This window comes from Scandinavium sp. NPDC088450 (genome assembly GCF_044900545.1).
Taxonomy (GTDB): Bacteria; Pseudomonadota; Gammaproteobacteria; order Enterobacterales; family Enterobacteriaceae; genus Scandinavium.
This window is the reverse complement of the sequence record NZ_JBJDNI010000003.1, coordinates 1-57671: the sequence shown is the minus strand read 5'-3', so window position 1 is coordinate 57671 and position 57671 is coordinate 1. Positions and strand designations below refer to the sequence as shown.

54 protein-coding genes, 4 pseudogenes and 1 riboswitch are annotated in these 57671 nt (G+C 53.1%); of the genes and pseudogenes, 30 read left to right on the top strand and 28 right to left on the bottom strand.

Annotated elements, in window-relative coordinates:
- The first annotated feature begins 49 nt into the window (after window positions 1–49).
- Genes minC through minE form a run of 3 tightly spaced genes read left to right on the top strand, consistent with a single transcriptional unit; the run spans window position 50 to window position 1857 of the window.
- Window positions 50–748, top strand: a complete 699-nt coding sequence (gene minC / locus ACI2I2_RS04285) for a septum site-determining protein MinC (RefSeq protein ID WP_404656769.1) — start codon at window positions 50–52, stop codon at window positions 746–748.
- Window positions 749–771: 23 nt separating this feature from the next.
- Window positions 772–1584 (top strand): septum site-determining protein MinD, encoded by an 813-nt coding sequence (minD, locus tag ACI2I2_RS04280; protein WP_330983561.1) that lies wholly within the window; start codon window positions 772–774, stop codon window positions 1582–1584.
- A gap of 3 nt (window positions 1585–1587) precedes the next feature.
- Complete coding sequence (gene minE, locus ACI2I2_RS04275) at window positions 1588–1857, top strand: cell division topological specificity factor MinE (RefSeq protein WP_064544824.1); 270 nt, start codon at window positions 1588–1590, stop codon at window positions 1855–1857.
- Between the two features lie 109 nt (window positions 1858–1966).
- Here the strand turns inward: minE and rnd are convergent, their stop codons facing one another.
- From rnd to ACI2I2_RS04250, 5 genes are all read right to left on the bottom strand, one after another.
- Window positions 1967–3094 (bottom strand): ribonuclease D, encoded by a 1128-nt coding sequence (gene rnd, locus ACI2I2_RS04270; RefSeq protein ID WP_404656768.1) that lies wholly within the window; start codon window positions 3092–3094, stop codon window positions 1967–1969.
- 73 nt (window positions 3095–3167) lie between these two features.
- Entirely contained in the window at window positions 3168–4853 is a 1686-nt protein-coding gene (gene fadD, locus ACI2I2_RS04265; RefSeq protein WP_404656921.1) for a long-chain-fatty-acid--CoA ligase FadD, read from the bottom strand.
- Window positions 4854–5068: 215 nt separating this feature from the next.
- Entirely contained in the window at window positions 5069–5662 is a 594-nt protein-coding gene (locus ACI2I2_RS04260; RefSeq protein WP_404656767.1) for a Slp family lipoprotein, read from the bottom strand.
- Between the two features lie 38 nt (window positions 5663–5700).
- Window positions 5701–6396 carry a tRNA (adenosine(37)-N6)-threonylcarbamoyltransferase complex dimerization subunit type 1 TsaB gene (tsaB, locus tag ACI2I2_RS04255; RefSeq protein WP_404656766.1) on the bottom strand — a complete coding sequence of 232 codons (696 nt, stop codon included), beginning with the start codon at window positions 6394–6396 and terminating at the stop codon, window positions 5701–5703.
- A gap of 68 nt (window positions 6397–6464) precedes the next feature.
- Complete coding sequence (locus tag ACI2I2_RS04250) at window positions 6465–8375, bottom strand: ATP-dependent DNA helicase (protein ID WP_404656765.1); 1911 nt, start codon at window positions 8373–8375, stop codon at window positions 6465–6467.
- Between the two features lie 398 nt (window positions 8376–8773).
- On the opposite strand from ACI2I2_RS04250, the pseudogene ACI2I2_RS04245 reads away from it, so the two are divergent.
- The 3 genes and pseudogenes from ACI2I2_RS04245 to ACI2I2_RS04235 all read left to right on the top strand — a co-directional run.
- Window positions 8774–9133, top strand: a pseudogene (locus ACI2I2_RS04245) (pentapeptide repeat-containing protein); the annotation flags it as partial.
- A 45-nt stretch (window positions 9134–9178) separates the two neighbouring features.
- Window positions 9179–10009, top strand: a complete 831-nt coding sequence (gene wcaA / locus ACI2I2_RS04240; protein ID WP_404656920.1) for a colanic acid biosynthesis glycosyltransferase WcaA — start codon at window positions 9179–9181, stop codon at window positions 10007–10009.
- A 97-nt stretch (window positions 10010–10106) separates the two neighbouring features.
- A complete protein-coding gene (locus ACI2I2_RS04235) occupies window positions 10107–10451 on the top strand; it encodes a RidA family protein (protein WP_404656764.1) in 345 nt (114 codons plus the stop codon).
- Between the two features lie 102 nt (window positions 10452–10553).
- On the opposite strand, the gene ACI2I2_RS04230 is transcribed toward ACI2I2_RS04235, so the two are convergent.
- On the bottom strand, window positions 10554–10745 hold the full coding sequence (locus ACI2I2_RS04230; protein ID WP_404656763.1) for a YoaH family protein: 192 nt from the start codon (window positions 10743–10745) through the stop codon (window positions 10554–10556).
- 85 nt (window positions 10746–10830) lie between these two features.
- On the opposite strand from ACI2I2_RS04230, the gene pabB reads away from it, so the two are divergent.
- The 4 genes from pabB to ACI2I2_RS04210 all read left to right on the top strand — a co-directional run bounded on the left by pabB (window position 10831) and on the right by ACI2I2_RS04210 (window position 16028).
- Window positions 10831–12186, top strand: coding sequence for an aminodeoxychorismate synthase component 1 (gene pabB, locus ACI2I2_RS04225; protein ID WP_404656762.1), 1356 nt, complete (start codon window positions 10831–10833; stop codon window positions 12184–12186).
- A gap of 3 nt (window positions 12187–12189) precedes the next feature.
- Window positions 12190–12768 carry a CoA pyrophosphatase gene (locus ACI2I2_RS04220; protein WP_330983569.1) on the top strand — a complete coding sequence of 193 codons (579 nt, stop codon included), beginning with the start codon at window positions 12190–12192 and terminating at the stop codon, window positions 12766–12768.
- A gap of 174 nt (window positions 12769–12942) precedes the next feature.
- Window positions 12943–14307 (top strand): L-serine ammonia-lyase, encoded by a 1365-nt coding sequence (gene sdaA, locus ACI2I2_RS04215; RefSeq protein ID WP_404656761.1) that lies wholly within the window; start codon window positions 12943–12945, stop codon window positions 14305–14307.
- A gap of 128 nt (window positions 14308–14435) precedes the next feature.
- A complete protein-coding gene (locus ACI2I2_RS04210) occupies window positions 14436–16028 on the top strand; it encodes an EAL domain-containing protein (RefSeq protein ID WP_404656760.1) in 1593 nt (530 codons plus the stop codon).
- 3 nt (window positions 16029–16031) lie between these two features.
- Here the strand turns inward: ACI2I2_RS04210 and yoaE are convergent, their stop codons facing one another.
- Entirely contained in the window at window positions 16032–17594 is a 1563-nt protein-coding gene (gene yoaE / locus ACI2I2_RS04205; protein WP_404656759.1) for a CNNM family cation transport protein YoaE, read from the bottom strand.
- A 454-nt stretch (window positions 17595–18048) separates the two neighbouring features.
- Between yoaE and manX the strand changes: the two genes are divergently transcribed.
- The 5 genes from manX to mntP all read left to right on the top strand — a co-directional run bounded on the left by manX (window position 18049) and on the right by mntP (window position 22229).
- On the top strand, window positions 18049–19017 hold the full coding sequence (gene manX / locus ACI2I2_RS04200) for a PTS mannose transporter subunit IIAB (RefSeq protein WP_330983573.1): 969 nt from the start codon (window positions 18049–18051) through the stop codon (window positions 19015–19017).
- Window positions 19018–19078: 61 nt separating this feature from the next.
- Complete coding sequence (locus ACI2I2_RS04195; protein WP_330983574.1) at window positions 19079–19876, top strand: PTS mannose/fructose/sorbose transporter subunit IIC; 798 nt, start codon at window positions 19079–19081, stop codon at window positions 19874–19876.
- A gap of 12 nt (window positions 19877–19888) precedes the next feature.
- Window positions 19889–20740 carry a PTS mannose transporter subunit IID gene (locus tag ACI2I2_RS04190; protein ID WP_330983575.1) on the top strand — a complete coding sequence of 284 codons (852 nt, stop codon included), beginning with the start codon at window positions 19889–19891 and terminating at the stop codon, window positions 20738–20740.
- Window positions 20741–20796: 56 nt separating this feature from the next.
- Window positions 20797–21255, top strand: a complete 459-nt coding sequence (locus ACI2I2_RS04185; protein ID WP_404656758.1) for a DUF986 family protein — start codon at window positions 20797–20799, stop codon at window positions 21253–21255.
- Between the two features lie 199 nt (window positions 21256–21454).
- A riboswitch (yybP-ykoY riboswitch) is annotated at window positions 21455–21657 on the top strand.
- 5 nt (window positions 21658–21662) lie between these two features.
- Window positions 21663–22229 carry a manganese efflux pump MntP gene (gene mntP, locus ACI2I2_RS04180; protein ID WP_404656757.1) on the top strand — a complete coding sequence of 189 codons (567 nt, stop codon included), beginning with the start codon at window positions 21663–21665 and terminating at the stop codon, window positions 22227–22229.
- Here mntP and rlmA read toward each other — a convergent pair.
- From rlmA to mgrB, 6 genes and pseudogenes are all read right to left on the bottom strand, one after another.
- Window positions 22226–23020, bottom strand: coding sequence for a 23S rRNA (guanine(745)-N(1))-methyltransferase (gene rlmA, locus ACI2I2_RS04175; RefSeq protein WP_404656756.1), 795 nt, complete (start codon window positions 23018–23020; stop codon window positions 22226–22228). The two genes, mntP and rlmA, sit on opposite strands and share 4 nt — an antisense overlap.
- Before the next feature lie 63 nt (window positions 23021–23083).
- Window positions 23084–24817: a peptidoglycan glycosyltransferase FtsI gene (ftsI, locus tag ACI2I2_RS04170; protein WP_404656755.1), complete on the bottom strand. Its 1734-nt coding sequence runs from the start codon at window positions 24815–24817 to the stop codon at window positions 23084–23086.
- Between the two features lie 206 nt (window positions 24818–25023).
- Entirely contained in the window at window positions 25024–25233 is a 210-nt protein-coding gene (gene cspE, locus ACI2I2_RS04165) for a transcription antiterminator/RNA stability regulator CspE (protein WP_001062678.1), read from the bottom strand.
- 12 nt (window positions 25234–25245) lie between these two features.
- Window positions 25246–25390, bottom strand: a pseudogene (locus tag ACI2I2_RS04160) (DUF2627 domain-containing protein).
- A 602-nt stretch (window positions 25391–25992) separates the two neighbouring features.
- On the bottom strand, window positions 25993–26286 hold the full coding sequence (locus ACI2I2_RS04155) for a YebO family protein (protein ID WP_404656754.1): 294 nt from the start codon (window positions 26284–26286) through the stop codon (window positions 25993–25995).
- Between the two features lie 72 nt (window positions 26287–26358).
- Window positions 26359–26505: a PhoP/PhoQ regulator MgrB gene (mgrB, locus tag ACI2I2_RS04150; protein WP_404656753.1), complete on the bottom strand. Its 147-nt coding sequence runs from the start codon at window positions 26503–26505 to the stop codon at window positions 26359–26361.
- Between the two features lie 157 nt (window positions 26506–26662).
- Here mgrB and ACI2I2_RS04145 point away from each other — a divergent pair, with 157 nt between their 5' ends.
- Window positions 26663–26902, top strand: coding sequence for a YobH family protein (locus tag ACI2I2_RS04145; RefSeq protein WP_330983582.1), 240 nt, complete (start codon window positions 26663–26665; stop codon window positions 26900–26902).
- Between the two features lie 59 nt (window positions 26903–26961).
- Here the strand turns inward: ACI2I2_RS04145 and kdgR are convergent, their stop codons facing one another.
- A complete protein-coding gene (gene kdgR, locus ACI2I2_RS04140; RefSeq protein ID WP_404656752.1) occupies window positions 26962–27753 on the bottom strand; it encodes a DNA-binding transcriptional regulator KdgR in 792 nt (263 codons plus the stop codon).
- Window positions 27754–27930: 177 nt separating this feature from the next.
- On the opposite strand from kdgR, the gene ACI2I2_RS04135 reads away from it, so the two are divergent.
- Window positions 27931–29304, top strand: coding sequence for an MFS transporter (locus ACI2I2_RS04135; RefSeq protein ID WP_404656751.1), 1374 nt, complete (start codon window positions 27931–27933; stop codon window positions 29302–29304).
- A 50-nt stretch (window positions 29305–29354) separates the two neighbouring features.
- On the opposite strand, the gene htpX is transcribed toward ACI2I2_RS04135, so the two are convergent.
- The 4 genes and pseudogenes from htpX to ACI2I2_RS04115 form a co-directional block, all read right to left on the bottom strand.
- Window positions 29355–30236 carry a protease HtpX gene (htpX, locus tag ACI2I2_RS04130; protein ID WP_097163801.1) on the bottom strand — a complete coding sequence of 294 codons (882 nt, stop codon included), beginning with the start codon at window positions 30234–30236 and terminating at the stop codon, window positions 29355–29357.
- A 191-nt stretch (window positions 30237–30427) separates the two neighbouring features.
- The gene (gene prc / locus ACI2I2_RS04125; protein ID WP_404656750.1) at window positions 30428–32476 is read right to left on the bottom strand and encodes a carboxy terminal-processing peptidase; all 2049 of its coding nucleotides are present in this window, start codon (window positions 32474–32476) and stop codon (window positions 30428–30430) included.
- Between the two features lie 19 nt (window positions 32477–32495).
- Window positions 32496–33188 (bottom strand): RNA chaperone ProQ, encoded by a 693-nt coding sequence (proQ, locus tag ACI2I2_RS04120; protein ID WP_404656749.1) that lies wholly within the window; start codon window positions 33186–33188, stop codon window positions 32496–32498.
- Between the two features lie 81 nt (window positions 33189–33269).
- A pseudogene (locus ACI2I2_RS04115) lies at window positions 33270–33783 on the bottom strand (GAF domain-containing protein).
- Between the two features lie 143 nt (window positions 33784–33926).
- On the opposite strand from ACI2I2_RS04115, the gene yebS reads away from it, so the two are divergent.
- The 5 genes from yebS to ACI2I2_RS04090 all read left to right on the top strand — a co-directional run bounded on the left by yebS (window position 33927) and on the right by ACI2I2_RS04090 (window position 39964).
- Window positions 33927–35210 (top strand): membrane integrity lipid transport subunit YebS, encoded by a 1284-nt coding sequence (gene yebS / locus ACI2I2_RS04110; protein WP_404656748.1) that lies wholly within the window; start codon window positions 33927–33929, stop codon window positions 35208–35210.
- Entirely contained in the window at window positions 35179–37815 is a 2637-nt protein-coding gene (locus tag ACI2I2_RS04105) for an MlaD family protein (RefSeq protein WP_404656747.1), read from the top strand. The genes yebS and ACI2I2_RS04105 overlap by 32 nt, the downstream gene beginning before the upstream one ends.
- A gap of 80 nt (window positions 37816–37895) precedes the next feature.
- Window positions 37896–39320 carry a 16S rRNA (cytosine(1407)-C(5))-methyltransferase RsmF gene (rsmF, locus tag ACI2I2_RS04100; protein ID WP_404656746.1) on the top strand — a complete coding sequence of 475 codons (1425 nt, stop codon included), beginning with the start codon at window positions 37896–37898 and terminating at the stop codon, window positions 39318–39320.
- Between the two features lie 112 nt (window positions 39321–39432).
- Window positions 39433–39672, top strand: a complete 240-nt coding sequence (locus ACI2I2_RS04095; protein ID WP_330983592.1) for a YebV family protein — start codon at window positions 39433–39435, stop codon at window positions 39670–39672.
- Window positions 39673–39772: 100 nt separating this feature from the next.
- Window positions 39773–39964 (top strand): YebW family protein, encoded by a 192-nt coding sequence (locus tag ACI2I2_RS04090; RefSeq protein ID WP_404656745.1) that lies wholly within the window; start codon window positions 39773–39775, stop codon window positions 39962–39964.
- On the opposite strand, the gene pphA is transcribed toward ACI2I2_RS04090, so the two are convergent.
- The gene (pphA, locus tag ACI2I2_RS04085; protein WP_404656744.1) at window positions 39965–40609 is read right to left on the bottom strand and encodes a protein-serine/threonine phosphatase; all 645 of its coding nucleotides are present in this window, start codon (window positions 40607–40609) and stop codon (window positions 39965–39967) included.
- Between the two features lie 161 nt (window positions 40610–40770).
- Between pphA and ACI2I2_RS04080 the strand changes: the two genes are divergently transcribed.
- Both ACI2I2_RS04080 and ACI2I2_RS04075 read left to right on the top strand, forming a co-directional pair.
- Window positions 40771–41727, top strand: coding sequence for a VirK/YbjX family protein (locus ACI2I2_RS04080; protein ID WP_404656743.1), 957 nt, complete (start codon window positions 40771–40773; stop codon window positions 41725–41727).
- Between the two features lie 122 nt (window positions 41728–41849).
- On the top strand, window positions 41850–41993 hold the full coding sequence (locus ACI2I2_RS04075; RefSeq protein WP_404656742.1) for an Ecr family regulatory small membrane protein: 144 nt from the start codon (window positions 41850–41852) through the stop codon (window positions 41991–41993).
- Window positions 41994–42677: 684 nt separating this feature from the next.
- Here ACI2I2_RS04075 and ACI2I2_RS04070 read toward each other — a convergent pair.
- The 3 genes from ACI2I2_RS04070 to yobA are packed head-to-tail and all read right to left on the bottom strand — an operon-like array spanning window position 42678 to window position 44279.
- On the bottom strand, window positions 42678–43016 hold the full coding sequence (locus ACI2I2_RS04070; protein WP_404656741.1) for a YebY family protein: 339 nt from the start codon (window positions 43014–43016) through the stop codon (window positions 42678–42680).
- Between the two features lie 16 nt (window positions 43017–43032).
- A complete protein-coding gene (gene copD, locus ACI2I2_RS04065) occupies window positions 43033–43902 on the bottom strand; it encodes a copper homeostasis membrane protein CopD (RefSeq protein ID WP_404656740.1) in 870 nt (289 codons plus the stop codon).
- 2 nt (window positions 43903–43904) lie between these two features.
- Entirely contained in the window at window positions 43905–44279 is a 375-nt protein-coding gene (yobA, locus tag ACI2I2_RS04060) for a CopC domain-containing protein YobA (RefSeq protein WP_404656739.1), read from the bottom strand.
- 138 nt (window positions 44280–44417) lie between these two features.
- Between yobA and ACI2I2_RS04055 the strand changes: the two genes are divergently transcribed.
- The 3 genes from ACI2I2_RS04055 (at window position 44418) to exoX (ending at window position 46123) form a co-directional block, all read left to right on the top strand.
- Window positions 44418–44648: a DNA polymerase III subunit theta gene (locus ACI2I2_RS04055; protein WP_330983661.1), complete on the top strand. Its 231-nt coding sequence runs from the start codon at window positions 44418–44420 to the stop codon at window positions 44646–44648.
- 95 nt (window positions 44649–44743) lie between these two features.
- The gene (locus ACI2I2_RS04050; RefSeq protein ID WP_404656738.1) at window positions 44744–45436 is read left to right on the top strand and encodes a nitrilase-related carbon-nitrogen hydrolase; all 693 of its coding nucleotides are present in this window, start codon (window positions 44744–44746) and stop codon (window positions 45434–45436) included.
- A 27-nt stretch (window positions 45437–45463) separates the two neighbouring features.
- On the top strand, window positions 45464–46123 hold the full coding sequence (gene exoX / locus ACI2I2_RS04045; RefSeq protein ID WP_330983662.1) for an exodeoxyribonuclease X: 660 nt from the start codon (window positions 45464–45466) through the stop codon (window positions 46121–46123).
- Here the strand turns inward: exoX and ptrB are convergent, their stop codons facing one another.
- Both ptrB and ACI2I2_RS04035 read right to left on the bottom strand, forming a co-directional pair.
- The gene (gene ptrB, locus ACI2I2_RS04040) at window positions 46124–48184 is read right to left on the bottom strand and encodes an oligopeptidase B (protein WP_404656737.1); all 2061 of its coding nucleotides are present in this window, start codon (window positions 48182–48184) and stop codon (window positions 46124–46126) included.
- Window positions 48185–48266: 82 nt separating this feature from the next.
- Window positions 48267–48920, bottom strand: coding sequence for a tellurite resistance TerB family protein (locus ACI2I2_RS04035; RefSeq protein ID WP_404656736.1), 654 nt, complete (start codon window positions 48918–48920; stop codon window positions 48267–48269).
- Window positions 48921–49098: 178 nt separating this feature from the next.
- Here ACI2I2_RS04035 and purT point away from each other — a divergent pair, with 178 nt between their 5' ends.
- On the top strand, window positions 49099–50277 hold the full coding sequence (purT, locus tag ACI2I2_RS04030) for a formate-dependent phosphoribosylglycinamide formyltransferase (protein WP_404656735.1): 1179 nt from the start codon (window positions 49099–49101) through the stop codon (window positions 50275–50277).
- A gap of 174 nt (window positions 50278–50451) precedes the next feature.
- Here purT and ACI2I2_RS04025 read toward each other — a convergent pair whose 3' ends face one another.
- The 3 genes from ACI2I2_RS04025 to zwf form a co-directional block, all read right to left on the bottom strand.
- Complete coding sequence (locus ACI2I2_RS04025; protein ID WP_330983666.1) at window positions 50452–51090, bottom strand: bifunctional 4-hydroxy-2-oxoglutarate aldolase/2-dehydro-3-deoxy-phosphogluconate aldolase; 639 nt, start codon at window positions 51088–51090, stop codon at window positions 50452–50454.
- A gap of 39 nt (window positions 51091–51129) precedes the next feature.
- Window positions 51130–52941, bottom strand: a complete 1812-nt coding sequence (edd, locus tag ACI2I2_RS04020; RefSeq protein WP_404656734.1) for a phosphogluconate dehydratase — start codon at window positions 52939–52941, stop codon at window positions 51130–51132.
- Between the two features lie 235 nt (window positions 52942–53176).
- Complete coding sequence (gene zwf / locus ACI2I2_RS04015) at window positions 53177–54652, bottom strand: glucose-6-phosphate dehydrogenase (RefSeq protein WP_312625967.1); 1476 nt, start codon at window positions 54650–54652, stop codon at window positions 53177–53179.
- Between the two features lie 356 nt (window positions 54653–55008).
- On the opposite strand from zwf, the gene ACI2I2_RS04010 reads away from it, so the two are divergent.
- Together ACI2I2_RS04010 and pyk are read left to right on the top strand one after the other, a co-directional pair.
- Window positions 55009–55878: a MurR/RpiR family transcriptional regulator gene (locus ACI2I2_RS04010; RefSeq protein ID WP_404656919.1), complete on the top strand. Its 870-nt coding sequence runs from the start codon at window positions 55009–55011 to the stop codon at window positions 55876–55878.
- A 124-nt stretch (window positions 55879–56002) separates the two neighbouring features.
- The gene (gene pyk, locus ACI2I2_RS04005; RefSeq protein WP_404656733.1) at window positions 56003–57445 is read left to right on the top strand and encodes a pyruvate kinase; all 1443 of its coding nucleotides are present in this window, start codon (window positions 56003–56005) and stop codon (window positions 57443–57445) included.
- A gap of 52 nt (window positions 57446–57497) precedes the next feature.
- Here pyk and ACI2I2_RS04000 read toward each other — a convergent pair.
- Window positions 57498–57671, bottom strand: a pseudogene (locus tag ACI2I2_RS04000) (IS110 family transposase); the annotation flags it as partial.

Genomic DNA, 57671 nt, shown 5'->3' with positions numbered 1-57671 from the left:
TATCGCCGCAGTGGTGCGGGCGATAAATTGAAAATTGAGTAAGGCCAGGATGTCAAATACGCCCATCGAACTTAAAGGCAGTAGCTTCACGTTATCCGTGGTTCATTTGCACGAGGCAAAACCCGAGGTTATTCGTCAGGCGTTAGAAGACAAAATCGCTCAGGCTCCCGCTTTCCTGCGCCACGCCCCTGTTGTGGTGAATATCAGCAGCCTGGTTGATGTCACGAAATGGCAGCCGCTTCAGCAGGCCATTACCGCAACAGGTTTGCGCATCATGGGCGTTAGCGGGTGTAAAAATCCGCAATTAAAAGCAGAAATCGACAGCGCGGGTATTCCCTTACTGACTGAAGGGAAAGAAAAAATCACCCGTGCCGCACCGGTTGAAGCCCCAGCACCAGCACCAATTGTTACCCCTGTCACAAAAACGAGATTGATTGATACACCGGTTCGTTCCGGTCAGCGCATTTATGCACCAAACTGTGATCTGATTGTGACAAGCCACGTCAGCGCAGGCGCAGAACTGATCGCCGACGGCAATATTCACATCTATGGCATGATGCGGGGACGCGCACTGGCCGGTGCCAGTGGCGACAAAGAAGCACAAATATTTTGTACCCACCTTGCGGCAGAACTGATGTCCATCGCAGGGGTTTACTGGCTGAGTGACAATATCCCGGCCGATTATTATGGCAAAGCGGTCCGTCTGCGTCTGGACGCCGCCGCTCTGACAATTGAACCGTTAAACTAATCCCTTTTTAACAAGGAATTTCTATGGCACGCATTATTGTTGTGACTTCGGGTAAAGGGGGCGTTGGCAAGACCACCTCCAGCGCGGCCATCGCTACTGGTTTGGCCCAGAAGGGAAAGAAAACTGTCGTTATCGATTTTGATATCGGTCTGCGTAACCTTGATTTGATCATGGGTTGCGAACGTCGCGTCGTGTATGACTTCGTTAACGTCATTCAGGGTGATGCGACACTGAATCAGGCGCTGATTAAAGATAAGCGTACCGAAAACCTCTACATTCTCCCGGCTTCGCAGACTCGCGATAAAGACGCGCTGACCTATGAAGGCGTTGAAAAAGTGCTGGAAGAGCTGAAGAAGATGGAGTTTGACTTCATCGTCTGTGATTCCCCGGCCGGTATCGAAACCGGTGCGCTGATGGCGCTCTATTTCGCCGATGAAGCGGTGATCACCACCAACCCGGAAGTCTCTTCCGTACGTGACTCCGACCGTATCCTCGGCATTCTGGCGTCCAAATCCCGTCGTGCCGAAAAAGGCGAAGACCCGATTAAAGAACATCTCCTGCTGACCCGTTACAACCCGGGCCGCGTAAGCAAAGGCGACATGTTGAGCATGGAAGATGTGCTGGAAATTCTGCGCATTAAACTGGTTGGCGTGATCCCGGAAGATCAGTCAGTCCTTCGTGCCTCTAACCAGGGTGAGCCGGTTATTCTGGATACCGAAGCGGACGCAGGCAAAGCCTACGCCGATACGGTAGATCGTCTGCTGGGAGAAGAACGTCCTTTCCGCTTCATCGAAGAAGAGAAGAAAGGTTTCCTCAAACGCCTGTTCGGAGGATAAGTTATGGCATTACTCGACTTTTTTCTCTCACGAAAAAAGAACACCGCCAACATCGCGAAAGAACGTTTACAGATTATCGTCGCGGAACGCCGTCGCAGTGACGCCGAGCCGCATTACCTGCCGCAGCTCAGGAAAGACATTCTTGAGGTGATTTGCAAATACGTGCAGATTGACCCGGAAATGGTCACCGTGCAGTTAGAGCAGAAAGATGGCGATATCTCGATTCTCGAACTCAACGTTACGCTTCCCGAAGCGGAAGAGTCGAAATCCTGATGTGAAAAAACCCCGGACATCCGGGGTTTTTTATTGCGATTCCCCGGTGGCGCTACGCTTACCGGGGCTACAAAGTAGGCCGGGCAAACGCAGTGCCGCCCGGCATTTTTTACCCCGGATACTCAGTCAACAGCGCATTCAGGCGATCGGCCATCAATTCGCCTCGCCAGCCTGACACCAGTTCTGGCAGCGAACTCTGCGGTTTCAGCTTCCAGTGCCAGTTCAGCAACTGATTAATCTGTCGACGCGAGGCCATCAGCTCGACGCTAACGCCCTTCTCGGTACTGACTTCCTGCATCAGGGCTTTAATGGCTTTAAACACTTTGCGGTAGCTCGGCATGTCCATCAGATTCAGCAGTGGTTCAGGCAGCGCTTCTTCCGGAAGTGCTTGTGCTTTTTCGACCAGGCTTATCAACGTTTTGCCATGGAAACGAATTTCGCTGCCTGACAGGCCCAGGCTGTCGAGTTCACCGAGAGAACCCGGCATGTAGCGCGCCACTCTCCATAAGTGTTCTTCACGAACCACGAAATTCACCGCCAGATTACGCTCACGTGCTTTGCGCAAACGCCAGTCCGCCAACAACTTGAGACAGGCGAGCTGACGCGTGCGCAGCTGGGAAGCGTTGGTGATATCACGCCACGCATCAGACGGGTCGACGACTTCCTGGCGGCGCTGCATCATCAGACGGCATTCATCGAGCGCCGCTGGCAACCAGCCGCTGGTGTGAGTTTCATCCATCAGCTTTTTGGCAATCGGCAGTAGATACCAGACGTCTGCCGCCGCGTAATCGCACTGACGCTCTGTCAGTGGGCGCGCCAGCCAGTCGGTACGGGATTCACTCTTATCCAGTGCAATGCCGGTGTACTCTTCCACCATTGCGGCAAAGCCCCACGACATTGGACGACCGCAGAAGGCAGCCAGAACTTGTGTGTCGATCAGCGGATCGGGCAATTCCCCAAACGCATTCAGGAAAACTTCAAGGTCTTCGCTGCCCGCGTGCAAATATTTGGTGACATTTTTGTCCTGCATTAACGCTTTAAAAGGACGCCAGTCGTTGATGGTCAGCGGGTCAATCAACACCACCTGATTGCCATCAAACATCTGAATCAGGCCCAACTGCGGATAATACGTACGGGTGCGAACAAATTCGGTGTCCAGCGCAATAGCTGGGACGTCGCGCGCCGCTTCACAAGCAGCCTGCAGTGCAGCGTCCTCGGTGATCATCTGATAATTCAATTTGTCTTCTCTAGGGTTTGCGCCCATAAAAAACGCCGGCTTAACCGGCGTCTGATGGCGACTGACGTATAGCTCAGGCTTTATTGTCCACTTTAGCGCGGGCTTCGTCACGAAGTTCTCGTCGCAAAATCTTTCCAACATTCGATTTCGGCAGCTCATCGCGGAACTCAACCAGCTTCGGCACTTTGTAGCCGGTCAGTTGGCGGCGACAAAACGTAATCAGCGCTTCTTCGGTCAGCGAGGCGTCTTTCTTAACCACAAAGATCTTCACCGCTTCGCCGCTGCTGCCAGAAGGCACGCCAACGGCCGCCACTTCCTGCACGCCTGAGTGCTGCATCACAACGTCTTCAATTTCGTTCGGATACACGTTAAAGCCCGATACCAGGATCATGTCCTTCTTACGGTCGACGATGCGCATAAAGCCCTCTTCGTCCATCACCGCGATATCACCGGTATGCAGCCAGCCGTTCTTGATGATTTCATCGGTGGCGTCCGGACGTTGCCAGTAACCCAACATCACCTGGGGGCCTTTGACACACAGCTCACCCGGTTCACCCGGCGCGACTTCGTTATTGTCGTCGTCCACCAGCTTCACTTCCGTGGACGGCACCGGCAGGCCAATACTGCCGCTGTGATAGTCTATATCGTGCGGGTTCACACTGACCAGCGGTGCGCACTCTGTCAGGCCATAACCTTCCAGCAAATAGCGCCCGGTCAGTTTTACCCAACGTTCAGCCACGACTTGCTGAACGGGCATGCCGCCACCCGCAGAAAGGCGCATGGTGGAGAAATCGAGCTGCTGGAACTCTTTGTTGTTCAACAGCGCATTGAACAAAGTGTTCACCCCCGTAATGGCAGTGAACGGATATTTCGCCAGTTCTTTCACTAATCCCGGAATATCACGTGGGTTGGTGATCAGCAGGTTTTGTCCGCCCAGTTCAATAAACAGCAGGCAGTTCATGGTCAGCGCAAAGATGTGATAGAGCGGCAGCGCGGTCACCACCAGTTCTTTACCTGGATGGAACAACGGCCCGTAAGTGGCGTGAACCTGCGCGAGATTTGCCAGCATATTACGGTGCGTCAGCATCGCGCCTTTGGCAACGCCGGTTGTCCCGCCGGTGTATTGCAGGAATGCCAGATCTTCAGAGACCACCTCCGGTTTGACGTACTGCATCCGGTAGCCCTGTTGCAGAGCACGACGGAATGAGATGGCATCCGGCAGATGGTATTTCGGCACCAGACGCTTGATATATTTCACCACAAAGTTGACCAGTGTGCCTTTGGCTGTGGAGAGCTGGTCGCCCATACGCGTCAGGATCACGTGGCGAACCTGCGTTTTCTCGACCACTTTTTCCAGCGTGTGGGCAAAGTTGGAGACAATCACAATCGCGCTGGCTCCGCTGTCGTTGAGCTGATGCTCAAGCTCACGCGGTGTGTAAAGTGGGTTCACGTTTACCACAATCATGCCGGCTCGCAGAATGCCAAACAGCGCCACCGGATATTGCAGCAGGTTCGGCATCATCAGCGCCACACGGTCGCCTTTTTGCAGGCCAAGCCCTTCTTGCAGATAGGCGGCAAACGCACGGCTGCGCTCTTCGAGCTTACGGAATGTCATCACCTCGCCCATGTTGGTAAACGCGGGCTGGTCAGCAAAACGGGTTGTCGCCTGTTCGAACAAATCTACCAGGGATTGATAACGGTCAGGATCGATCTCCGCCGGGACATCAGCGGGGTAACGGTTAAGCCAAACCTTTTTCAATGCATCACCTCTGAAATGAGAATTCGTCGTCATCACAACCCCTGTTAATAAACAAACCATTAACAACATATTAACTAATCGTACCAGTTTATTAATTAATCGGATTTAAGGTTGCGAAGCGCGTCACTATTTATTTTTCTTATGTCCGGGAGTCCATCCCACCAAAAAGAAACAGCGGACCAGCCGCTGTCACTTAAGCTAACAAAATCAATCTATTATTCGGTTACGATAGTCTGTACCTGTGCCGGGCCTGGGTTGTACCAGCCCCAGCCACCGTAGCCAGGATAACCACAACGATGGCGGTAGCAGCCACCACCCCAGTACGGGTCAATCGGCTGAGGCGGCATCACGACTTGCTGCGTAATACGCCAGCGTTTAAAGCCTGTGGCCTGCATGACCAGGTAGGTATATTCCGCCGAGCCAATTTTCCCTTTTTGCGTGCCGGTAATCGGCCCCACGACGGTGACCAACTGATTGCGGAAATCGACAGGGTCGAGGAAGCCATTTACATCGGCGTAAACACGCCCAGGGGATGGTGTGCCAAGTGCTGGTCGAGCCCCTTCATCCAACGGGACGGTCGCAATTTCAAGCCGGGTTTTGCCCTGCTGGTTCAGCACGTTAACGACTTTCCCGCCAAAGCGCGCTTCCTGACCGACATACAGCTGCGGGGCCGCCATTACACGGGTCAGATCCTGCTGCGGTGTCGGGCTGGTGCCTTTGATTTCATCGGGAACGGAAACACAGCCACTTAATGCTGCCATCACCAGCCCAGCCAGTAATCCACGCACAACCTGTTTTTGACTCGCCATGGTGCCACTCCTTTATTCTCAGCGATATATACTGAGATTCATTCCCGGCCAGGAAGTTTCTTCCACGCCACTTCATTGCGTAAATAAACCGGTTCGGCATGTTCTACGGCAACAGTGTGGCCCAGAGAAAGCTGGTGTACAGCCAGAGGCAACATGTCTTCTGCCGCGGGTAATAAAACGTCGCCATCGACCAGCGATACCGCACTGTCAGCGGCCATATCCGGCCACGCTGCCCAGCCCGTTCCCACAGTAGCCCACTCACCGCTAAGTTGCTTCAAACGGGCATTAACGGCTTCTGGTTTGAGCACCGCTTCAGTCGCTTCGCCCTGCCAGACACCCTGCTCATCACGCTGATATTCAGCCCAATACACTTCGCCCATGCGCGCGTCAATCGCGGCCAGCACACGGGTTGCGCCTGTTTTGCGAAACGCGCCCTGCGCCATGGTGGCAAGCGTTGAGACGCCGATCATCGGCAGATTCGCCCCAAGCGCCAGGCCTTGTGCAATCCCAATCCCGATGCGCACCCCGGTAAAACTGCCCGGGCCACGGCCAAACGCCAGCGCATCAAGCTCGGTGAGCATGATGCCGGTTTCAGTCAGAGTATCCTGCACCAAAGGCAGAATGCGTTGGGTGTGTTCGCGTGGACAAAGCTCGAAATGAGCACGGATGGCACCGTCATTCCACAGGGCCGCGGAACAGGCCTCCGTGGCGGTATCAATAGCCAGAATTCGCATAGGACGTTGCGCTCTCGCAGGTAGCGTTCAATAAAAAAGGCGCGCATCTTAACACAGTTCGTCACAAATTACGTTAGTGACAACCCGGCAAGAAAGCGCACGGCACGGCTGATATCACGGGTTCGAGGTGTCGGCGGTAAGCTCGACAGGAACACAGCCCCGTAAGGACGCATCACCAGGCGGTTATCGCAAATCACCAACACGCCACGGTCGTCCACATCACGAATTAAACGCCCGACTCCTTGCTTCAGAGTGATAACCGCATCCGGTAACTGGACTTCATCGAAAGGATCGCCGCCACGTAAACGGCAATCTTCCATGCGCGCTTTCAGCAACGGATCTTCCGGAGAGGTGAACGGCAGCTTATCGATTATCACTAACGAAAGCGTATCGCCGCGCACATCCACCCCTTCCCAGAAGCTGCTGGTCGCTACCAGTAGCGCGTTGCCCGCACTCACAAATTGTTGAAGCAACTGGCCTTTGCTGGTTTCGCCCTGCAATAAAACCGGCAAATCCAGCATCGCACGGAAATGCTCTGCCAGCTCGCGCATCATGGCGTGCGAGGTGCAAAGCATAAAGCAGCGGCCATTGTTCGCTTCAATCATTGGGCGCAGCATGGTGGCCAATTGCTTAGCGCCACCGGGCTGGTTCGGTGACGGCAAGTTTCGCGGTACGCACAGCAAGGCTTGCGTCGCGTAGTCGAAGGGGCTGGGCAGCAATAACGATTGCGCGTCGTCAATGCCCAGGCGAGCGGTGAAGTGATGCAAATCGTCATTTACCGACAGCGTCGCAGAGGTGAAAATCCAGCTCCCCTCTTTTTGTGCCATCACTTCTTTAAATTTGTCGGCTACCGTCAGCGGCGTTAACGCCAGCGTGAAATGCCGGGAAGTACATTCGTACCAGTAGCTGAAACCAGGCTGGTTGATCTCTTTTAAACGTTTGAGTCGTGCGCGATAAAGCGTGGCGCGTTCAAATGCCGCATCCAGCAAGGCGGAGCGACCAAGCGAGAGTTTCGCCACGTCATAACAGAGTTCGAGCGCATCATCGAGCAGCAGCAAAGCACGCTGAATGCCGCTGTCAGCCAGCAGCTCACGTAAATTGCCCCGATAGCCGGGTTCACCAAGCTGCAGACGAAAATCCTGCGTCGCTTGCGCCAGACGATCCGAACATTTCTGGAGCTGCTGGGTGTCTTTCAGTTCCGTGCGATAGGCAATGGTGATGTCTTTTGCCATATCCAGAAGCTGGCGGCTGGAAAGCGACTGGCCGAAATACTGGCTGGCAATATCAGGAAGTTGATGGGCTTCATCGAAAATCATCACTTCCGCCTCGGGGATCAACTCCGCAAAGCCGCTCTCTTTCACCACCATATCCGCCAGGAACAGGTGATGGTTCACCACCACCACGTCAGCATCCATCGCTTTTTTACGCGCTTTCACCACAAAACAGTCTTTGTAAAGCGGGCAGTCACTGCCAAGGCAGTTGTCATTAGTACTGGTGACCAGCGGCCAGGCCTGTGAATCTTCAGCGACGCTAACGCAGGTGCTGATGTCGCCATCCACCGTCTGATTTGACCAACTGCGCAGAAGAATGACGTCACTCAGCGTCTGAACCGGTAAATCGCCACCGGCCAACGCCTGTTGCTCAAGGCGCTCCAGACACAGATAGTTCGAGCGCCCTTTTAACAACGCGACTCGGCCTTTAAAGTCCAGAGCCTTTGCCACTGTAGGCAAATCGCGGCTGTAAAGCTGATCCTGCAACGCTTTAGAGCCCGTAGAAATAATGACTTTTTTATTGGCGCGCAGCGCAGGGGCAAGGTAAGCGTAGGTTTTGCCTGTGCCGGTGCCCGCTTCAACCACCAGCGGGCGCGTTTCATTGATGGCGTGCGTCACCGCCTCAGCCATCTGCCGCTGCGGTTCGCGGGGTTTGAATCCGGGGATCGCTTTCGCGAGCTGCCCGTCTGTTGCAAAATCGTCCGTCACACTGCCCCCTGTAAATCTGGACAGTGATTATGTCAGTGCAGGGGGAGATGTGCCAGCCAAAGTGCGTTGAGGCGCACAGGTTAATCAGGTGCACCTCATACTTTATAAAACGATTAACCTGATTCTCTGAATCAAACAAAAATAAAAAAAAGTGAGCCCCTCACAGAATTAACTTTCCGAGCAATTCCATTTACCGAAAACAAACAATCACGCTAATGAAATTCCTAAAAATACTTTTTCTATAATGCCGGCGTTAATTTTTCCGTTCAACACAGTATCATCCAGGCACCGGTTAGATTCCTGTCAGGTTGTTTCATTTATATCACGTCAGGGCGACATGCCATTGAGTCAAGCAGGGCATACTTTCAATACTTCGTCTTCCCTCCCATCGTTAGAAGATGAGTTTCATTTATAGGGTGAATACGCACATGCCAGGTTGCACAAAGAAAAGATTATTAAAACAACTGCAAATGCAGCATGAAAAATTTAAAAAAGGTACATTCGACTATCTGAATTTACAGGGCGCAGACCTTCGCTTCTCTGACCTCAGTTCACTCTGCTTTGAGTTTGTGGATCTGTCAGGTGCTGATCTGTCGCACAGCAATTTGTCTGGTTGTACGTTTTCATCCACTTCCCTGAGCGCCGTTAATCTCAGTTTTTGCGATATCTCTGGATGTGAGTTTCACAATACAGATATCACCGGACTCTGTCTGACAGGAAGCAACATTGAAGCGGCAACATTCAAGGATACCTTTAGCCTTGAGGATGCCGATGGACCTGCCAGCCCTGAGCGTACGGTCTCGATCTATATGCCCACATGGAACCGTGAAGCGCTCGCGATTCGTGCAATTCAGTCAGTGTTAAAGCAAGACTACCCTCATTGGGAGTTGATCGTTATCGACGATAATTCGCCAGACAACAGTACATTGCTGGCTTTTATAGAGGACCTTGCTGATTCAAGGGTTCGTTATATTTTCAATGATTTCTCATCAGGTGCCTGTGGTGTCCGAAACCAGGCCATTGAGCAAGCCCAAGGCAAGTACATCGCAGGGATTGATGATGACGATGAGTGGCTGCCAAACCGATTGACCGCTTTTATGCAGCATCAGCATTTGTTGGCGAATTTTTCATTTCTCTATGCAGATGATTATGTTTGTGAAAATAAAAATTACACCAGCATTGAAGAATTACGTCTCTATCCGAAACCTGCCTTTACGCCAAAACTCTTCTGTAAGCGCAATATTGTTGGCAACCAAATTTTCACGCTCACACAAAGGCTGCGCCATATTCTTTTTGATGTGAATTTATCAGCAGCACAAGACTACGACGCGTTTTACCGACTGAGTCTTGAATATGGCCCACCCTACAAAGTGAAGGCCTGTACGCAAATTCTGTATGTTAACCATGGCGAAGTCAGGATCACTCAATCAAGGAAAAAATTTTCGGGCTACCTGGATTTTTACAGAAAGCATAAAGCTCACTTTGATAAATCCAGCCGCAAGTACCAGCTATTCACATTCTACGCCATTCGGCATAAAAAAATGTCGACCCGGACGTTGTTAAGGCTCCTGACGCTACGCAATCTGAAGCGCTTCGTCACCGATAAACTGACCGTACGCAAGCAGAAATATTAAGCTCGGTACAATAAGGCAAGCCCTTCAAATGGGTGACGCAGCCGCCACATTGTGGCACTCTTGCCGCGTTTAAATGGAAGCTTAAGAGGACACTGAAATGACGATTGTTCGTATTGATGCAGAAGCCCGCTGGTCTGATGTTGTGATCCATAACCAGACAATTTACTACACCGGCGTACCGGAAAACCTGGATGCGGATGCCTTTGAACAAACCGCCAATACCCTGGCGCAGATTGATAAAATCCTGGAAAAACAGGGTAGCGATAAATCTCGCATTCTCGACGCGACCATTTTTCTTGCCGATAAAGCAGATTTTGCTGCAATGAATAAAGCGTGGGATGCGTGGGTGGTGGCCGGTCATGCGCCGGTGCGTTGCACCGTGCAGGCCGGGTTGATGAAACCGCAGTACAAAGTTGAGATTAAGATTGTTGCTGCTGCCTGATTAGCCCCTTCGCCGGGTGGCACTACGTTTACCCGGCCTACTTAACCCGCAAAGGGTGAAGAGTAGGCCTGTGCCAGCAAAGCGCCGCCAGGCAAGAAAGCATTACTCGTCTTCGTCTTCGTCCTCATCCTCGAAGCGAGCCACTATCTGTTCGCCGGTATGACTGGCGCGTATTTCTTTCGCCACCAGTTGGATTGCTTCCCCGCTACTCATTCCCTGTGTCATCAATTCCTGAATGCGCTCGACGGCTTGTTGTTGTTGCTCATGACTCAGTGAAGGTAAACCTGCAAACATGGTGAACTCCTGCTACATTGTTGGCGTTTATTATTTCATGCCGCCTGCCACATAGCCAGCAGGTGGCGCAGATGGATTGAGGTCGATGTTGTCCCCTGCAGTCATTACGCTTCCCTGGCGCGCGGATGCCGCTGAACACTATTTTTCCCCGCTTTCTTCCCTGCCCTGGGCAATGCTGCTGCACTCCGGGCACGCAGACCATGCTCACAACCGTTTTGATATCCTGGTCGCCGATCCCGTCGCGACGTTGCAAACTTGCGGGAAGATCACACGCATTGAAGAAGATGGTCATATTTGTGAATCTGCCGATGATCCGTTGTTGTTACTGAAACAGGCCCTCAGAAAGCATCAGATTAACCCGCAAACAAATGCAGATTTTCCCTTCCAGGGCGGCGCACTGGGTTTGTTCGGTTATGATCTTGGCCGTCGTTTCGAATCCCTGCCGGAACATGCAAAGGCCGATATTGATACGCCAGATATGGCCGTCGGGATTTACCGCTGGGCGTTGATTGTTGACCATCACCGCGAAGTCGTGTCGTTACTGAGCTATGACGATCCGAAACAGCGCCTCGCCTGGCTAGAAAGCGGTTCAAACGCTAAGACCACCGATTTCGAGCTGACTTCCGCCTGGCAATCCAACATGACGCGCGAAACCTATGGTGAAAAGTTTCGTCAGATTCAGGCGTATCTGCAAAGCGGCGACTGTTATCAGGTCAATCTTGCTCAGCGTTTTCAGGCCGATTATCGCGGCGACGAATGGCAGGCATTTAAGCACCTGAACGCTTCAAACCGCGCGCCTTTCAGTGCGTTTCTCCGTTTGCCAGAAAGCGCCATTTTGAGTCTTTCGCCTGAGCGTTTTATTCAGCTTGGGGCGGGCCATATCCAGACTCGCCCAATTAAAGGCACGCTGCCGCGTCTGTCCGACCCGGTCGCCGATGCGCAACAGGCAGAAAAGCTCCGGCTTTCACCAAAAGACCGGGCTGAAAATCTGATGATTGTTGATTTGATGCGCAATGATATTGGTCGCGTTGCCGTGCCCGGTAGCGTTCGTGTCCCCGAATTGTTTGTCGTTGAGCCTTTCCCGGCGGTGCATCATCTGGTGAGTACAATAACTGCTGAATTGCCTGATAACCTGCACGCCACCGATCTGCTGCGCGCAGCGTTTCCTGGCGGGTCGATAACCGGCGCGCCTAAAGTCAGGGCGATGGAAATCATTGATGAACTGGAGCCACATCGCCGTAATGCGTGGTGTGGCAGCATCGGCTATCTCAGTTTTTGCGGCACAATGGACACCAGCATTACTATCCGCACACTGACGGCAACGCAGGGTAAGCTCTCTTGCTCTGCCGGGGGCGGTATCGTCGCCGACAGTGAAGAGCAAGCGGAATATCAGGAAACCTTTGATAAAGTTAACCGTATCCTGCGACAACTGGAGTCTTAACGCATGCCGCACCCGGACCTGAAACTTGATGAGTTTATTTCCCGCTTTCAGCTTTTGCGCCCACAAGCGACCCGGGCCTCGCTGAATCAAAGAAAAGCGGCGGTGCTGATCCCCATCGTGCGCCGGGAAGAACCGGGCCTGCTGTTAACCAAACGCTCTTCTCACCTGCGCAAACATGCCGGGCAAGTCGCTTTTCCCGGTGGCGCAGTCGACAGCAGCGATGCGTCGCTGATAGCCGCGGCACTGCGTGAAGCGCAGGAAGAAGTGGCCATTCCGCCCTCTTCGGTTGAAATCCTGGGCGTGCTGCCCCCCGTGGATAGTGTGACAGGTTTTCAGGTCACGCCTGTCGTGGGCATCATCCCCCCTGACCTTCATTATCATGCAAGCGAAGATGAAGTCGCTGCGGTCTTCGAAATGCCGCTCGCCGAAGCACTGCGCCTTGGGCGCTATCACCCGCTGGATATCCATCGCCGCGGCAATTCACACCGCGTATGGCTCTCGTGGTATCAGCATTATTTTGTCTGGGGAATGACCGCAGGCATTATTCGTGAGCTGGCGCTACAAGTAGGTCTTAAACCCTAACTATACTGTGGTATAGGGCTAATGTGATCCGCTTTACGCTATTAGTAAATTCAAGGTGAAGCATTAGTTTAATTCATGTGAATAGTTAAGCTGCGTTACCGGTTCCCTCTTACACTATGCGCAGTTATTACATCGTTATCGGAGCTTTCCGGTAACCCTGTCAGGAGTGTTAGCGTGATTAGTATATTCGACATGTTCAAGGTGGGGATTGGCCCCTCATCTTCCCACACTGTAGGCCCGATGAAGGCCGGTAAACAGTTCGTCGATGACCTGGTCGAAAAGGGAATGATCGATGACGTTACCCGCGTGGCGGTTGACGTTTATGGTTCACTGTCATTGACCGGCAAAGGCCACCATACCGATATCGCCATTATTATGGGTCTGGCAGGCAACATGCCTGATACCGTCGATATCGACGCCATCCCGGCGTTTATCCGTGATGTGGAATCTCGTGGGCGTCTGCTGCTGGCGCAGGGCCGTCGCGAGGTGGATTTCCCGCAGGATGACGGCATGCGTTTTCGCAGTGACAACCTCTCTCTGCATGAAAACGGCATGTCGATTCATGCTTTCGCGGGTGAAAAAGTCATTTACAGCAAAACCTATTACTCCATCGGCGGCGGATTCATCGTCGATGAAGAGCATTTTGGTCAGGACGTCAGCGGTGACGTGAAGGTGCCGTATCCGTTTAAGTCTGCCAAAGAGATGCTGGATTACTGCAAAGAGACCGGCCTGTCACTTTCCGGCATGGTGATGCAGAACGAACTGGCGCTGCACAGCAAAAAAGAGATTGAAGACTATTTTGCTAACGTCTGGCAGACCATGCAGGCCTGTATCGATCGCGGTTTGAATACCGAAGGCGTGTTGCCGGGGCCATTGCGTGTCCCACGTCGTGCGGCTGCTCTTCGTCGTATGCTGGTTAGCCAGGACAAAACCAACAGCGATCCGATGACCGTCGTTGACTGGGTCAACATGTTTGCGCTCGCAGTGAACGAAGAAAACGCCGCGGGTGGCCGTGTGGTCACTGCGCCAACCAATGGCGCGTGCGGTATCGTTCCGGCGGTGCTGGCATACTACAACCACTTTATCGAGCCGGTGAGCCCAGAAAGTTATATTCGCTACTTCCTCGCATCCGGTGCGATTGGCGCGCTGTACAAAATGAACGCCTCTATTTCCGGTGCGGAAGTTGGCTGTCAGGGAGAAGTCGGTGTGGCCTGTTCGATGGCCGCAGCTGGCCTTGCAGAACTGCTGGGCGCAAGCCCTGAACAGGTTTGTGTGGCCGCAGAAATTGGGATGGAACACAACCTCGGCCTCACCTGCGACCCGGTTGCCGGGCAGGTGCAGGTGCCTTGTATTGAGCGTAATGCGATTGCCTCCGTGAAGGCTATCAACTCCGCTCGCATGGCGATGCGTCGTACCAGCGAACCGCGTGTTTCGCTCGATAAAGTCATTGAAACCATGTACGAGACCGGCAAAGACATGAACGCCAAGTACCGCGAAACCTCGCGTGGCGGCCTGGCCATCAAAGTGCAATGTGACTAATCCCCCTCGCCCATCTCCCCCAGATGGGCGATTTTTTATGCCTTTCCCCTTTTTTTAGCAACAGAGCACTACACTTGCTCTGTTAACGCTGACATTCTGGTCGGTGTTCACCGGTGCGGATGCGCGTCATGCAAACAGCTCAGAACCTGATCATGGGATATCGTCGCAAGCGAATTGTGATTTGCTTGCTGGTTGCGCTGCTGGCGTTATTCCTGACCTTTGGCCTGCGATTTATTTCGCAGCGTAGCGTAAATCAGCAACGGATTGACGCTTACGCTCGCCACGCCGTGGAAACCCTCGACAAAGTATTGATGCCCGTTGCCGGGAAACGTCATGAGCTGGTGAATCTGGTGGGGCAAAGCTGTGAAGCGGTTCACCTGCCCATGCGCAAACAAGCCGCCGCATTACAAACATTGCGTTCTATCGCGTTGGTGAAATCGGGCGTGATTTACTGCTCCAGTGTTTTCGGCGATCGTGATGTTGCTCTGCGGGAAAATCAGCCCGAACTCCCTTCTGCTCAGTCCAGATTGTTGCTGTCGATTGACCAATCCCTGCTTAAAGGCTCGCCCATCCTGATTCAGTGGTATCCGGCCTCTGCTGACGGCGAGGATGGGGTCATGCTGACGATTAATATTCATCTCGTCAGTTCCCTTTTACTGGAGCCTCAACAGCCGATGATCCAGCGGGTCATTGTCTCTGTGGGAAACCGTTACTACAGCGAATCTCAGGGGATCAGTGATCAGATACAGCTGGCTGACGGCGAAGAAGTTGTCACTCGCCAGTCTGAGCTTTTTCCGTTCGGCATCAGCGTGACCACGCCCGGCGCAACAGCGCTCGCGCTGGATGACCTTCCGTCACAGGCCCCGCTGGCACTCATTCTGAGCTTGTTATTGGCAGGCATTTCGTGGTTTGCGACAGCCGGAAGGATGAGTTTCACGCGTGAAATCATGGTTGGCATGGAAAGACGTGAATTCGAGCTTTATTGCCAGCCACAGCTGGACACTCGCACTCAACGGTGCAACGGCGTGGAAATTTTACTGCGCTGGAACAATCCTCGCCTGGGCTGGATATCCCCTGAAGTCTTTATTCCGGTAGCAGAGCGAGAAAACCTTATCGCGCCGCTGACGCGTTATGTGATTAGCGAAACCATCCGCCAGATTGGCTATTTCCCGGCGGACCCGCGTTTTGATATCAGCATCAACGTTTCCTCCAGCCATTTCCTGCAAGGCGCTTTACTGCGTGATGTGAATCAATATTGGTTTAACGCTCGCCCTCAGCAACAGCTTGTCCTCGAGATAACAGAGCGTGACAATCTTCAGGGCGTTGATTACAGGCTGGTGCGGGAGCTGCATCGCAAAGGCGTGCGTCTGGCGATTGATGATTTTGGCACCGGCAGCAGCGCTCTTTCCTGGCTGGAACAGCTCCGACCGGACATTCTTAAAATAGATAAATCCTTCACCAATGCGATTGGTACCGACGCGGTGAACTCAACGGTGACGGATATCATCATCGCTTTGGGTCAGAAGCTGAACATTGAACTGGTGGCTGAAGGGGTAGAAACGCCACAGCAGGCGCATTATCTGCGTCGTCATGGCGTTCATATTTTGCAGGGTTATCTTTATGCGAAGCCAATGCCAGTAGCTGAATTTCCGCGCTGGCTCGAAGGCGGTTCAACTCCTCCGAAGGAGCATAACGGGCATGTGCTGCCCGTTATATTGTGAGGATTACGCTTCTTCGTCGTCGTGCGGCGAAGGTTGTTTCACCACGCGAACCAGGTCGACTCGATAGTTATTCGCCTCAACGATGGTTATCTCCAGCGGCGGGACGCTCAACACATCTCCAGCCTGTGGAATATGGCCGTTAACGGCAATCGCCAGGCCTGCCACGGTGGCAATATCATCATCGTCATTACGCAGATGATCCAGTCCCAGAACCTGCTGCAAGGCGTGCAGGTCAGTGCCACCTTTCACCAGCCATCCTTCACCGTCGGCGACGATTTCTGGCGTTTCGTCAGCATCCGGGAATTCACCGGCAATCGCTTCCAGCACGTCCAGCGGTGTCACCAGCCCCTGCACCATACCGAACTCATCGGTGACGATAACAAAGCTGCCACGAGCGCGGCGCAGAACGCCTAACAGATTAATCGGGTCCAGTGTTTCCGGCACCACAATCGCAGGGGAAGCAGAGGCCATCGCGGCAACGTCTTCGCCCGCTTCCAGCGCCACCAGCATCTCTTTGGCACGCACGACACCGACGATTTCGTCCAGCTCACCACGACACACCGGGAACAGACTGTGTGGCGACGATAACAGCTGCTGACGGATCTCATCCACGCTCAGGTTGGCATCAACCCAGCTAATCTCACCGCGCGGCGTCATGATGCTACGCACTGAGCGCGAAGCCAGTGTCAGAACGCCGTTGATCATGTAGCGTTCTTCATCAGCAAAGGCCCCTTCTGGCACAGGCACAGCCACCGGATTTTCGGCATCGTGCTGCACCACGTTTTGCTTGCGGCCGCCCATCAGACGGAGGATTGCATCAGCGGTACGGGCACGCAACGGCACGGTAGACTGGTGCTTGATAAAGTTACGACGGGCAATCTGGTTAAACAGCTCGATAATTATCGAGAAGCCAATGGCGGCGTACAGGTAGCCTTTCGGAATATGGAAACCAAACCCTTCTGCGACGAGGCTCAGGCCAATCATCAGCAGGAAGCTCAGACACAGCACGACCACCGTTGGGTGCTGGTTGACGAAGTTGGTCAGCGGTTTCGACGCCAGTAACATCACTGCCATGGCAATCACAACGGCCGCCATCATCACCGGCAGATGGTTCACCATCCCCACAGCGGTAATCACCGCATCAAGTGAGAACACGGCATCCAACACCACAATTTGCGCCACCACCACCCAGAAGCTGGCATAGCCTTTACCGTGCCCTTCGTCATGTTGACGGTTTTCCAGTCGCTCATGCAGCTCTGTCGTGGCTTTGAACAACAGGAAAATACCCCCGAACAGCATGATCAGGTCTCGTCCCGAGAACGAATAATCCATGACGCTGAACAGCGGTTGGGTCAGGGTCACCATCCACGAAATGACCGACAGCAGGCCAAGACGCATCACCAGCGCCAATGACAAACCAATCAAACGCGCTTTATCACGCTGTTTGGGTGGCAACTTGTCGGCAAGGATGGCAATAAACACCAGGTTATCGATACCAAGAACAATCTCCAGCACGACCAGCGTCAGCAGGCCTGCCCAGATTGAGGGGTCCATTAAAAGTTCCATGAATAGCTCCTGCTCACGGCAATGGCTGTCATCGCCTTGTCAAAAACAGACGTGACTATCTCGGTGCGATGGGATGGGGAATTGAGGGTGGCAGCGTGGTGCCAGTGGGTGAACTGACGTCGGTGACGGTCCATACTTCGGGCTATGCCCTATACTCCTGTGTTATTAAACGGAAAATAAACATACCAGAGAGAAGGCATAACCGGAAAAAAATTTACGTCTTTTTGCATTCGTCCGATGGGTTTTGCGGTGATTTTTTGCGCTCCAAAATTATTGCCGCCGGATGAGTAAATTACGGATCTTCATCACATTAATTATTTTTTCACTATCTAAAATAATTCACGGAAGTAATAAATCATTTTTACTCTAACCCCTATCTGAATCGATTCGGTCACCACCAACGGTTCATCAAGCGTCCGAACTTTAGACGCAACGATAATAAAGGAGGTAGCAAGTGACGATTGCTATTGTAATAGGCACACATGGTTGGGCTGCAGAACAACTGCTGAAAACGGCAGAAATGCTGTTGGGTGAGCAGGAAAACGTGGGTTGGATCGATTTCGTGCCTGGCGAGAATGCAGAGACGCTGATCGAGAAGTACAACGCACAGCTCGAAAAACTCGACACCAGTAAGGGTGTGCTGTTTCTCGTTGATACATGGGGCGGCAGTCCGTTTAACGCTGCAAGCCGCATTGTCGTCGATAAAGAGCATCACGAAGTTATCGCGGGCGTCAACATCCCTATGCTGGTTGAAACGCTGATGGCGCGTGACGACAACCCAGGGTTTGACGAGCTGGTCGCATTGGCGGTGGAAACCGGTCGCGAAGGCGTGAAAGCGCTGAAAGCGAAACCGGCGGTGAAAGCAGCTCCTGCGGCAGCCCCTGTTGCCCAGAAAGCGGCGGCACCGGCGAAACCCATGGGCCCGAATGACTACATGGTTATCGGCCTGGCGCGTATCGATGACCGTCTCATTCACGGTCAGGTTGCGACTCGCTGGACCAAAGAAACCAACGTCACCCGCATTATCGTCGTCAGCGACGAAGTGGCGGCAGACACCGTTCGTAAAACCCTGCTGACTCAGGTTGCGCCTCCGGGTGTGACTGCGCACGTGGTTGATGTCGCGAAAATGATCCGCGTCTACAACAACCCGCAGTATGCAGGCGAGCGCGTGATGCTGCTGTTTACTAACCCGACCGACGTGGAACGTATCGTTGAACAGGGCGTGAAAATCACCACGGTGAACATCGGGGGCATGGCTTTCCGTCAGGGTAAAACTCAGGTCAACAATGCCATTTCTGTTGATGAGAAAGATATCGAAGCCTTCAACAAACTGAATGCACGCGGTATCGAACTGGAAGCGCGTAAAGTTTCCACCGATCAGCGACTGAAAATGATGGATTTGATAGGCAAGGTTGGCAAATAAGTCCGGCACTGTCTGTTCACTGAATTTTCAACCTTAAGACTTACGTTATAGGAGAAGTACAATGGAGATTACCACTCTTCAGATTGTGCTGGTGTTCATCGTCGCGTGTATTGCGGGTATGGAATCGGTACTCGATGAATTTCAGTTCCACCGTCCGCTGGTCGCTTGTACCCTGATTGGCGCCGTTCTTGGTGACATGAAAACCGGTATTATCATCGGTGGTACCCTGGAAATGATCGCCCTGGGCTGGATGAACATCGGTGCGGCGGTTGCCCCTGATGCCGCACTGGCGTCCATCATTTCAACCGTTCTGGTTATCGCAGGACATCAAAGCATCGGTGCAGGTATTGCACTGGCAATCCCACTGGCAGCAGCAGGCCAGGTTCTGACCATCATCGTTCGTACTATCACCGTAGCCTTCCAGCACGCGGCAGATAAGGCGGCTGAAAATGGCAACCTGACGGCACTGTCCTGGATACACGTCTCTTCCCTGTTCCTGCAGGCAATGCGTATCGCTATCCCGGCGGTTATCGTAGCTATCTCCGTCGGTACCAGCGAAGTACAGAGCATGCTGAATGCCATCCCTGAAGTGGTGACTGGCGGCCTGAACATCGCCGGTGGCATGATCGTGGTTGTGGGTTACGCAATGGTCATCAACATGATGCGTGCTGGCTACCTGATGCCGTTCTTCTACCTCGGCTTCGTTACCGCAGCTTTCACCAACTTCAACCTGGTTGCTCTGGGTGTGATTGGTGCCGTCATGGCAATTCTGTATATCCAGCTGAGCCCGAAATACAATCGCGTTGCAGGTGGCCCGGTACAGGCTGCTAACAACGATCTCGATAACCAACTGGACTAACAGGTGAGCGAAATGGTTGATATCACTAAAACTACCACTGAGAAAAAACTCACTCAGAGTGACATTCGTGGCGTGTTCCTTCGTTCTAACCTGTTCCAGGGTTCATGGAACTTCGAACGTATGCAAGCGCTGGGCTTCTGCTTCTCCATGGTGCCGGCTATCAAACGCCTGTATCCGGAAAACAACGAAGCGCGTCGTCAGGCGATTAAACGTCACCTGGAATTCTTCAACACCCATCCTTACGTTGCGGCTCCAGTACTGGGCGTGACGCTGGCGATGGAAGAACAGCGTGCAAACGGCGCAGAGATTGACGATGGTGCCATCAACGGTATCAAAGTCGGTCTGATGGGGCCGCTGGCAGGCGTGGGTGACCCTATCTTCTGGGGTACCGTCCGTCCGGTGTTTGCGGCACTGGGTGCCGGTATCGCGATGAGCGGCAGCCTGCTCGGCCCACTGCTGTTCTTCATCCTGTTCAACGCTGTGCGTCTGGCAACCCGTTACTACGGCGTGGCTTACGGCTACCGTAAAGGGGTGGACATCGTTAAAGACATGGGCGGCGGCTTCCTGCAGAAACTGACTGAGGGGGCGTCAATCCTCGGCCTGTTTGTCATGGGGGCCCTGGTTAACAAGTGGACGCACGTGAACATCCCGTTGGTGGTTTCGACCATCACCGGTCAGGATGGTCAAACTCGTGTGACCACCGTGCAGACTATCCTTGACCAGCTGATGCCGGGCCTGGTGCCGCTGCTGCTGACCTTCGCCTGTATGTGGCTGCTGCGTAAGAAAGTGAACCCGCTGTGGATTATCGTTGGCTTCTTCGTCATCGGTATCGCGGGCTACGCGGTCGGCCTGCTGGGTCTGTAATATTGTGCTATGCCGCCGGGGCCTTTGTGCCCCGGTTTTTTATTTCTGGAGGTTCAATGACAATCACGGATTGGGTGCTGGTGCTGTTTATTGTGGCCCTGCTCGCGTATGCCATTTACGATCAGTTCATCATGCCGGGCCGCCACGGTGCCACGCGGCTTGCCATTCCCCTGCTCCGCCGTGGACGCGTCGATGGCCTGATTTTCGTCGGTCTGGTCGCTATCCTGATTTATCAAAACATCACTGCCCACGGTCAGTTAATCACCACCTGGTTATTATGTGCTCTGGCTTTGATGGGGTTATATCTGTTCTGGATCCGCACGCCAAAAATTATTTTTAAACAAGAGGGCTTTTTCTTCAGCAACGTGTGGATTTCTTATTCCCGAATCAAAGAAATGAATTTATCCGAAGATGGTGTTCTGGTCATGCAATTAGAACAACGGCGTCTGCTTGTCAGGGTTAAAAATATTGATGACCTTGAACGCATCTACAAACTTCTCGTTAACTCTCAATGAGTTATATTTATAGTCATTGCTATATATGCTGCTATATTGTGCAGATTAATGTATAGCACTGGCTATATTCCTTCTTTTAATTCCCTCATATTTATTAACGATTCACTTACCTATAAAGACAAATGAAAATCGTTATCAATAAGTCATATCAATAACGTCTTTTTGTTATTGTTTTATTTTCTCAAATTATGTTAAGGTTGCGCCCGTCGTTGGGGAGTAGCCGATTTCCTTTCCCGGAAATGTACGTGTCAACATACTCGTTGCAAAACGTGGCGCGTACGGTTCATCAGCAAGATGGGCAGGCGAGACCATAGACATACCACCTGCATCATGGCCGGGTTATTCGGGCATGGGTTTACTGGGGGCAGTGGTGTGTCATATGGATATTTCCCCGGTCAGGACAAGCGATGAATCTCTCAGCCACTATCCTCTTAGCTTTTGGTATGTCGATGGACGCATTTGCGGTATCGATAAGCAAAGGCGCATCACTTCATAAACCAAAATTCTCTGAAGCTTTACGCACCGGCCTTATTTTTGGCTGTGTTGAAGCTATCACCCCGCTGATTGGCTGGGGCCTTGGCATGCTGGCAAGCCAGTTCGTGCTGGAATGGAATCACTGGATTGCTTTTGTCCTGCTGGTCTTCCTTGGCGGTCGAATGCTGATTGAAGGTTGGCGCGGAAATGAAGATGAAGAAGAGAAAGCACCCAGCCGTCACGGTTTCTGGCTGCTGGTCACCACCGCGATTGCCACCAGCCTGGACGCCATGGCGGTCGGTGTCGGCCTGGCCTTCCTGCAGGTTAATATTGTGTTCACCGCATTGGCGATTGGCTGCGCCACGCTGGTGATGACCACCATTGGCATGATGGTCGGCCGTTTTATCGGCCCGCTATTAGGCAAGCGAGCCGAGATCCTTGGCGGTATTGTGCTGATTGGCATTGGCGTCCAGATCCTCTGGAGCCACTTCGCCGGTTAATCTTCGCGCTGCCAGACCTGAATCAAAAAGTCGGTCTGGCAGTCAAATGTTTCAAGCCCCGCCAGTTTTTCCCATACTTCAGGTTTTGCCCGCCATGCAAACGGCGTCATCTGCAATAAAGCGACCGCTTCACTGCCCTTTAGCTTCATCGGATAGGCAAGCTGCTGCGTTTCACTCAGACGGAAACCGGGAAGCGCTTCGCTGTTGGCTTCATGCAGTCGAATTTCATCGTAGATTAAGCCCTTGAGTTCCATCAGATGACGCGGCCCCGGAGTGGCGGTAATCACCACCCCGCCCTGTTTAACCACTCTTTCCAGTTCTTGCGGATTACAAGGCGCGTAGATGCGAACGACCGCATCCATGCAGGCGTCACTAAAAGGCAAGCGCTGGCTTGAAGCCACGCAAAAATCCACCTGCGGGTAGCGCTTAGCGCCGTAACGCACGGCGACTTTTGACACATCCAGTCCCCATGTGTGCTCAGCATTTTCAGCAAAGACGTGAGTGTAATACCCTTCGCCACAACCGATATCGAGAACATTGGCGGCGTTTACCTGTATTAGCAGGCCACTGATGGCATCTCGCAGAGGCTGATAATGCCCGGCATCAAGAAACGCGCGACGCGCCTGCATCATCTCCACGCTGTCACCCGGATCGCGCGAACGCTTGAACTGCACCGGCAACAGGTTCAGGTAGCCCTCTTTCGCCAAATCAAACTGATGGCGCTGTGGGCAGAGGTAGCTGTTGTTATGGCGCTCAAGCGGTGCGTTACAGAGAGGACAACTCCAGGACATGATGACTCCGGTCACAGTAGAAAGGGCGAAAGTGTACCGCTATTCGCCCTTCAGGTGAATGGATTACAGCGCCGGAGCCACACTGTTGCTATCGTGCATCACAATGAGATTATCGGAACCCGGCGCAATGCCGTCCGGCATGACATTTTCCAGGCGCAGCACATCACCCATAATCTGGCTGAAGACAGGCGCAGAGACTGCCCCGCCGTAATAATCGCCGTTTTGCGGATCGTTGATGACCACCACCAGCGCATACTGAGGATTGCTGGCTGGCGCGACACCCGCGGTATAGGCGATATATTTGTCGATGTACTTACCATCTGGCCCAATCTTCTTCGCCGTACCCGTTTTCACGGCCACACGATAGTCGTGCACTGCCGCTTTAATTCCCCCACCGCCAGGTAAAGCAACGCTCTCCATCATATGTTCAACCTGATGCACAATCTCCGGCGACATTACCTGATGGCCAATAACAGGCGGGTCGATTCGTGTAATCGAGAGCGGGCGCTCCATCCCAAAGCCCCCAATCGTGGCGTAAACATGGGCAAGCTGAAGCGGGGTCACCATCAGGCCATAGCCGAAGGCAAACGTCGCACGATCGAGCTGTCCCCAAAATCGACGTTGCGGCATCAGGCCCTGGCTTTCCCCGGTTAACCCTAATCCCGTTGATTGGCCAAAACCGAAGGCTTTATAAGTATCCAGCAGCCGCTGAATCGGCATCGCCAATGACAAATGCGAAACACCTGTGTCGCTCGATTTTTGCAAAATACCGGTCAGTGTCAGTTCAGGATAGTAGCCCACATCGCGAATTCTGTGCCCGTCGACAACATAAGGATGCGTGTCCACCACGCTATCTGGCTGGACAATGCCCTGTTGCAGCGCGGTCATAATAACCAAAGGTTTTACCGTGGAACCGGGCTCGAAGGTATCGCTGATGGCACGGTTGCGGAAATCATCGAGTGTCGCCTTGTCGCGATTATTAGGATTAAAATCCGGGAAGCTCGCCATCGAAAGGATTTCACCGGTATTGATTTTAATCAGTACCGACGCGCCAGATTCCGCCTTGTTCCAGCGGACGGCATTGTCCAGAGCGTCTTCGGTGACGGTTTGCAGACGCTCATCAATACTGAGCTGCAAGTTATGCGCAGGTACCGGCGTTTGCTCTGTCAGATTTTCGATAACCTGGCCATGCCGGTCTTTACGCACCAGACGTAATCCGGGTTTTCCCTGCAGTTGGGTATTGAAGCTTTTTTCAACGCCTTCAATGCCCTGGTCGTCGATATTGGTGAAGCCAATCAGATTAGCCGCCACATGCCCCGCGGGGTAAAAGCGGCGTGACTCATCACGAAGATTGATGCCCGGCAGATGCAGTTTTTCAATCCAGTTTGCCTGTTGAGGATCGACCTGGCGAGCCAGATAAAGGAAGCGAGAGTGAGGATGCTGCGTAATGCGCGTCGTCAGTTCGGTCAGTGAAATATGTAATGCATTCGCCAGTGCCTGCCAGCGAGCGTTGTAGCCAATTCCGCCTTTTTCTATAAGCGTTTGCGGATCGGCCCAAATGGCACTGACTGGCACGCTGACCGCCAATGGCCTGCCTTCACGATCGACAATCATACCGCGAGGAACATCAATAGGTTCTTCGCGCAGTGAACGCATATCTTCTTGTTTGACGAGATTATCCGGGGAAATGATTTGCAACCAGCCAACACGCGCCAGCAACAGTCCAAGACAACATAAAATTCCCACACACACCAGCCCAAAACGGACAGGGGTAAAATGACGGCGATGGTTCTGCACTCCGGCTCCCGGGTTATAATTTCCAACCCAATGATTTAACGTGAAAAGGGGCCACGATAACCGCTAAACAATGCTAATAATGATGTGGATTTGCAACAAAGCGCGACAGAGAGGGGTTACAGACATAGTTTGCAACGGGCAGTAAAAAGCCCCGCTTAGCGCGAGGCTTTATGGCTGATGTCAAATAGAGATCAGTGGATTCGTAATCAGATAGCGGTTACGTTAACAGCTGCTGGGCCTTTCTGGCCGTCCTGAATTTCGAACTCAACGTTCTGGCCTTCAGCCAGAGTTTTGAAGCCGTTACCCTGGATTGCAGAGAAGTGTACGAACACGTCTTTGCTGCCGTCAGCAGGAGTAATGAAACCAAAACCTTTAGACTCGTTGAACCACTTAACTTGACCTTTAATCTTTGCCATTTGCAAAATTCCTTAGAGTGTTTTCTTCGCCCGTGGGCACTTACATAGCTAAAACTGAGACATTACTGCATGAGGCACTAATATAAGGTTCGGCAGAGAAGCGGTATTCAACGACAACGTGTTTACTCAGGACTTCTTTACTGAAAATGCCACACATAGACAGAACTGTACCTCGTTTAACCCAAAACGTGTTATCACATACAACGTTAATAATGGCAAGCCATTTTTAAACGTGACTCGATCGGTCGCACAAATCCCAAAACAAACTTTGTTTGTCTGCACATTTATGCGCCTTTTCTCATCTGCCACCCGCTGCGCTGACTCACTTGCGACAGCGGTCTCACACAGCGTTTCTAACACTTTTTTACCTTAGCTCAATACGTTTGGATCTGTCGAGGGTGCTCAGTGCAAACCCGACATTTTTCTAACCTTCGAAAGAATCTTGCATAAATATGCTTCAGATTGCAGCGTCCAAACTTATAAAATTCAGGGAATATATCAGAGTTAAATATGAGTGATGATGCACCATAATAATGAAACGCTGATGACAACGCCTCATTATGGCGCAATAAAAACGTTTCGCTGCGTTTGGGAATCCATCATCTAAAAAAGCAGAGACATTATTAAAAAAATTTTACAAGCGGAGTACGAAGAATAGCACGAAGGTCAAGACGGATAAGTGATAGTTAAGAAGAAAAGAGTATAGGGTTGAGGTAATGCCCTTCCCGGTAGTCAAAGGCCACCGGGAGGAGTGCTGACTCAGCGTTCCGCCACCAGACGGATAAAATCGTCACCTTCTTCCTGAGCCTGAACTTGCTCTGCAGGTTTTACCGGCTCGAATTTCTCCGGTTCATTTGCTTCACAAAGACGACGCAGTAAAGCCGTTTGACGCTTTTGCTGATCCAGAAGTGCTTCCAGAAGTTCAATCTGCTCATTGCTGCGGGAGCTTGCACGGTTCACAAAGAACCACAGCACAAGACCGATGACCAGTACCAGTAAAGAAACTGCCAGCGAGGCCAGATTAAGCATGCCGGAATTCATCAAATCAATCATTTCACCACCTCAAATTGAAGCCATCATTCTACCACTCAGCCTGAGGAAGGAAATCATCGGCAAGAAAAAAGCTTACCAGGGAATGAATTTATTGATGGTGCAAATACCGCTGAAAAACTGAACATCCTGATCGCACAGCACGTTAATCATCTGGGTCCACAGCAACGTACAGACCAGCAGCAGGATAACAATCAGAATGACCCACCGTAACTTTTTCACTCCACTCTCCGGGTAACCACATTTACCAACAGATTAGCACGCTAACCTTAAACCGCGGCTAACTGTACTGGAGACTGTTCATTTTAGGAATCATCGACTTGTTTCAGAGCGTGAACAAACTACTCTTATGCACGGAAGTCAAAATAATGAGGCATACATGCGCTTGATGATTCGTACAATTATTGTACTCGCGATTGTTTGGATCGCACTGCTTTTAACGGGTTATGGAGTACTTATTGGCAGTAATGAGAATGCCGGCGGGCTGGGATTACAGTGTAAATATGTCACCGCGCGTGGCACGAGTACCGCACAATACATTCATTCAGACAGCGGCATTATCGGGTTAACCAACTGCCCAGTACTGCGCAAAAGTGAAGTTGTCGTCGACAAGGGATAACGACAGCTTATCAACACAAAAACGCCGCACTTGATGCGGCGTTTTTGTGGTGTCAGCTATCAGAATGGATAGTCGTTGTAACCCATCTGTTCTGAAATTTTACGCGCTGCGGTGTGCAGCATGCTGACATATTCGTGCAAACGCTCTTCGGAAAAACGCAGCGTCGGGAAAGAGATACTCAGACCCGCAATCACCACGCCAAAGCGATCGAAGACCGGTACGCCAATGCAGCGTAACCCTTCTTCCTGCTCTTCGTTATCTTCGCCATAACCTTGCTCGCGTACCTGATCGAGCAGTGGCAGCAGTTCTTCAGTATCGCGGATAGTACGCTCAGTGCTGCGCTTGTACTCGACATGCTCCAGAATCTGCTTCACTTCCTCGCGGTCACGCCACGCCAGCAGCACCTTGCCAATTGCGGTACTGTAAAGCGGATTGCGACGCCCGATACGGGAATACATGCGCAGGTTGTACATCGAGTCAATTTTGTGGATGTAGACAATGCTGTCTTCATCCAGTGCGCCAAGGTGGATGGTCTCTTTGGTCAGACGAGACAGCTCACGCATCTGAATATCGGCACTGCGAATCAAATCCACATTTTGCAGGGAACGCGCGCCCAATTCGAACAGCTTAAGGGTCAGCGAATACTTCTCTGATTCACCTTCCTGCGCCACATAACCCAGCGATTTCATGGTCTGCAAAAAACGATACACCGTGCTTTTCGACATCATCACACGCTGTGACAACTCGGTGATCCCTATCTCACGCTCTTCCCCAAGGGCCTGCAAAATGCCGAACACCTTCAATACAGAAGAGACAGAATCTGGCTGTTTATCCAAATCCGCAACTGCCATTCATCACCTCATCGCAACTGTTTTATAAAAATCAGAACTGGTTTTTATTATAATTTCGCGAGGCTTTCACCGCAATCACTCTTCTCTCGCTTCGTTACAAATCTGCGACATACTGCTGAATAATCAATGCTAAGATAATTATCTGCATAATGATTTCAAGAAAGACCTATTTTTCACATGGATAAAACAGCCCCCGACGGCTTGCCGCTCCCGCAGCGCTATGGCGCAATACTCACGATTATTCTCGGCATTTCGATGGCTGTGCTCGATGGCGCGATTGCCAACGTTGCACTGCCGACCATTGCCAGTGACCTCAACGCCTCACCTGCCGCCTCAATCTGGATAGTTAACGCCTATCAGATTGCGATTGTTATCTCGCTGCTCAGCCTCGCCTTTTTAGGCGATATGTTCGGCTACCGACGCATCTATAAATGTGGTCTGGTGGTGTTTACCTGCACTTCGCTTATCTGCGCCCTTTCTCATTCGCTTGAAATGTTAACCCTGGCGCGTGTCGCACAAGGGCTTGGCGGCGCGGCGCTAATGAGTGTCAACACGGCACTCATTCGCCTTATTTATCCTCAGCGGTTTCTCGGCCGGGGAATGGGCATCAACTCCTTCATCGTGGCGGTGTCTTCCGCTGCAGGCCCGACGATTGCTGCGGCGATCCTTTCTGTTGCCTCGTGGCAATGGCTGTTTTTAATTAACGTACCACTGGGGATTATTTCTTTCGTCCTTGCAATGCGGTACCTGCCAGCAAACCCCGCGCGTAGCCAGGCCTCACGCTTCGACCTGCCCAGCGCGGTGATGAATGCTTTAACGTTTGGTTTGCTGATCACGGCGCTGAGCAGTTTCGCTCAGGGGCAATCCCTTCAGTTGGTTCTGGCTGAAATTGCCGCCATGCTGATTGTCGGGTTCTTCTTCGTTCGTCGACAGTTGAAACTGCCCGTTCCGCTGCTCCCTGTCGATCTGCTGCGCATCCCGATTTTCTCGCTCTCCATCTGCACGTCCATTTGTTCTTTCTGTGCTCAGATGCTGGCGTTAGTTTCCCTCCCCTTCTTCCTGCAATCCGTCATGGGACGCAGCGAAGTCGAAACAGGGTTGCTGCTGACTCCGTGGCCGCTCGCCACCATGGTGATGGCCCCTCTCGCCGGTTACCTGATTGAGAAAGTTCACGCAGGATTGCTGGGCGCGTTGGGTCTGGCCGTTATGGCCTGCGGGCTGTTTGCGTTGGCATTGTTGCCCTCATCGCCCCACGACCTGGATATCATCTGGCGGATGATCCTTTGCGGTGCAGGGTTTGGCCTGTTCCAGTCGCCCAATAACCACACCATCGTCTCTTCTGCACCGCGCAACCGAAGTGGTGGCGCCAGCGGGATGCTCGGCACTGCGCGTTTGCTTGGGCAAAGTACAGGCGCTGCATTGGTGGCGCTGATGTTCAACCTCTTTGGCACCCACGGTACTCACACCTCGCTGCTGCTTGCTGGTAGCCTGGCCGTGATAGCCGCGGTTGTCAGCGGGCTACGCATCACGCAACCGCGCGCTGGAGCATAAAAAAAGCGCCTCAGTTGAGGCGCTTTGCTTAAGGTCGTGCTGTGAATACGTTATTTCAGATACTCGCCGCTACGCAGCGCTTCGATACGCTTGTCCAGCGGTGGGTGAGTCATGAACAGTTCGCTCATGGACTTTGCCTTGCCGTTGATACAAAACGCCATCATGCTGCTGGCTTCCTGCGGCTCGTAGCTGGTTTTCAGACGCTGGAGCGCGGCAATCATCTTCTCGCGGCCAACCAGTTTGGCTGACCCCGCATCCGCATGGAATTCACGGTGACGTGAGAACCACATGGTGATGATGCTGGCCAGAATACCAAACACCAGTTCGAGTACCGTTGCGACAGCAAAGTAAATCAGTGGGTTGCCGTTGCTGGATTCCCCTTCATCGCGGTTGCCACCAAGGAAACCGGCTGCAATCTGCGCGATAACGCGGGAGATAAAGATAACAAAGGTGTTCACCACCCCCTGAATCAGGGTCATGGTCACCATGTCGCCATTCGCGATGTGGCTGATTTCATGCGCGATAACCGCTTCAGCTTCATCACGACTCATGTTTTGCAGCAACCCTGTGCTGACCGCCACCAGAGAGGCATCACGGCGAGCACCGGTCGCAAACGCGTTGATGTCCGGCGCGTGATAAACCGCAACCTGCGGCATGGCGATGCCTGCCTGACGTGACTGCTGTGCCACCGTGTTCATCAACCAGCGTTCTGTTTCATTGCGTGGTTGCTCGATGACTTCCCCGCCCACGGACTTCAGCGCCATCCATTTCGACATCATCAGTGAAACGATGGAGCCACCAAAACCAAAGAGCAGCGCCATGATGAGTAAGCCGGTCATGCTGCTCGACTGAATTCCTGTCAGGCTTAGCACCAGCCCAAACACCACCATAACGGCCAGGTTGGTCATCAGGAAGAGCGCAATTCGCATCATAATTTTATTAACCTCGTTATAACAATACGCACTATGCGATACCCCATATCGTATGGGTATTACGAGGATTTTCAACTATCCGGGGCCGCTAAGTCACGAGAAAAACACAACTTTACATTAACAGGTAACTCGCTGACGGGCTCAAGAGGAAGATAAAAAAACAGGCACAAATACTTGTGCCTGTTGGGGGATTACTTAGTGGCTTTCGGATCGGCCGCCGGTCTGTCTTTTTCCATATCCGCCAGGTCGACGGCAATATGAACAGTTTCATCCAGATACGGATCAGGCTCCTGATAATCCTTCGGCAAATCGTCCAGTTTCTTCAACGGTGGTTTGCCTTCACGCTTGTAGCGATCGTTGATTCGAGCCAGACGCGTAGCATCATCTTCCTCATTCTCTTTCTCACGCTGAGCGTAATTCAGTGAGGCAATATTGCGGCGCTCTTTGAGTGCATTAAAGCGAGCAATATCTTTCATGATGTACTGGAATTCTGGATCTTTGGCGATGCGATCGTTATGCGCTTTCAGCAACTCTGGTCCGAATGGCGTCAGATCGCCTGCTTTGACGTAGGTCGCAGCATTAATGCTATCCCACGGCAGCGCATTGTCTTCAAACTTCTCGCCCGTTTCCGTCTCTTCGCTGCCTGTCGGCATCATGATGTCCGGCGTAACACCTTTACGCTGAGTACTACCGCCATTAATGCGGTAGAACTTCTGAATGGTGTACTGAACGGAACCCAGAGCAGGCCATTCAGGACGCAGCATCTGATCGTAAATACGGTTCAGTGAACGGTATTGCTGAACAGTGCCTTTACCAAAGGTTGGCTCACCGACAATCAGCGCACGACCATAGTCCTGCATGGCGGCGGCAAAGATTTCCGAAGCAGAAGCACTGAATCTGTCGACCAAAACAACGAGCGGGCCTTTGTAATAAACAACGCCATCGGTATCGCTGTCTTCGCGAACTTTACCGTTGTTATCACGCACCTGAACCACAGGGCCGGATGGAATGAACAGACCAGAAAGCGACACCGCTTCCGTCAGCGCCCCACCGCCGTTGCTGCGCAGGTCAATGATAATGCTGCTGACATTCTGTTTATCCAGTTTCTGCAGCTGTGCTTTGACGTCATCCGTCAGGCCAACATAGAAGCCAGGAATATCCAGCACGCCCACTTTCTGCGAACCTACCGTTTTAACGGACATTTTCACAGCGCGGTCTTCGAGACGAATACGTTCACGCGTTAGCGTCACGATACGTGTTTTCGTCCCTTTACCCGCAGGCAGAATTTCCAGGCGAACTTTACTGCCCTTCGGCCCTTTGATCAGCGCGACCACATCATCAAGACGCCAGCCGATCACATCGACCATTGCCTTACCTGTCTGCCCTACGCCAACAATGCGATCGCCTACGCTAATCGATTTGCTCTTCGCTGCCGGGCCGCCTGCCACCATGGAGTTGATGACGGTGTAGTCATCGTCCATTTGCAGCACCGCACCGATCCCTTCTAAAGAAAGGCTCATTTCGGTGTTGAACTGCTCAGTGTTACGCGGAGAAAGATAGTTGGTGTGCGGATCGATTTCGTGGGCAAACGAAGTCATCGCCAGTGAGAACACATCTTCACTGTTGGTCTGGGCCAGGCGACGAATCGCGAATTTATAACGACGAGTCAGCGTGTCGCGGATCTCTTTGTCGTTTTTCCCCGCCAGCTTCAGGCTCAGCTCGTCATACTTCACTTTGCCATCCCACAGCGCATTCAGCTCGGCCTGATCTTTCGGCCAGGGTGCTTTGCTGCGGTCCAGATTGAAGCTGTCGTTGCCGGTGAAATCCATCGGGCGTTCAAGCACTTTTAGCGCGTATTGATAGCGCTCAAAGCGGCGTTTTTGCGCCAGATTATAGAGATCGTAAAAAACATCCAGCTTACCGCTGCGCAATTCGTCGCCGATTTGCGTTTTACGCGGTTCAAATTGAGCGATATCACTTGCCAGCAGCACGTTGTGGCTGTAATCCAGCAGGTTGAGATAGCGGTCAAAAATTTTCGCCGAGAACGCGTTATCAAGATCGAACTGGCGATAATGAGAACGGGTAAAGCGAGACGTTACACGCTCGCTCACCGTCGCGTGCTGCGCCTCTTCCTTAAGAACGGGAATTTGGGAAGCCTGCGTTATATCGTCCACGGCGAACGACTGGCCTGCCATTAACAGCATGCCAGCGAGCGCGGTGACCTTAAAGAGTTTGTTCATGCCTGGCCCGGCCTCCGTTTCAGAACATCAAATGTTCTGCGCGTACAATCATTGACATACCAGAAGTCAGCTGTACACGAACGCCATCTTTGGTGATTTCCAGAACCGTGGCGTCCATTGCATTGTTGCCCGCTTTAACTTTCAGGGCCTGGCCCACGGTCAATGCAGACAGATCTGATACAGGGGTAAAACGCTCTTCACGCTCTGGACGTGGCGCTTTAGCAGCGGCCGGTTTGGCGGCATTGCGTGGCTTGGTAGCACTTGCGTCTTTGCGCGGGGCAGCCGGACGCGGTTTGCGTTCACGACGTGGCGCATCGACAGGCTCACCCGCAGCAATGGCGGCTTCGCGTTTTTTCGCCTGCTGCTCAGCACGCTGGGCCTGCACACGCGCTTTGGCTTCTTCGAGCTGCTGGCGAGCGTGAGTCACATGCTGTTCATCCAGAACGCCGCAAGGGTTACCGTCGAGATCAACACGGGTCGCACCCGCTTTGATGCCGTACAGGTAGCGCCAGCTAGACGTATAAAGACGCAAAGCGGAACGAAGTTGGGTTTTGCTGAGATTCATCTCACCCTCAACACGCGCCACCAGATCCTGAAAAATACCAATTTTCAGCGGGCGTGCTTCGCCTTCAGCACTGAAACACTGTGGGAATCGTTCGGCCAGAAAAGCGATAACTTCTTTACTGCTATTCAACTTAGGTTGATTTTCCATGAAATTTCCTGATTACAACGGACGTAGCCAACATACCGCGGGCATGAACAGGCGTCATTATAATGACGCCATCGGTAAATGCTACGTTATCCGTTGATTATCCTGCGACAGGCTGAAAGAATTTGTGATAATCGGTCGCGGAGAGCACCTGTTCGAGGTGCTCAACCAGCTCGCGCAGACCCTGCTCGTCTTCCGCTGTGAAGCGCGAATACTCAGGGCTGTCGATATCCAGAACCCCAATCACCTGGCCGTTGACGACTAACGGAAGGACGATTTCGGAGTTGCTTGCAGCATCACAGGCAATGTGGCCGTCAAAGGCATGCACATCTTCCACACGCTGAACACGGTTTTGCGCGACGGCTGTCCCACAAACACCCCGTCCAATCGGGATTCGTACACAGGCAATCTTGCCCTGGAAAGGTGCCAGTACCAGTGTGTCACCTTCAAGAAGATAAAAACCTGCCCAGTTCACCTCAGACAGGCGCTCAAATAACAGCGCACTGGTATTGGAGAGAGTGGCTAAGAAACTGGTTTCACCTGCCATTAATGCCTGGAAATCACGGTTAAGATCCGCGTAAAACTCTGTTTTGTTCATTATTCAATCACTTATTGGACATCTTCGATGCCGGTTAATGCCGACGCATAGCCTCTTTACATAAGCATTAAATGCGCTCAGGCTCAAGATGAATCCATTCATGGGTTAAGATAGATTTATACCTTCATTTCAAAAGCGAATAAATGGCACTAAGAGCTTCTCAACTAACGCCTGCGAAAAAAATCACGGTTCATGCCATCGGCAATCCTGTCGCACCGCCAGCTTTCCACCGCTGCCCGCAGTGCGACACGCTGTTCAGCCTGCCGGTGGTGAAGTCGCATCAGAGCGCCTATTGTCCCTGTTGCGATGCCAAAATTCGCGACGGGCGAGACTGGTCATTAACGCGCCTTGCCGCGATGGCCGTCACCATGCTGCTGCTGATGCCTTTTGCCTGGAGCGAGCCGCTGCTCCGGCTCCATCTGCTTGGCGTGCGTATCGATGCCGATTTGATGCAAGGCATTTGGCAGATGACCGATCAAGGCGATCCGATTCCTGCCGCCATGGTGCTGTTTTGCGCTGTCGGTGCGCCGCTGGTGCTGGTTATCTCCATCGCTTACCTGTGGCTTGGAAACATTCTGGGCATGAATTTGCGCCCCGTGCTGCTGATGCTCGAAAGGCTCAAAGAATGGGTGATGCTGGATATTTACCTGGTCGGGATCGGCGTGGCGTCAATCAAAGTGCAGGATTATGCATTCCTGCAACCAGGCATAGGCCTCGTTGCCTTTATCTCACTGGTTTTACTGAGCATTTTAACCCTTATTCATCTCAACGTGGAACAACTTTGGGATCGTTTTTATCCCCAGCGCCCTGCTCTTCGCGCCGATCCCGGGTTGCAGGTTTGTCTTGGATGTCATCACACGGGCTTTGCGGATAGCCGGGGTCGCTGCCGTCGTTGTCACGTTCCGCTTCGCCACCGTCGCCCCTATAGTCTGCAAAAATGTTGGGCTGCGCTGATCGCCTCGATAATCTTTTTACTTCCGGCAAACCTGCTGCCCATTTCGATTATCTATGTGAACGGCGCGCGTCAGGAAGACACCATCATGTCCGGCATCATGGGCCTGGCGAACAGTAACGTTGCGGTCGCCGCCGTGGTGTTTATTGCCAGTATTTTGGTGCCTTTCACCAAGGTGCTGGTGATGCTTACGCTGCTGATTTCCATTCATTTTAAGTGTGAGCAAGGCCTGCGAACCCGAATTTTGCTGCTGCGCCTGGTCACCTGGATTGGCCGCTGGTCGATGCTCGACCTGTTCGTCATCTCGTTAACCATGTCGCTCATCAACCGCGACCAACTTCTTGCTTTTACTATGGGACCCGCTGCGTTTTATTTCGGCGCTGCGGTAATATTGACTATTCTTGCTGTTGAATGGCTGGACAGCCGCTTACTTTGGGATGCACATGAGTCAGGAAACGCCCGCTTCACCGACTGAAGCGAGAATTAAAACAAAACGCCGTATCTCGCCCTTTTGGCTGCTGCCGGTCATCGCGCTGATGATTGCCAGTTGGCTCATCTGGAACAGCTATCAGGATCGCGGCACCACCATCACCATCGACTTTATGTCCGCGGACGGTATTGTCCCCGGTCGTACGCCTGTACGTTATCAGGGCGTGGAAGTGGGCACCGTCCAGGAAGTGCGCCTGACCAAAAATCTGAACAAAATTCAGGTCAAGGCCAGCATCAAAGGCGACATGAAAGATGCGTTGAAAGACGAAACGCAATTCTGGCTGGTCACGCCGAAAGCCTCACTGGCTGGTGTCTCCGGGCTTGATGCGCTGGTCGGCGGCAACTACATCGGGATGATGCCCGGCGGGGGGAATCCGCAAGAACACTTTACCGCACTGGATACCCAGCCACGCTACCGGCTCAACAATGGCGAGCTGATGATCCATCTGCATGCGCCTGATTTAGGCTCGCTGAACAGCGGCTCGCTGGTCTATTTCCGTAAAATCCCTGTCGGCAAGGTTTACGACTATTCGATCAACGCCAATAAGCAAGGCGTGACCATCGACCTGCTCATTGAACGTCGCTTCACCAATCTGGTGAAAAAAGGCAGCCGCTTCTGGAACGTCTCTGGCATTAAGGCCGACGTGGATTTCAGCGGCGCGAAAGTCCAGCTTGAAAGCCTGGCCGCACTGGTCAATGGTGCCATCGCGTTTGACTCCCCTGAAGACTCCAAAGCGGCAGATCAAAACGATGAATTTGGCCTGTACGAAGATTTGGCGCACAGCCAGCGCGGCGTCATCGTCAAACTGGATTTACCGGATGGTGCTGGCCTCAAAGCGGGGTCAACAGCATTGATGTACCAGGGTCTGGAAGTGGGTCAGTTAACCAAGCTGAATCTCAATCCTGGCGGCGCTGTCACGGGGGAAATGACCGTTGACCCAAGCGTGGTGAACCTCTTACGTGAAAATACGCGTATCGAGATGCACAACCCTAAACTGTCGCTCGATAACACCAATCTCAGCTCGTTGCTGACCGGCAGCACCTTTGAACTGGTGCCGGGTGAAGGCGAGCCGCGCGATCACTTCGTGGTGGTGCCAGCAGACAAAACGCTGTTGCAGGAACCCGGCGTAATCACCCTTTCGCTGACAGCGCCTGAATCTTATGGCATCGATGCCGGGCAGCCGGTCATTTTGCATGGCATCAAAGTTGGCCAGGTGCTGGAACGTAACCTGTCGAATAAAGGCGTCTCTTTCTCGATAGCGATTGACCCTCAGTATCGCGACCTGGTGCATGGCGACAGCAAGTTCGTGGTGAACAGCCGGGTCGATGTCAAAGTGGGCCTTGACGGGATTGAGTTCCTTGGGGCCAGCGCCAGTGAATGGATCAGCGGCGGTATTCGTATTCTGCCCGGTGATAAAGGGCCGATGAAGAAGGAATACCCACTGTTTGCCAATCTGGAAAAAGCACTGGAAAACAGCCTGGGCGACCTGCCGACCACCACCATGACGCTGACCGCGGACACCTTGCCGGACGTTCAGGCCGGTTCCGTGGTGCTGTACCGTAAGTTTGAAGTCGGCCAGGTTATTACAGTCCGTCCTCGCGCAAATGCGTTTGATATCGACCTGCATATCAAACCAGAGTACCGCCAGCTGTTAACGCAAAACAGCGTGTTCTGGGCTGAAGGCGGTGCAAAAGTGCAGCTGAATGGCAGTGGTTTAACCGTTCAGGCTTCACCCCTTTCGCGAGCGCTGCGTGGGGCAATCAGCTTCGACAACCTGAGCGGCGCAGGCGCTGGCGCGCGTAAAGGCGACAAGCGCATTCTGTATCCTTCTGAAACCGCGGCTCGCGCCGTAGGCGGGCAAATCACACTGCATGCCTTTGACGCCGGGAAGCTCTCAGCGGGGATGCCAATTCGTTATCTGGGTATTGATATCGGGCAAATCCAGACTCTGGAACTCATCACTTCGCGTAATGAAGTCCAGGCGAAAGCGGTACTTTACCCCGAGTACGTGAACACCTTCGCGCGCGGCGGGACACGTTTCTCGGTGATCACCCCACAGATTTCCGCAGCGGGCGTTGAGCATCTTGATACGATTTTGCAGCCTTACATCAACGTCGAACCTGGCCGTGGTGGCAATCCGCGCCGTGACTTCGAATTGCAGGAAGCCACCATCACCGACTCTCGCTATCTCGATGGCCTGAGCATTGTGGTGGAAGCGCCGGAAGCCGGATCGCTGAGTATTGGCACGCCAGTGCTGTTCCGTGGAATCGAAGTGGGTACCGTAACAGGCCTGCAATTGGGCTCGCTGTCCGATCGGGTGATGGTTGCCCTGCGTATCAGCCAGCGTTATCAGCATCTGGTGCGTAACAATTCGGTGTTCTGGCTGGCTTCCGGCTACAACCTCGACTTCGGCATAATCGGCGGCGTTGTGAAGACCGGGACGTTCAACCAGTTCATTCGCGGCGGTATTTCGTTTGCGACACCGCCAGGCACGCCATTGGCACCGAAAGCGCAGGAAGGCAAACACTTCCTGTTGCAGGATACGGAACCGAAAGAATGGCGTGACTGGGGCACCGCCCTGCCTCGCTGATCCCACACGACTCCGGCTGTAAGAAGCCGGAGTCGGTGTGCTAAACTGCGCGCCTTCCTTTTTTAGATTTGGTGCGTTTAGTGGCTTACCTTCCCGATTCTTTCCTTGAGGTGATGCGTGCAGCAATGCCTGCTCATCTCTCCTTCGATGATTTCATCGCCGCCTGTCAGCGCCCGCTGCGACGTAGTATTCGCGTCAATACGCTGAAAATCTCCGTGGATGATTTTCTGCAACTGGTCGCGCCGTATGGCTGGCAACTGACGCAGGTTCCGTGGTGCGAAGAAGGATTCTGGATCGAGCGCGAAGACGAAGATGCCCTGCCGTTAGGCAGCACAGCGGAGCACATGAGCGGCCTGTTTTATATTCAGGAAGCCAGTTCGATGCTGCCCGTCACGGCGCTTTTTGCCGAAGGTAACCAGCCTCAGCGAGTCATGGACGTGGCGGCTGCGCCAGGCTCTAAAACCACGCAGATTGCCGCGCGGATGAATAATCAGGGGGCGATTCTGGCCAACGAATATTCCGCCAGCCGTGTCAAAGTGCTGCACGCGAATATCAGCCGCTGTGGGATCAGCAACGTTGCTCTGACGCATTTTGATGGCCGCGTTTTTGGTGCCGCCGTGCCAGAAGCGTTTGACGCCATTCTGCTGGATGCGCCTTGCTCCGGTGAAGGCGTGGTCCGAAAAGATCCCGATGCGCTGAAAAATTGGTCCATGGAAAGTAATAACGCCATTGCCCAGACCCAGCGAGAACTCCTCGAAAGTGCGTTTCATGCGTTAAAGCCTGGCGGAACGCTGGTGTATTCCACCTGCACACTCAATCGGGAAGAAAACGAGGATGTGCTGGCCTGGCTGCTGGCCGAGTATCCGCAGGCTGTCGAAGTTACGCCTCTGAATGCGCTCTTCCCGGAAGCGGAAAAAGCGTTGACCGCCGAAGGTTATCTGCACGTCTTCCCACAAATTTATGATTGCGAAGGTTTCTTCGTGGCAAGGCTGCGTAAAACCGCCGCGATCCCTGCCCTACCTGCGCCAGGTTATAAAGTCGGTAAGTTTCCGTTCATGCCAATGAAAACCCGCGAAGCGGCCGCTGTGGCGCAAGCCGCACAAGCCGTTGGCTTGCAGTGGGATGAAACCCATTCGCTCTGGCAGCGAGATAAAGAGATCTGGCTTTTCCCGACAGAGATAGAACCACTGCTTGGCAAAGTGCGTTTTTCTCGTATTGGCCTGCGCCTGGCAGAGACCTTCAATAAAGGCTTCCGCTGGCAGCATGAAGCGGTTATCGCCCTCGCAAGTGAAAAAAGCGCACGTTTTGAACTCACTCAGGAAGAAGCCGAAGAGTGGTATCGCGGGCGTGATGTCTGGCCTGAATCGCCGCCAGGCCGCGATGAGGTTATTGTGACGTTTCAAGGGCATCCGTTGGGGATCGCCAAAAAAGTCGGTTCGCGACTAAAAAATAGCTACCCTCGTGAGCTGGTTCGCGATGGCAAACTTTTCGCTGGCAAGGTGTAAAGCGGGAAAAAATAAGCACGTTCTGACTGGCAAATTGCTCCGGCTTGTCTACGCTGAAAAATGGGCGGCCTAACTGGTCGTACCACAACGAAGCAGATAACCGGAGAGCATTATGACGAAAACCAGCGTACGCATTGGCGCCTTCGAAATCGATGATGCCGAGCTGCATGGCGAGCAGCAAGGGGAGCGAACGTTAAGCATTCCCTGTAAATCCGATCCCGATTTGTGCATGCAGCTTGATGCCTGGGATGCCGATACCAGCGTTCCCGCCCTTCTCGATGGGGAACATTCTGTCCTCTACCGTCAGCATTATGATCGTCAGTCCGATGCCTGGGTGATGCGTCTCGCATAGCCCAAAGAGAACCCGCCCGCAGGCGGGTTATTTACTCCAAACCGTCCCCCCGCTCCGCTTTGTCTACACTTACCTTACGTTGCACTAACGTGAGGACACGATGTTCGCTCTGGTTTTGTTTATCTGTTATCTCGACGGAGGGTGTGAGGATATCGTGGTTGATGTCTATAACACCGAGCCTCAGTGCGTACGCGCGATGGACGATCAGCGTTTGCGTCAGGGAGGATGTTTCCCGGTGGAGGACTTTATCGACGGTTTCTGGCATCCGGCACAGCACTACAGCGATTTATAATCACTGTAACTGCACCAGCGTTAGCTCGCCGCCAAACACCGCCCCGGTATCGATGTAATGCTGATTGCTGGCATCATAACGGTGCTTCAGCGGCGTGTGTCCAAACCAAAAGTGATCCGCGCCAGTAATGGTTGAATGCTTGCCCTCCAGATGATCGCTCAGACGTTGTCTGTCCCATAACACCCGATGCCAGTCGACCTCTTTCTGCCAGTGATAACTGTCCGCCGGATAGTCGGCATGCGCAATGACATGAACGCCAGAGTGCGTATCCACTTCGATGATGTACGGCAGTTGATGACACTCCAGCAACAGCAGTCTGGCCTCCGCTTTTGCTTCAGCCGACTCCTCCTCAAACCACGCGCCGCCATTCAATGCCCATAATGACAATTGCTGATGCTCAAGGGCATCCATCGCCATTTGTTCGTGATTGCCACGAATAGCAAAAAACCATTTCTGATGAATCAGTTCGAGGCATTTCAGACTGTCAGGGCCGCGGTCGATAAGGTCACCTACCGAAATAAGTAAATCCTGATAAGGATTAAATTTCAGGGCGTTGAGTTTATTCATTAACAGGCGATAGCAACCGTGCAGATCGCCGGTTAGCCAGATGTGTTGGCACTGCGTACCGTCAATTCTCTGATACATAATGATGCCCCCTGATATAAGTATAGGAGGTGGTACTGAAGGTGAGACGGGTGAATAACTTAAATCAAGGATAAACAAACCCGGAATATACTTCCCCAGCCCATTAAGCTCAGCTCGCTACGCCGCTAAAATAGCCTCATAGCAATGAAGAGGTTATTATCGTGTCGGACAATACACTGCATTCCGGGTATTCGCCTGCGCCTCGCGCGCATCTTATTTCAGATTTAGTCAAAGGCAAGCTTACCCCTGCGCCAATCTGGAAAGAGGTGGATTACCGCCTGAAATTCTTACTGCGCACGGTGATTTTCTACTCAGCCACCCGGCGGATGCTGGACAGCCTTGGCAAGCGCCAGGACTTTATGCAACTGCTAAAAGCCCAGGTCACATTGCCGAGCAAAACACACCGGCAGTACTTAGCGCGTGGCTTATCCTCCACGCAGCGTGCAGACGCCATTGTCGGGCATTATGAATTTATCGACTCAGTGCAAAGCCCGGCGCTGGTGACGGCGTTAACAGCGACAGAGCCCACAGAGCTGCTGAAGCTGGAAGGCAAAGATGGCGCGGAATTTACCCTGTATGCCTCTTGTGCTCACAAGGCCGAGCGTGAAGGCGAAAGCACCGTCTGGTTCTGTGATGCGCAAAATACCGTGCTGGCCAGCGCGACCTTTTGTATTACGCGCAGCAGCAAAGGTTGGGAACTGGTGGTCGGCGGGCTACAAGGGCCGCGTCGAGGCGTTTCGCATGAGGTCATTAAGCTTGCCACTCGTGCTTGCTACGGGGTATTCCCAAAACGCATCCTGGTTGAATTTTTTGGCCTGCTGGCCAGCCAGTGCGGCATTACCACGCTTAGCGGCGTGAGCGATAATGGCCACGTATTCCGCGCCCTGCGCTATCGCTTTAGCAAAGGCCGTCACTTCCATGCCAGCTACGATGAGTTTTGGGCTTCAATTGACGGCGTAAAACGCAATGCATTCCGTTGGGAGTTGCCTGTGCAGCAAGAGCGCAAATCGCTCGAAGAGATTGCCAGCAAAAAACGCGCTGAATACCGTCGTCGCTTTGCGCTGCTGGATGACATGGCCGTGCAGTTTGCTGCCCTGTTCCCCGCTTCAGACAAATGAAACAGGATGATCTGCCCGCCCGTGGGCAGAGTCCTTCCCTTACATCGATTGCGTCGGACACAGAACTTTCGTTATCATCAGACTACTCCCTTCCGTTAGTCTGCAGGCGAAAGATTCTGGCTATGAGCAAAACTGAAATTGCCCTGATAATCATTGTGCTGCTTATTCTGGCGGTTTGCGTCTGGTTTATTTTCAGTAACCAGATTTGGGTGATGGTCAGTTATCTGGAAACACTGTTGTATCCCGAGATTGTCACACCTGAGTAAAACGTCACTTGTTGCGGATTAAAATGCAAAAAAAAACAAGATGCCGTTTGAACCCACTCCGCTTCCTTAATACCATGAATGCCGAAATGTAAAGTGACGTGATTGTTCATCCCGACAACCCATCGATTTGCATTTCAGGTCTGTCTGAATCCATATTCCCTGGACGCGCAACTTTCAGACCAACCACCTGTGGCGCTGCATATCCCTGTAAGCCGCAAAGTGAGTCCGATACTATAATATTTATTGCAAGCTTTCCCCTTTGCCCTGCGAAGCGAAGGGGATTTTTTTTGTCTGTAGACGCAAAAAAATCGTGTAAAAGAAATGTTAAGACCGAAAGTGTTGTGATATAAAAGATTCAGGTCGGGGCAAAAGTGTGGGAAATTTTCGCATCGACTGTTGTAAGCCATTGACTGGACTTGCAGATAAAAAGAGACCGAATACGATTCCTGTATTCGGTCCAGGGAAATGGCTCTTGGGAGAGAGCCGTGCGCTAAAAGTTGGCATTAATGCAGGCTAAAGTCGCCTTGCCCTTTAAGAATAGATGACCATGCCAGGTTTTCCAGTCCGCGACAAAAGTGGTCAAAAAAAAACCGTGAGCAAAGCGTCACAAAAAACAAAAACCGCAAGTATTCGTCAGAATAACTTGCGGTTTTTTATTGCACATCAAACGGTTAGCGTTACGCTTCAGCAGAGTTTCTCGGCACGCGAAATAAACGGCTCAAGGCTCATTTTTTGGCCAGCATGGGCCGGATCGTCAATCTGAATCACCGAAATGGGCTGTGCCGTTGTTTTCCCCTCTTTCACTTCTTGTTCAGCCACCGCGTTCAGCGGGTACTGCACCAGCGTGCTGGGATTAATGGCATACAGCGCATTGCCCGGACGACAGGTCAACATCACCTCTTCACGATTAAATGCCCACTTATCTTTGCCGACTTCAAAGCGGCTGACGGTGATCACCTGCGGGGCGGCAAGAGCCGCTCCAGAAGTTGCCAGTAACACGAGTGACAGAACGAGTTTTTTCATGATTTCGCCAATAATTTCAGAACGGTTCCCAGGTGGCGAAAGCGCTTACCGCCGCCAGCACCAGAGCCCCTAATACCATTTCAGCCTGCGTCAGGCGCAAGAACAGTTTTTCAATATGCTGCCGATCCGCTGCCATTCGCGGGACCAGAACATACCGGTTTATGAGCGCAATGGCGACCATCAGTGCCACCAGCCCCATTTTCACCACCAGCAGAGTGCCGTATGCCGTGTCGGTGTACAGCGATCCCTGGATCAAAAATGCGTTCATCAGGCCACTCAACACCACGCCCGCCACCGCCAGATGTCCATATCGCGAGAAACGCATCATGGTGGCGATAGCACTGGCTCGCCAGCGCCCTTGTGCTAAACGAACGCAATAGGCGAACGGCAACAGGCCGCCAAACCAGGCGGCCGCGCACAGCAGATGAATCGCGTGATTGGTGCGCTGTAGCACGCCGCTCATGCCTTCACGCATTGCAGCATGGCCGACACCGGCCATCAACAAAAACTGTGCGACGCAAAGAATGAGCAGCAGCGGCATCAACCGTGATGGCCGCAGCCACCACACCACGACGGTAATCCACGCCAACAGGATTTGCCACAGCCAGATACTGCCAAAGCGTGTACCAGCCACCAGCAGCCAGATATCCGGCTGGACGACGTCGCTCCAGCCATTGCCCATCAGCCCTCCCTGCAACATCAGCATCAGGGTCGCGCTGCTGGCGCTGAGGAAGAGCGTAACGGAAAGCAACCGTGAAAAACGCTGGCTTATCAGGCGTCGAACCTGAGGCTCAGCCCACCAGGCCGAGTACAGGACGCAACCAAATGCCAGCATCAGGCAGACAAAATGCCCCCAGCGCAGTCCGATATAGAATGAAGCCAACACGCTTATTTCACGCTGAAGTGATACTGGCCTTTGGTTTTATGCCCGTCCACCGACACAACATGCCAGTCAACGGTGTAATCGCCCGGTTTCAGCGCTTGCTCAACCGGGACAATCAACTGCGTGTTGTCTTTTTCATTCAGTTTCGCTGTTCCCACTGGGATTTGCGCCTGCTGCGGCCCCGTTAAGGTCACGCCGCTGAATTTCACTTCAACCCCTTCCGAGAAGTTCAGAGTCAGCGCCTGAGGCGCTGCTGTGACCTGAGCATCGGCTGCGGGATATTGATGTTTAAGATGGGCATGTGCCAGTGCTGTGGAAGTCGTTAACATGCAGGTCAGGAAAACCGCCGCGCTCAATGCGCGAGAAGCGATGGGGGTCATTCTCTTCATTCCCTTTTGTTATGTATCTGTCGCCAAGAATAACGCTGTATAATGTTCGCGTCGAGATTCACCGCCGCCGGGCTTGCTATTCTGAGACACTCTTAGTAATTTCTGCCCAGGTTTAAGAAGGAGCACATCATGGAAAACAATCTGGCAAAAATTCCGCAAGACGAGATGGACAAGGTCAATGTCGATTTGGCGGCTGCGGGTGTGGCATTTAAAGAGCGCTACAATATGCCGGTTATTGCTGAAGTGGTTGAACGCGAGCAGCCAGGCCATCTGCGTGACTGGTTTCGCGAGCGTTTGATCGCGCACCGTCTGGCTTCCGTGAATCTCTCTCGCCTGCCGTACGAGCCAAAACAGAAGTAAGATTTTTCCTTTGTTACACTTCCTTACATAACCCCTGCTACAATCTTGAGAAGATTCTGAAGCATTCACCAGGGACATTGTGTAAGGAAACCACTATGCCTGCATGGACCATTGCTGCAGCCCAGTACCCAACCCGTAACAGGAGCGTTGCGGAACACGTTGCACTGCATTTGCGTTTTATCGAAGCGGCCTCGACGTTGGCCTGCAATCTGATTGTTTTCCCGGAGCTCTCCTTAACAGGCCCCGGAAAGCGTCATCCCCTTCCTGCTCCTCCCGATCAAGAACTGTTACAACCCTTGAGTTTTGCTGCGGCTCGTCATCGCATGACTATCGTTGCAGGCTTACCTGTAGAGGTGAATGGAGAAGCCCGCAAAGGCGTCGCCATTTTTCTGCCTGATGCACCCTCTCCGCTTATTTTAAGCCAGGGCCAGGGCACCTGTCTGACACCGAAGGCCAACCAGGTCAGTGTGCTGCCGCCGGATGCCGAAGGCCACGAGCTTGATCCCTCCGCTACTTTACTGGCCGCGGGCACCTGCACTCGCGAATTTCAGCAGCAACAATCCGTGCAACAGCTGCAGCGCCTCGCGCATAAGTACGCGATTGCGGTCCTGAAATCGAACTACGCTGATGGCAGTGCTTTATGGGACGAAAATGGTCAACTCATTGTTCGGGCTGACAGCGGTGAACTTCTGCTGACCGGGCGAAAATATTCCAGCGGCTGGGAGGGCGACATCATTCCTTTGCACGAACACCGTTACGCCATTGACGAAATCCGCTGCGACGCATAACCTTCCCTTTTTAGCCGGGAGAACATTATGTTACGCGTTATCGATACGGAAACCTGCGATTTACAGGGCGGCGTGGTTGAGATCGCCTCAGTGGATATCGTTGACGGCAAGATAACGAACCCGATGAGCCATCTGGTGAGGCCAGACCGACCGATAAGCCCTCAGGCGATGGCTATCCATCGCATCACCGAAGAGATGGTGGCTGACAAACCGTGGATTGAGGAAGTGGTGCCGCACTATCAGGGCAGCACGTGGTATGTCGCGCACAATGCCAGCTTTGACCGCCGCGTTCTGCCAGAAATGAACGGGGACTGGATTTGCACCATGAAGCTGGCACGCCGTCTGTGGCCGGGCATTAAATACAGCAATATGGCGCTGTATAAATCCCGCAAGCTTAACGTTGTAACGCCCCCCGGCCTGCATCATCACCGCGCACTGTACGACTGCTATATCACCGCGGCGTTGCTTATCGACATCATCAACGTGTCGGGCTGGACGCCAGATCAGATGGCCGATATCACCGGTCGCCCGGCATTGTTGACCACCTTCACCTTTGGCAAATACCGCGGCAAGCCTGTTGCAGAAGTGGCCGAGAACGATCCCGGCTACCTCCGCTGGCTGTTCAACAATCTCAATTCGATGAGCCCCGAGCTGCGTTTAACGCTCAAACACTGGCTCGGCGAATAATCAACGCGGTGCCTGGCCCGGTAACGTCCCCTGGGCCAGCGCAATCAGGAAAGTGTATTCCAGCGCCACGCCCTCATAGCTTTTGAAACGCCCTGATTTACCGCCGTGCCCGGAATCCATCTCCGTACAGAGCAACAGCAAATTATCATCGGTCTTGAGTTCACGCAGCTTCGCCACCCATTTTGCCGGTTCCCAGTACTGAACCTGCGAATCGTGCAGGCCGGTGGTCACCAGCAGATGAGGATAAGCTTTCGCTGCCACGTTATCGTACGGGCTGTATTCTTTCATGTAGCGATAGTATTCCTCATCCTGTGGATTGCCCCATTCTTCAAACTCACCGGTAGTGAGAGGAATCGATTCGTCGAGCATGGTGGTCACAACATCAACAAACGGAACCTGTGCGATCACCCCGTGGAACAGTTCCGGACGCTCATTGATGGCGGCTCCCATCAGCATGCCTCCGGCGCTTCCGCCCATGCCGTAGCACAAAGCAGGACTGCCAAAACCTTGCGCCAGTAACGCATCACAAACGTCGAGATAATCATTGAAAGTGTTTTTCTTCAGCAGGAATTTGCCGTCTTCGTACCACTGCTGGCCCAGTTCGCCGCCACCGCGAACATGTGCAATGGCAAACACAAAACCCCGGTCGAGCAGGCTTAAACGGCTGCTGCTGAAATCGGCGTCCATGCTGGCACCATAAGAACCGTAGCCATACACCAGCAATGGATTTTTGCCCTGGCGGAAATGCTTGCGGTGATAGACCAGCGACACCGGCACCTCGACGCCATCACGCGCTTTGATCCACAAATGCTCGCTGCGATAGAGGCTTGCGTCAAAGCCCTTCACTTCCTGCTGCTTGAGCACTTTGCGCTCGCCGGTGTCCATGTTCAGCTCAAACAACGTGTCTGGCGTTGTCATTGATGAATAACCGTAACGCAGGCGCGAAGTATCTGATTCAGGGTTGTAGGCCACCCAGGTGACATAAGCCGGATCGTCAAAGGCGATACCCGTGACTTCCCGTGTTTTACGGTTAATTTGCCTCAGGCTGGTCAGCCCACGCTGGCGCTCTTCCACCACCAGCCAGTCGGTAAACAGGGTAAAGCCTTCAAGCATCACATCATCACGCGCCGGGATCAGCGTTTCCCAGCGGCTTTCGTCGCGAACAGAGGTGCGATAGAGACCAAAATTTTTCCCGTCACGGTTAGAGCGAAGATAAAAATTGTGCTGGAAATGGTCGACGCTGTACTCATGATCTTTGCGACGAGGCAGGAAACAGATCGGCTGTGCATCCGGCATTTCGGCATCCAGCAGCAGCACTTCACTGGTGGTGGCACTTGAGAGGTAAATGATCACATAGTGCTTCGAGCTGGTTTTATGCAGGCTGACATAAAACATGTCGTCCTGTTCTTCATACACCATTTCGTCAGCAGAGACCGGCATTCCAACGGTATGCCGCCATACCTGATAAGGCAGCAACGTGGTCGGGTGTTTACGCACGTAATAAATCGTTTGTGAATCGTTGCCCCACACAAATTCGGGCTCGATGTTCTCCAGCGTTTCCGGGTACCAGTTCTCGGTTTCCAGGTTGCGAATTCGCAGGCCATACTGGCGGCGCGAAAGATAGTCTTCCGTTAAAGCCATCAGGGTATTGTCTGGCGAAATGCCCAGCCCGCCGAGGGTATAAAACTCGCTGTGTGCCGCGCGCTGATTGCTGTCGAGCAACAGCTCCCATTCATCCCATTCTTCTTTCTGAACAGACTGACGCTGATAGAGCGCATACTCGCAGCCCGGTTCATAAATCTGCCGGTAGCGATACCCGTTCTTCGTATAGGGAGCAGAAACCTCGCGCTGTGGAATACGGTCCACAATCTCCTTCAGCACCTTATCTTGCAGGCTACGCTGTGAAGCCATCACTTCACGCCCGTAGTCATTTTCCTGCTTCAGATAGTCGAGTACTGCTGGCTGTGAACGATCATCGTCGCGCAGCCAGAAGTAATTGTCGGTTCGCGTGTCGCCATGCAGGGTCATGACGTGGGGAATGCGTTTTGCTTTTGGTGGCATGTCGTTGTTCTTCTGCGTAATACATTTACCCTAAGGGTGGCAAAAGTGCAGAACGATGCAAGCGAAACCTGCCAATGTGGCGTTAAACGGCTTGTTTTTGTGCCTTCAGGTCGGCTTCGATGCCGTCACGAACGTCCTGGGGGATTTTCAGTGCATCACCCAGCGCGTTGAGATAACTGCGTTCCATAAAGTGATCGATATCGATGGCAGCACAGCTGAGGAAATAAAGCTCCAGAGCTTCCTCTTCATTGCGGACATCACGGGCCAGAAGTTGAGGATCTAGTGGCTGAGCAATGGCTTTCTCCACCAATTGACGCCCCTGTGATTCCACACCCGCCTCCTGCAACTGCTGCTCAATGGCGGCACGTTCCTGGTCGTCAATGTGCCCATCACTCTTTGCAGCAAACACCAGGGCATAAATCAGACGCTCTGTTCGCACATCCACAGGGCTAGTTTGTTGCCCGAACTGCGGTTCACCCTGATGCGCGGTTTTCACTTTGTCTTTGTATTTATTCCACAGCACGGTGCCAGCCACCGCCCCACCGCCAACCAATAACGCGCCTGTACCGTATTTGGCTAACAGTTTGCGGGAGGATTTGCTGGACACCAGCAAGCCGGCGAGACCACCGAGTGCGCCTGGCACCAGCAGTTTGCTAAGCCCCTGCTCGCCAGAAGGCTGAGCAGAGGAAGAAGATTGACCGAGTAAAGACTGGAGTTGATTGAGCCAGTTAGCCATGATTTCCTCGCGGCGCAGTGATGAATTCTTCCAGACTAAGCGAGACGATGTAAGGTTTCGTCTGGGCTGGCTAAAGATACGCAAAGTCCCTAACCTCATCGTCTGCTGTTCTGCGGGAAGACAGACGCAAACGTTTTCGTATATACTGGCGGCCACTTTTTTACTGTGGAATTTCGTTATGACTGTACTAGGCACCGCGCTGCGTCCGGCGGCAACCCGCGTAATGTTATTAGGCTCTGGCGAGCTGGGAAAAGAAGTGGCCATTGAGTGCCAGCGTTTGGGCATTGAAGTGATTGCCGTTGACCGTTACGCCGATGCGCCTGCGATGCACGTCGCGCACCGCAGCCACGTCATTAATATGCTCGAGGGACAGGCGCTTAAAGCGCTGGTGGAGCAGGAAAAGCCCGATTTTATCGTGCCAGAAATTGAAGCGATCGCCACCGATATGCTGATTGAACTGGAACAAGCCGGGCAGCACGTGGTTCCCTGCGCTCGCGCGACAAAGCTCACCATGAACCGCGAAGGCATTCGCCGCCTCGCAGCAGAAGAGTTGAAGCTGCCTACCTCCAGCTACCGTTTTGCGGACAGCGAAACAGCCTTCCGTGGTGCCGTGGCAGAGATTGGCCTGCCTTGCATCATCAAGCCGGTGATGAGTTCATCGGGTAAAGGCCAAAGCTTTATTCGCACCGAAGATCAGCTTAGCGCCGCCTGGCAATATGCCCAGCAAGGTGGGCGCGCGGGTGCCGGTCGAGTCATTGTAGAAGGTGTGGTCAAGTTTGATTTCGAAATCACCCTGCTGACCGTCAGTGCCGCAGATGGTGTGCATTTTTGTGCCCCCGTCGGCCATCGCCAGGAAGATGGCGATTACCGCGAATCCTGGCAGCCACAGCAGATGAGCGCGCTGGCACTGGAGCGTGCGGAGGCTATCGCCCGTGAAGTAGTGCTGGCGTTAGGCGGTTACGGCTTGTTTGGCGTCGAACTGTTCGTCTGCGGCGACGAGGTTATCTTCAGTGAAGTTTCTCCTCGCCCACACGACACTGGCATGGTGACGCTGATTTCACAGGATCTGTCTGAGTTTGCACTGCACGTTCGCGCGTTCCTGGGTTTACCGATTGGCGCGATTCGTCAGTACGGCCCGTCAGCTTCGGCGGTGATTTTGCCTGAAATGACCAGCAACAATGTGAGCTTCGGCAATCTTGAAGCCGCTGTTGGGGCGAGTGTGCAATTGCGCCTGTTTGGCAAGCCGGATATCGACGGAACACGTCGTTTGGGCGTGGCGTTAGCCGTGGCGGAAGATGTGGAAACTGCGGTTAAGCGGGCGAAAGTGGCGGCTGCAGCAGTGAGTATTCACGGATAAAACATGCCGGGCGGCACGTTGTTTGCCCGGCCTACAAAACTAAAAAAATGCCCGGTGGCGCTTACGCTTACCGGGCATTAAATTGGGTGCGGTCTGGTGCCCTCACCCCTTCCCTCTCCCACGGGAGAGTGTGCACTCACTAAAAAACCTTCTTAGAAAGAAGGTTTTTGCAGTTTATTTCGCGCCTTCAACCGCTTCGCGAGCAATTTTGGTGATGCGGTCGTAATCGCCAGATTCCAGCGCATCGGCTGGGACCAACCAGGAACCGCCGATACACAGCACGCTCTTCAGCGCCAGGTAGTCACGGTAGTTCGCCGGTGAGATGCCGCCAGTTGGGCAGAAACGGATGTGAGCGAACGGACCCGCAATCGCCTGCAGTGCTTTAGTACCGCCGTTTGCTTCCGCCGGGAAGAATTTGAACTCTTTCAGGCCGTAATCCATGCCCAGCATCAGTTCGGACACCGTGCTGATGCCCGGGATCAGCGGGATAGTGCCTTCGGTAGCGGCTTTCAGCAGAGGCTCAGTCAGGCCCGGGCTGATGGCAAACTGCGCACCGGCTTCGGTCACTTCTTTCAACTGCTGAACGTTAGTCACGGTACCTGCACCGACGATAGCGTCCGGCACTTCTTTCGCAATGGCGCGGATAGCGTCCATCGCACATGCAGTACGCAGCGTCACTTCCAGTACGCGCACGCCACCAGCAACCAGTGCTTTCGCCATTGGCACCGCGTGTTCCAGTTTGTTAACCACGATAACCGGGACAACCGGGCCGTTGGTCAGGATTGCTTCTGCTGTTGTTTTCCAGTTTTTCATCAGAGTTGTTCTCTCGCCAGAATGAGTAAACTTGTCGTATTAAAAAGTGATGCAGGTTGCGCCCTGCTCCGCACCAGAGAGGTTTTCACGCAGCGCGCCAAACAACTCACGTCCGGTGCCCACTCGTTGTGCGCTCAAATCAGGAATATGTGGCTTACGTGCTGCCAGTTCCGCTTCATCTACCAGCAGGGTCAGTTCACCTGTCTGGCCATTAACACGAATCATGTCGCCATCGTGGACTTTCGCCAGCAGACCCCCGTCGTAAGCTTCCGGGGTGACGTGAATGGCTGAAGGTACTTTACCGGATGCACCGGAAAGGCGTCCATCGGTGACTAACGCAATTTTGAAACGGCGGTCCAATAATACACCTAATGGCGGCATAAGTTTATGTAATTCTGGCATGCCGTTGGCTTTTGGTCCCTGAAGACGCACCACCACCACGCAATCTTTGTCCAGCAGGCCAGCTTCGAAGGCTGGCAAGACGTCATGCTGGCTTTCAAAGACCACCGCTGGCGCTTCGATAACCTGATTCTCCACCGGTACGGCAGAGGTTTTCATCACCGCGCGTCCCAGGTTACCGCTCAGCACTTTGGTGCCACCGTGATGAGAGAAAGGTTTGTCGAAGCTGGCGATAACCGCTTCATCCAGCGACGCCTGCGCCCCTTCACGCCAGTCCAGTTCACCGTTATTCAGCCATGGCTCCAGGGTGTAACGATGCAGGCCATGACCGGCCACGGTGTCCACGTCTTCATGCAGCAATCCGCCTTTCAGCAGTTCACGCACCAGCACAGGCACGCCGCCCGCCGCCTGGAAGTGGTTGATATCCGCAGGACCGTTCGGGTACAAACGCGCCATCAGCGGCACCACATCAGACAGGTCAGAGAAATCATCCCAGTTAATGATGATGCCAGCAGCGCGAGCCATCGCCACCAGGTGCATGGTGTGGTTAGTGGAACCGCCGGTAGCCAGCAGAGCGACAATGCCGTTCACCACCACTTTCTCATCGAACATTTTACCGAGCGGCATCCATTCGTTGCCGTTACCGGTCATACGCGTCACCTGGCGTGCAGCAGCCGCAGTCAGCAGCTCACGCATTGGCGCATCCGGATGTACGAACGACGACCCCGGCAACTGCATGCCCATAAACTCAATAACCATCTGGTTGGTATTGGCTGTGCCGTAGAAAGTACAGGTGCCTGGCGCGTGATAAGAAGCCGCTTCAGATTCCAGCAGCGCCATGCGATCCACTTTGCCTTCAGCGTAAAGCTGACGTATGCGCACTTTTTCTTTGTTCGGCAGACCGCTCGCCATGGGGCCAGACGGAATGAAGATAGAAGGAAGATGACCGAAGGAGAGCGCCGCCATTGCCAACCCCGGGACAATTTTATCGCACACGCCCAGATACAGCGCGCCATCAAACATATTGTGAGACAGCCCGACCGCTGCGGACATTGCAATCACTTCACGGCTCAGCAAAGAAAGCTCCATGCCGTCCTGACCTTGCGTCACACCATCACACATGGCAGGAACACCGCCAGCAACCTGACCGACCGCGTTGACGCTGTGCAGCGCTTTACGGATCACATCCGGATAGTGTTCATAGGGCTGATGTGCCGACAGCATGTCGTTGTAGGAGGTAATGATCGCGATATTGTTACGAAGCATGCTTTTCAGCGACGCTTTGTCATCGGGCTGACAGGCAGCAAAGCCATGAGCCAAATTCCCACACGCCAGACTGGAGCGTTGGACGGTATCGGATTTAGCCTGCTTAATCCTGGCGAGGTAGGCACTGCGGGTCTTTTGTGAGCGTTCAACAATGCGTTGTGTTACGCGTAACAATACAGGATTCATAAAAGCTCCTCAAATTCTGAGTGTCTGGGCTTAGGCATTAACACGAAATTCAGGAGTGATTAACAATGCTGAAACGCGCGTGTGCTGTAGCTCAGGGGCAAATTCATCTCCCTTGAGTGTAATAAAAAAAGCCCCGATGGTGAACCACCCGGGGCTTAAATGCGCAAATATCGCACGAGATGCTGTGTCAGATCATGTTACCGGTAAAATACCCTGATCGGAGTAGCATCTGATTTTACTCGAACTCGTTCCAGGAGCGGCCGTCACGGGTGATCATCGCCACGGAAGCAACCGGTCCCCATGTGCCTGCCTGATACGGTTTTGGCGCATCCTGATCGGCGGCCCACGCTTCGGTGATGGAGTCGACCCATTTCCACGCCTCTTCCACTTCATCACGACGCACGAACAGCGCCTGAATACCGCGCATGGTTTCCAGCAGCAGACGCTCGTAGGCATCGGCCAGATGCGTTTCGTTGAAGGTTTCGGAGTAGCTCAGATCCAGCTTGGTAGTCTGCAGGTTGTGCTTGTGATCCAGACCCGGCACTTTGTTGAGGATCTGAATGTCCACGCCTTCGTCTGGCTGCAAACGAATGGTCAGTTTGTTCTGTGGCAGTTCTTGCCAGGACTCTTTGAACAGGTTGAGTTCTGGGGTTTTGAAGTAAACGACAACTTCGGAACATTTGGTCGGCAGACGTTTACCGGTACGCAGGTAGAACGGCACGCCAGCCCAGCGCCAGTCGTCGATATCCACACGGATAGCCACGAAGGTTTCGGTGTTGCTGCTCTTATTCGCGCCTTCTTCTTCCAGATAGCCCGGCACTTTTTTGCCCTGGGCAAACCCGGCGGTGTACTGACCGCGTACGGTTTTATCACGCACGTTTGAGCGGTCGATACGACGCAGCGATTTCAACACTTTCACTTTCGCATCGCGAATGCTGTCCGCGCTCAGGTCAGACGGCGGTGACATCGCAATCATGCACAGAATTTGCAGCAGGTGGTTCTGGATCATGTCGCGCATCTGCCCGGCCTGATCAAAATATCCCCAACGGCCTTCGATGCCCACTTCTTCCGCCACGGTGATTTCCACGTGATCGATAGTGCGGGAATCCCAGTTGTTGACGAACAGAGAGTTAGCAAAGCGCAGCGCCAGCAGGTTCAGGACCGTTTCTTTACCGAGATAGTGGTCGATACGGTAAACCTGGCACTCTTCGAAGTATTCGCCCACCTGATCGTTGATTTCGCGAGAGGTTGCCAGAGAGGTTCCCAGCGGTTTCTCCATCACGACACGTGCCGGTTTGGCGTTGAGCTTCGCCTCACCCAGCCCTTTGCAGATGGCGCCAAAAGTGCTTGGCGGCATCGCGAAATAGTTGATGGTCACGCGCTCTTTCTGATCGAGCATTTTGCCCAAACGGGTGAAGGCTTTGGTGTCGTTGACATCCAGATTGCAGAAGTCCAGGCGACCGCTAAGGGTGTCCCACAGACTCTCGTCAATCTTCTCCTTCATGAAGGTTTCCAGCGCCTCGCGCACCACTTTGGTGTATGCATCTTTATCCCAATCGGCACGCCCTACCCCAAGAATACGGGTGTCCGGATGGATCTGGCCCGCTTTCTCCAGTTGATACAGGGAAGGCAGCAATTTACGACGCGCCAGATCGCCTTTCGCGCCGAAAATGACCAGATCGCATGCCTGGGCCGTTTGCGTTACCGCCATGTCATTCTCCTCAGTTGGATTGCCTGGTGCTTCTGCCAGGCGCTATTTGTAATTTTCTTACGCTGCACTGTACTGTGTTTACGTGAATGCCGAAACCCTGAACCGCCCGTCGACGCCATATAAAGGCATTTCCGGGAAAAAAAGGGCATCATTTCCGAGTCAATCGCTTCATTTTGTTCGTCATTTCGCCAGTTCACGTCGGGCAAAAGGCGACTCTGATCATGTAATGAAAAAAAACAACGTAAATTGTCCTCTTTCCTCAGCATTGCCGCGGGCACAGGGGTATATTCTCACTAAAATGCATGCCGATTTCATCCATTAATGGAATCGCTTTCACCGATGAGCGTCTGTTAACCATGAACATGCTGGAAAAAATCCAGTCTCACCTAGAAAACCTTAGCAAATCCGAGCGGAAAGTGGCGGAAGTGATCCTCGCCTCCCCGAGTCAGGCCATCCACTCCAGTATTGCCACGCTGGCGCTTCAGGCAGCCGTTAGCGAACCTACCGTTAACCGTTTCTGCCGCAGCCTGGATACCCGAGGCTTCCCTGATTTTAAGCTGCATCTGGCACAAAGTCTTGCGAACGGCACGCCTTACGTAAACCGTAATGTCGATGAAGACGACAGCGTTGAAGCCTACACGGGGAAAATCTTCGAATCGGCTATGGCAAGCCTCGACCATGTACGGCAATCTCTTGATATGTCGGCCATCAATCGTGCGGTGGATTTGCTGACTCAGTCCAGGAAAATTGCCTTCTTCGGGCTGGGTTCTTCCGCCGCTGTCGCGCACGATGCCATGAACAAGTTTTTCCGCTTCAACGTGCCGGTTATCTATTCCGATGACATTGTCCTGCAAAGAATGAGCTGTATGAATTGCAGCGATGGCGACGTGGTGGTGCTGATTTCCCACACCGGGCGAACCAAGAACCTGGTCGAACTTGCGCAGCTCGCAAGGGAAAACGATGCTATGGTTATCGCCCTCACCTCCGCTGGCACGCCGCTGGCGCGTGAGGCTTCTCTGGCCATTACGCTGGACGTGCCGGAAGATACCGACATTTATATGCCAATGGTTTCTCGCCTTGCCCAGCTCACCGTGATTGATGTGCTTGCCACAGGCTTTACTTTGCGGCGTGGCGCAAAATTCCGGGATAACTTGAAGCGGGTCAAGGAAGCATTAAAAGAATCGCGGTTTGATAAGGAACTGCGGGTTGGCAGTGAAAATCACTAAAAGTTTATAACAAGCTTGTAACCTATTTGTACATTCGGGTAAGTTCCAGCAGTAGACTATGCACAGGCGGACCCCCGATTCCTGTTCACGCAACACCAAAATTGTTTCAGCAACGGAGTATTACATGTCCAGAAGGCTTCGCAGAACCAAAATCGTGACCACGTTAGGCCCGGCGACCGACCGCGATAATAACCTGGAGAAGGTTATTGCCGCTGGTGCGAACGTTGTCCGCATGAACTTCTCTCACGGCAGCGCCGAAGATCATAAGCTTCGTGCCGATAAAGTCCGTGAGATAGCCGCCAAACTGGGTCGTCACGTCGCCATTCTTGGCGATCTGCAGGGACCAAAAATCCGTGTGTCTACCTTCAAAGAAGGGAAAGTGTTCCTGAACATTGGCGACAAATTCCTGCTTGATGCCAACCTGGGTAAAGGCGAAGGCGACAAAGACAAAGTCGGTATCGACTACAAAGGCCTGCCTGCTGACGTCGTGCCTGGCGATATCCTGTTGTTAGACGATGGTCGTGTGCAGCTTAAAGTGCTCGAAGTTCAGGGCATGAAAGTGTTCACCGAAGTCACCGTTGGTGGCCCACTGTCCAACAATAAAGGCATCAACAAACTGGGCGGCGGCCTGTCCGCGGAAGCCCTGACTGAAAAAGACAAAGCCGATATCCAGACCGCCGCCCTGATTGGCGTAGACTATCTGGCGGTTTCCTTCCCGCGCTGCGGTGAAGACCTGAACTACGCGCGCCGCCTGGCTCGCGATGCAGGTTGTGATGCCAAAATCGTCGCGAAAGTGGAACGTGCTGAAGCGGTCTGCAGCCAGGACGCGATGGACGATATTATCCTCGCCTCCGACGTAGTAATGGTTGCACGTGGTGACCTGGGTGTTGAAATTGGCGACCCGGAACTGGTCGGTATTCAGAAAGCGCTGATTCGTCGTGCTCGTCAGCTGAACCGCGCGGTGATCACCGCCACTCAGATGATGGAATCGATGATCACCAACCCAATGCCAACCCGTGCAGAAGTCATGGACGTGGCTAACGCCGTGCTGGATGGTACCGATGCCGTGATGCTTTCTGCGGAAACCGCCGCAGGCCAGTACCCTTCAGAAACCGTTGCTGCCATGGCACGAGTTTGTCTGGGTGCCGAAAAAATCCCAAGCATCAACGTCTCCAAGCACCGTCTGGATGTACAGTTCGATAACGTGGAAGAAGCTATTGCGATGTCCGCAATGTATGCTGCAAACCACCTGAAAGGGGTTTCCGCGATTATCTCTATGACCGAATCAGGCCGTACTGCCCTGATGACGTCTCGTATCAGTTCCGGCCTGCCGATTTTCGCCATGTCTCGCCATGAACGCACGCTGAACCTGACGTCACTGTACCGCGGGGTAACCCCGGTCCACTTCGACAGTGCAACCGACGGTGTGGCAGCAGCCAGCGATGCCGTTAATCTGCTGCGTGATAAAGGCTATCTGGTGTCCGGTGACCTGGTTATCGTGACTCAGGGCGACGTGATGAGTACTGTTGGTACCACCAACACTACTCGTATTCTGACTGTCGAGTAAAATACTGCCCGGCGGCGCAAGCTTGCCGGGCCTACAAAAAATGTAGATACTGTTATGCCACGCAAGCATTTTCTGTGTGCAACGTGGCATCGAACGGGCGTCCTGATTTCAGGACGCCGTACGCCACCTGCGCCAGTTTTCGCATCATTGCCCCGATTATCAGCTTCGCGTTCTTCCCGTTTTTCTCCAGCCTTTCCCTGAACACCCGGCCCCATTCTGTTTTGTA

Bases quoted from the DNA above. Each gene is read 5' to 3' on its own strand.
- mntP (WP_404656757.1), top strand. From the start codon at position 21,663: ATGAATCTCTCAGCCACTATCCTCTTAGCTTTTGGTATGTCGATGGAC.
- minD (WP_330983561.1), top strand. From the start codon at position 772: ATGGCACGCATTATTGTTGTGACTTCGGGTAAAGGGGGCGTTGGCAAG.
- yebS (WP_404656748.1), top strand. From the start codon at position 33,927: ATGGCACTAAGAGCTTCTCAACTAACGCCTGCGAAAAAAATCACGGTT.
- htpX (WP_097163801.1), bottom strand. From the start codon at position 30,236: ATGATGCGAATTGCGCTCTTCCTGATGACCAACCTGGCCGTTATGGTG.
- minE (WP_064544824.1), top strand. From the start codon at position 1,588: ATGGCATTACTCGACTTTTTTCTCTCACGAAAAAAGAACACCGCCAAC.
- rlmA (WP_404656756.1), bottom strand. From the start codon at position 23,020: ATGTCCTGGAGTTGTCCTCTCTGTAACGCACCGCTTGAGCGCCATAAC.
- ACI2I2_RS04010 (WP_404656919.1), top strand. From the start codon at position 55,009: ATGAACATGCTGGAAAAAATCCAGTCTCACCTAGAAAACCTTAGCAAA.
- ACI2I2_RS04220 (WP_330983569.1), top strand. From the start codon at position 12,190: ATGCCGCACCCGGACCTGAAACTTGATGAGTTTATTTCCCGCTTTCAG.
- ACI2I2_RS04155 (WP_404656754.1), bottom strand. From the start codon at position 26,286: ATGATTGATTTGATGAATTCCGGCATGCTTAATCTGGCCTCGCTGGCA.
- yobA (WP_404656739.1), bottom strand. From the start codon at position 44,279: ATGACCCCCATCGCTTCTCGCGCATTGAGCGCGGCGGTTTTCCTGACC.
- ACI2I2_RS04075 (WP_404656742.1), top strand. From the start codon at position 41,850: ATGAGCAAAACTGAAATTGCCCTGATAATCATTGTGCTGCTTATTCTG.
- ACI2I2_RS04025 (WP_330983666.1), bottom strand. From the start codon at position 51,090: ATGAAAAACTGGAAAACAACAGCAGAAGCAATCCTGACCAACGGCCCG.
- ACI2I2_RS04050 (WP_404656738.1), top strand. From the start codon at position 44,744: ATGCCTGCATGGACCATTGCTGCAGCCCAGTACCCAACCCGTAACAGG.
- edd (WP_404656734.1), bottom strand. From the start codon at position 52,941: ATGAATCCTGTATTGTTACGCGTAACACAACGCATTGTTGAACGCTCA.
- ACI2I2_RS04070 (WP_404656741.1), bottom strand. From the start codon at position 43,016: ATGAAAAAACTCGTTCTGTCACTCGTGTTACTGGCAACTTCTGGAGCG.
- purT (WP_404656735.1), top strand. From the start codon at position 49,099: ATGACTGTACTAGGCACCGCGCTGCGTCCGGCGGCAACCCGCGTAATG.
- cspE (WP_001062678.1), bottom strand. From the start codon at position 25,233: ATGGCAAAGATTAAAGGTCAAGTTAAGTGGTTCAACGAGTCTAAAGGT.
- ACI2I2_RS04260 (WP_404656767.1), bottom strand. From the start codon at position 5,662: ATGGCGAGTCAAAAACAGGTTGTGCGTGGATTACTGGCTGGGCTGGTG.
- kdgR (WP_404656752.1), bottom strand. From the start codon at position 27,753: ATGGCAGTTGCGGATTTGGATAAACAGCCAGATTCTGTCTCTTCTGTA.
- ACI2I2_RS04090 (WP_404656745.1), top strand. From the start codon at position 39,773: ATGTTCGCTCTGGTTTTGTTTATCTGTTATCTCGACGGAGGGTGTGAG.
- pyk (WP_404656733.1), top strand. From the start codon at position 56,003: ATGTCCAGAAGGCTTCGCAGAACCAAAATCGTGACCACGTTAGGCCCG.
- ACI2I2_RS04135 (WP_404656751.1), top strand. From the start codon at position 27,931: ATGGATAAAACAGCCCCCGACGGCTTGCCGCTCCCGCAGCGCTATGGC.
- proQ (WP_404656749.1), bottom strand. From the start codon at position 33,188: ATGGAAAATCAACCTAAGTTGAATAGCAGTAAAGAAGTTATCGCTTTT.
- ACI2I2_RS04190 (WP_330983575.1), top strand. From the start codon at position 19,889: ATGGTTGATATCACTAAAACTACCACTGAGAAAAAACTCACTCAGAGT.
- tsaB (WP_404656766.1), bottom strand. From the start codon at position 6,396: ATGCGAATTCTGGCTATTGATACCGCCACGGAGGCCTGTTCCGCGGCC.
- pphA (WP_404656744.1), bottom strand. From the start codon at position 40,609: ATGTATCAGAGAATTGACGGTACGCAGTGCCAACACATCTGGCTAACC.
- ACI2I2_RS04185 (WP_404656758.1), top strand. From the start codon at position 20,797: ATGACAATCACGGATTGGGTGCTGGTGCTGTTTATTGTGGCCCTGCTC.
- ACI2I2_RS04035 (WP_404656736.1), bottom strand. From the start codon at position 48,920: ATGGCTAACTGGCTCAATCAACTCCAGTCTTTACTCGGTCAATCTTCT.
- ACI2I2_RS04055 (WP_330983661.1), top strand. From the start codon at position 44,418: ATGGAAAACAATCTGGCAAAAATTCCGCAAGACGAGATGGACAAGGTC.
- ptrB (WP_404656737.1), bottom strand. From the start codon at position 48,184: ATGCCACCAAAAGCAAAACGCATTCCCCACGTCATGACCCTGCATGGC.
- minC (WP_404656769.1), top strand. From the start codon at position 50: ATGTCAAATACGCCCATCGAACTTAAAGGCAGTAGCTTCACGTTATCC.
- ACI2I2_RS04145 (WP_330983582.1), top strand. From the start codon at position 26,663: ATGCGCTTGATGATTCGTACAATTATTGTACTCGCGATTGTTTGGATC.
- exoX (WP_330983662.1), top strand. From the start codon at position 45,464: ATGTTACGCGTTATCGATACGGAAACCTGCGATTTACAGGGCGGCGTG.
- ACI2I2_RS04230 (WP_404656763.1), bottom strand. From the start codon at position 10,745: ATGTTTGCAGGTTTACCTTCACTGAGTCATGAGCAACAACAACAAGCC.
- ACI2I2_RS04210 (WP_404656760.1), top strand. From the start codon at position 14,436: ATGCAAACAGCTCAGAACCTGATCATGGGATATCGTCGCAAGCGAATT.
- ACI2I2_RS04095 (WP_330983592.1), top strand. From the start codon at position 39,433: ATGACGAAAACCAGCGTACGCATTGGCGCCTTCGAAATCGATGATGCC.
- ACI2I2_RS04195 (WP_330983574.1), top strand. From the start codon at position 19,079: ATGGAGATTACCACTCTTCAGATTGTGCTGGTGTTCATCGTCGCGTGT.
- ACI2I2_RS04235 (WP_404656764.1), top strand. From the start codon at position 10,107: ATGACGATTGTTCGTATTGATGCAGAAGCCCGCTGGTCTGATGTTGTG.
- prc (WP_404656750.1), bottom strand. From the start codon at position 32,476: ATGAACAAACTCTTTAAGGTCACCGCGCTCGCTGGCATGCTGTTAATG.
- yoaE (WP_404656759.1), bottom strand. From the start codon at position 17,594: ATGGAACTTTTAATGGACCCCTCAATCTGGGCAGGCCTGCTGACGCTG.
- zwf (WP_312625967.1), bottom strand. From the start codon at position 54,652: ATGGCGGTAACGCAAACGGCCCAGGCATGCGATCTGGTCATTTTCGGC.
- ACI2I2_RS04105 (WP_404656747.1), top strand. From the start codon at position 35,179: ATGAGTCAGGAAACGCCCGCTTCACCGACTGAAGCGAGAATTAAAACA.
- pabB (WP_404656762.1), top strand. From the start codon at position 10,831: ATGTTGTCCCCTGCAGTCATTACGCTTCCCTGGCGCGCGGATGCCGCT.